48 protein-coding genes, 4 tRNA genes, 1 pseudogene and 1 riboswitch (1 of these 54 running past the window's edge) are annotated in these 57431 nt (G+C 73.0%); of the genes and pseudogenes, 26 read left to right on the forward strand and 27 right to left on the reverse strand.

The window, feature by feature from the left end; all coding sequences use genetic code 11:
* Positions 1 to 283: 283 nt before the first annotated feature.
* The 8 genes from traB to OP86_RS22085 form a co-directional block, all read right to left on the reverse strand.
* A complete protein-coding gene (gene traB / locus OP86_RS22050; RefSeq protein WP_030255957.1) occupies positions 284 to 2332 on the reverse strand; it encodes a plasmid transfer protein TraB in 2049 nt (682 codons plus the stop codon).
* Positions 2333 to 2345: 13 nt separating this feature from the next.
* Positions 2346 to 2882, reverse strand: a complete 537-nt coding sequence (gene traA / locus OP86_RS22055; protein WP_051830405.1) for a plasmid transfer protein TraA — start codon at positions 2880 to 2882, stop codon at positions 2346 to 2348.
* 90 nt (positions 2883 to 2972) lie between these two features.
* The gene (locus tag OP86_RS22060) at positions 2973 to 3401 is read right to left on the reverse strand and encodes a hypothetical protein (protein ID WP_030061423.1); all 429 of its coding nucleotides are present in this window, start codon (positions 3399 to 3401) and stop codon (positions 2973 to 2975) included.
* A gap of 16 nt (positions 3402 to 3417) precedes the next feature.
* Positions 3418 to 3804, reverse strand: a complete 387-nt coding sequence (locus tag OP86_RS22065) for a RapZ C-terminal domain-containing protein (RefSeq protein ID WP_030061424.1) — start codon at positions 3802 to 3804, stop codon at positions 3418 to 3420.
* 48 nt (positions 3805 to 3852) lie between these two features.
* Complete coding sequence (locus tag OP86_RS22070) at positions 3853 to 4227, reverse strand: RRQRL motif-containing zinc-binding protein (RefSeq protein ID WP_030255951.1); 375 nt, start codon at positions 4225 to 4227, stop codon at positions 3853 to 3855.
* A complete protein-coding gene (locus OP86_RS38270) occupies positions 4224 to 5264 on the reverse strand; it encodes a hypothetical protein (RefSeq protein WP_234434812.1) in 1041 nt (346 codons plus the stop codon). The genes OP86_RS22070 and OP86_RS38270 overlap by 4 nt, the downstream gene beginning before the upstream one ends.
* Positions 5261 to 5635, reverse strand: coding sequence for a WhiB family transcriptional regulator (locus OP86_RS22080; RefSeq protein ID WP_078588504.1), 375 nt, complete (start codon positions 5633 to 5635; stop codon positions 5261 to 5263). The genes OP86_RS38270 and OP86_RS22080 overlap by 4 nt, the downstream gene beginning before the upstream one ends.
* Positions 5635 to 5883: a hypothetical protein gene (locus OP86_RS22085; protein ID WP_051830406.1), complete on the reverse strand. Its 249-nt coding sequence runs from the start codon at positions 5881 to 5883 to the stop codon at positions 5635 to 5637. Before OP86_RS22085 ends, OP86_RS22080 begins: the two co-directional genes overlap by 1 nt.
* A 454-nt stretch (positions 5884 to 6337) precedes the next feature.
* On the opposite strand from OP86_RS22085, the gene OP86_RS22090 reads away from it, so the two are divergent.
* From OP86_RS22090 to OP86_RS22125, 9 genes are all read left to right on the forward strand, one after another.
* Positions 6338 to 7186, forward strand: a complete 849-nt coding sequence (locus tag OP86_RS22090; protein ID WP_030061431.1) for a GntR family transcriptional regulator — start codon at positions 6338 to 6340, stop codon at positions 7184 to 7186.
* Entirely contained in the window at positions 7183 to 7869 is a 687-nt protein-coding gene (locus tag OP86_RS22095; protein WP_030061433.1) for an HAD family hydrolase, read from the forward strand. Before OP86_RS22090 ends, OP86_RS22095 begins: the two co-directional genes overlap by 4 nt.
* A 241-nt stretch (positions 7870 to 8110) precedes the next feature.
* On the forward strand, positions 8111 to 8923 hold the full coding sequence (locus tag OP86_RS35070; RefSeq protein ID WP_078588503.1) for a TIGR04255 family protein: 813 nt from the start codon (positions 8111 to 8113) through the stop codon (positions 8921 to 8923).
* Between the two features lie 103 nt (positions 8924 to 9026).
* Positions 9027 to 9587: a helix-turn-helix domain-containing protein gene (locus tag OP86_RS22105; RefSeq protein WP_157849813.1), complete on the forward strand. Its 561-nt coding sequence runs from the start codon at positions 9027 to 9029 to the stop codon at positions 9585 to 9587.
* A gap of 18 nt (positions 9588 to 9605) precedes the next feature.
* Positions 9606 to 10289, forward strand: coding sequence for a hypothetical protein (locus OP86_RS22110; protein WP_030255944.1), 684 nt, complete (start codon positions 9606 to 9608; stop codon positions 10287 to 10289).
* 665 nt (positions 10290 to 10954) lie between these two features.
* Positions 10955 to 11119, forward strand: coding sequence for a hypothetical protein (locus OP86_RS37225; RefSeq protein ID WP_167344224.1), 165 nt, complete (start codon positions 10955 to 10957; stop codon positions 11117 to 11119).
* Positions 11120 to 11231: 112 nt separating this feature from the next.
* Positions 11232 to 11525 (forward strand): Dabb family protein, encoded by a 294-nt coding sequence (locus tag OP86_RS22115; protein ID WP_030061440.1) that lies wholly within the window; start codon positions 11232 to 11234, stop codon positions 11523 to 11525.
* A 287-nt stretch (positions 11526 to 11812) separates the two neighbouring features.
* A complete protein-coding gene (locus OP86_RS22120) occupies positions 11813 to 12652 on the forward strand; it encodes an RNA polymerase sigma factor SigF (RefSeq protein WP_234434810.1) in 840 nt (279 codons plus the stop codon).
* A gap of 143 nt (positions 12653 to 12795) precedes the next feature.
* Positions 12796 to 13713 carry an RNA polymerase sigma factor SigF gene (locus OP86_RS22125; RefSeq protein ID WP_030061446.1) on the forward strand — a complete coding sequence of 306 codons (918 nt, stop codon included), beginning with the start codon at positions 12796 to 12798 and terminating at the stop codon, positions 13711 to 13713.
* A 10-nt stretch (positions 13714 to 13723) separates the two neighbouring features.
* Here the strand turns inward: OP86_RS22125 and OP86_RS22130 are convergent, their stop codons facing one another.
* Positions 13724 to 14503: a tyrosine-protein phosphatase gene (locus tag OP86_RS22130; RefSeq protein WP_051830407.1), complete on the reverse strand. Its 780-nt coding sequence runs from the start codon at positions 14501 to 14503 to the stop codon at positions 13724 to 13726.
* A gap of 523 nt (positions 14504 to 15026) precedes the next feature.
* On the opposite strand from OP86_RS22130, the gene OP86_RS22135 reads away from it, so the two are divergent.
* The 8 genes and pseudogenes from OP86_RS22135 to OP86_RS22170 all read left to right on the forward strand — a co-directional run bounded on the left by OP86_RS22135 (position 15027) and on the right by OP86_RS22170 (position 24983).
* On the forward strand, positions 15027 to 17375 hold the full coding sequence (locus OP86_RS22135; protein ID WP_234434808.1) for a hypothetical protein: 2349 nt from the start codon (positions 15027 to 15029) through the stop codon (positions 17373 to 17375).
* Between the two features lie 107 nt (positions 17376 to 17482).
* A complete protein-coding gene (gene pelF, locus OP86_RS22140) occupies positions 17483 to 18910 on the forward strand; it encodes a GT4 family glycosyltransferase PelF (RefSeq protein WP_245231822.1) in 1428 nt (475 codons plus the stop codon).
* A complete protein-coding gene (locus tag OP86_RS22145) occupies positions 18907 to 20484 on the forward strand; it encodes a hypothetical protein (RefSeq protein ID WP_033332898.1) in 1578 nt (525 codons plus the stop codon). Before pelF ends, OP86_RS22145 begins: the two co-directional genes overlap by 4 nt.
* Positions 20485 to 20657: 173 nt before the next feature.
* Positions 20658 to 21650 (forward strand): SDR family NAD(P)-dependent oxidoreductase, encoded by a 993-nt coding sequence (locus tag OP86_RS22150; protein WP_030061452.1) that lies wholly within the window; start codon positions 20658 to 20660, stop codon positions 21648 to 21650.
* 73 nt (positions 21651 to 21723) lie between these two features.
* A pseudogene (locus OP86_RS22155) lies at positions 21724 to 22425 on the forward strand (nucleotidyltransferase family protein); the annotation flags it as partial.
* Positions 22426 to 22550: 125 nt separating this feature from the next.
* The gene (locus tag OP86_RS22160) at positions 22551 to 23468 is read left to right on the forward strand and encodes an NAD-dependent epimerase/dehydratase family protein (RefSeq protein WP_030061454.1); all 918 of its coding nucleotides are present in this window, start codon (positions 22551 to 22553) and stop codon (positions 23466 to 23468) included.
* Complete coding sequence (locus OP86_RS22165; protein WP_030255923.1) at positions 23465 to 24157, forward strand: spherulation-specific family 4 protein; 693 nt, start codon at positions 23465 to 23467, stop codon at positions 24155 to 24157. Before OP86_RS22160 ends, OP86_RS22165 begins: the two co-directional genes overlap by 4 nt.
* A 22-nt stretch (positions 24158 to 24179) precedes the next feature.
* Positions 24180 to 24983: an endo alpha-1,4 polygalactosaminidase gene (locus OP86_RS22170; protein WP_245231820.1), complete on the forward strand. Its 804-nt coding sequence runs from the start codon at positions 24180 to 24182 to the stop codon at positions 24981 to 24983.
* 54 nt (positions 24984 to 25037) lie between these two features.
* Here OP86_RS22170 and OP86_RS22175 read toward each other — a convergent pair whose 3' ends face one another.
* Positions 25038 to 25238 carry a hypothetical protein gene (locus OP86_RS22175; protein ID WP_030061456.1) on the reverse strand — a complete coding sequence of 67 codons (201 nt, stop codon included), beginning with the start codon at positions 25236 to 25238 and terminating at the stop codon, positions 25038 to 25040.
* Between the two features lie 154 nt (positions 25239 to 25392).
* Here OP86_RS22175 and OP86_RS22180 point away from each other — a divergent pair, with 154 nt between their 5' ends.
* Complete coding sequence (locus OP86_RS22180; RefSeq protein WP_030061457.1) at positions 25393 to 26349, forward strand: aldo/keto reductase; 957 nt, start codon at positions 25393 to 25395, stop codon at positions 26347 to 26349.
* Positions 26350 to 26419: 70 nt separating this feature from the next.
* Here OP86_RS22180 and OP86_RS33770 read toward each other — a convergent pair whose 3' ends face one another.
* From OP86_RS33770 to OP86_RS22210, 6 genes are all read right to left on the reverse strand, one after another.
* Positions 26420 to 27250, reverse strand: coding sequence for a C40 family peptidase (locus tag OP86_RS33770; RefSeq protein ID WP_051830409.1), 831 nt, complete (start codon positions 27248 to 27250; stop codon positions 26420 to 26422).
* The gene (locus tag OP86_RS22190) at positions 27247 to 28518 is read right to left on the reverse strand and encodes an SPFH domain-containing protein (protein WP_051830410.1); all 1272 of its coding nucleotides are present in this window, start codon (positions 28516 to 28518) and stop codon (positions 27247 to 27249) included. Before OP86_RS22190 ends, OP86_RS33770 begins: the two co-directional genes overlap by 4 nt.
* A gap of 192 nt (positions 28519 to 28710) precedes the next feature.
* Complete coding sequence (locus OP86_RS22195; protein ID WP_030255914.1) at positions 28711 to 31110, reverse strand: Ig-like domain-containing protein; 2400 nt, start codon at positions 31108 to 31110, stop codon at positions 28711 to 28713.
* 459 nt (positions 31111 to 31569) lie between these two features.
* A tRNA-Arg gene (locus OP86_RS22200) sits at positions 31570 to 31645 on the reverse strand.
* Positions 31646 to 31676: 31 nt separating this feature from the next.
* Positions 31677 to 31752, reverse strand: a tRNA-Arg gene (locus tag OP86_RS22205).
* A 215-nt stretch (positions 31753 to 31967) separates the two neighbouring features.
* A tRNA-Ser gene (locus tag OP86_RS22210) sits at positions 31968 to 32061 on the reverse strand.
* Between the two features lie 177 nt (positions 32062 to 32238).
* Between OP86_RS22210 and OP86_RS22215 the strand changes: the two genes are divergently transcribed.
* Complete coding sequence (locus OP86_RS22215; RefSeq protein ID WP_051830411.1) at positions 32239 to 35766, forward strand: hybrid sensor histidine kinase/response regulator; 3528 nt, start codon at positions 32239 to 32241, stop codon at positions 35764 to 35766.
* Between the two features lie 76 nt (positions 35767 to 35842).
* On the opposite strand, the gene OP86_RS22220 is transcribed toward OP86_RS22215, so the two are convergent.
* The 3 genes from OP86_RS22220 to OP86_RS22230 form a co-directional block, all read right to left on the reverse strand.
* Entirely contained in the window at positions 35843 to 37504 is a 1662-nt protein-coding gene (locus tag OP86_RS22220; protein WP_030061466.1) for a long-chain fatty acid--CoA ligase, read from the reverse strand.
* Between the two features lie 187 nt (positions 37505 to 37691).
* Positions 37692 to 38933, reverse strand: coding sequence for a hypothetical protein (locus OP86_RS22225; RefSeq protein ID WP_030255909.1), 1242 nt, complete (start codon positions 38931 to 38933; stop codon positions 37692 to 37694).
* Between the two features lie 44 nt (positions 38934 to 38977).
* On the reverse strand, positions 38978 to 39850 hold the full coding sequence (locus tag OP86_RS22230) for a DUF1906 domain-containing protein (RefSeq protein ID WP_051830412.1): 873 nt from the start codon (positions 39848 to 39850) through the stop codon (positions 38978 to 38980).
* 152 nt (positions 39851 to 40002) lie between these two features.
* Here OP86_RS22230 and OP86_RS22235 point away from each other — a divergent pair, with 152 nt between their 5' ends.
* The gene (locus OP86_RS22235; RefSeq protein ID WP_245231821.1) at positions 40003 to 41073 is read left to right on the forward strand and encodes an EamA family transporter; all 1071 of its coding nucleotides are present in this window, start codon (positions 40003 to 40005) and stop codon (positions 41071 to 41073) included.
* Between the two features lie 48 nt (positions 41074 to 41121).
* On the opposite strand, the gene OP86_RS22240 is transcribed toward OP86_RS22235, so the two are convergent.
* From OP86_RS22240 to OP86_RS22270, 7 genes are all read right to left on the reverse strand, one after another.
* Complete coding sequence (locus OP86_RS22240) at positions 41122 to 41910, reverse strand: pyridoxal 5'-phosphate synthase (protein ID WP_234434807.1); 789 nt, start codon at positions 41908 to 41910, stop codon at positions 41122 to 41124.
* A gap of 504 nt (positions 41911 to 42414) precedes the next feature.
* Positions 42415 to 42744, reverse strand: coding sequence for a hypothetical protein (locus tag OP86_RS22245; RefSeq protein ID WP_030061478.1), 330 nt, complete (start codon positions 42742 to 42744; stop codon positions 42415 to 42417).
* A gap of 464 nt (positions 42745 to 43208) precedes the next feature.
* Positions 43209 to 44573 (reverse strand): FAD-binding oxidoreductase, encoded by a 1365-nt coding sequence (locus OP86_RS22250; protein ID WP_030061479.1) that lies wholly within the window; start codon positions 44571 to 44573, stop codon positions 43209 to 43211.
* Between the two features lie 161 nt (positions 44574 to 44734).
* The gene (locus OP86_RS22255; protein ID WP_051830413.1) at positions 44735 to 45958 is read right to left on the reverse strand and encodes an MFS transporter; all 1224 of its coding nucleotides are present in this window, start codon (positions 45956 to 45958) and stop codon (positions 44735 to 44737) included.
* A gap of 48 nt (positions 45959 to 46006) precedes the next feature.
* Positions 46007 to 46834, reverse strand: a complete 828-nt coding sequence (locus OP86_RS22260) for a MerR family transcriptional regulator (protein ID WP_030061482.1) — start codon at positions 46832 to 46834, stop codon at positions 46007 to 46009.
* Between the two features lie 129 nt (positions 46835 to 46963).
* Positions 46964 to 47051: transfer RNA gene (locus OP86_RS22265), tRNA-Ser, on the reverse strand.
* A gap of 77 nt (positions 47052 to 47128) precedes the next feature.
* A complete protein-coding gene (locus tag OP86_RS22270) occupies positions 47129 to 49078 on the reverse strand; it encodes a S1C family serine protease (RefSeq protein WP_234434806.1) in 1950 nt (649 codons plus the stop codon).
* Between the two features lie 209 nt (positions 49079 to 49287).
* A riboswitch (TPP riboswitch) is annotated at positions 49288 to 49434 on the forward strand.
* Here OP86_RS22270 and OP86_RS22275 point away from each other — a divergent pair.
* The 4 genes from OP86_RS22275 to OP86_RS22290 all read left to right on the forward strand — a co-directional run bounded on the left by OP86_RS22275 (position 49427) and on the right by OP86_RS22290 (position 53752).
* On the forward strand, positions 49427 to 50836 hold the full coding sequence (locus OP86_RS22275; protein ID WP_078588496.1) for a purine-cytosine permease family protein: 1410 nt from the start codon (positions 49427 to 49429) through the stop codon (positions 50834 to 50836). Its footprint overlaps the riboswitch before it by 8 nt.
* Positions 50837 to 50926: 90 nt before the next feature.
* A complete protein-coding gene (locus OP86_RS22280; RefSeq protein WP_078588495.1) occupies positions 50927 to 51751 on the forward strand; it encodes a glycerophosphodiester phosphodiesterase family protein in 825 nt (274 codons plus the stop codon).
* A gap of 406 nt (positions 51752 to 52157) precedes the next feature.
* On the forward strand, positions 52158 to 52577 hold the full coding sequence (locus tag OP86_RS22285; protein WP_418952586.1) for an ATP-binding protein: 420 nt from the start codon (positions 52158 to 52160) through the stop codon (positions 52575 to 52577).
* A 191-nt stretch (positions 52578 to 52768) separates the two neighbouring features.
* Complete coding sequence (locus OP86_RS22290; protein WP_030255886.1) at positions 52769 to 53752, forward strand: DUF5926 family protein; 984 nt, start codon at positions 52769 to 52771, stop codon at positions 53750 to 53752.
* A 261-nt stretch (positions 53753 to 54013) separates the two neighbouring features.
* Here OP86_RS22290 and OP86_RS22295 read toward each other — a convergent pair whose 3' ends face one another.
* Positions 54014 to 54649 carry a bifunctional DNA primase/polymerase gene (locus tag OP86_RS22295; RefSeq protein WP_030255883.1) on the reverse strand — a complete coding sequence of 212 codons (636 nt, stop codon included), beginning with the start codon at positions 54647 to 54649 and terminating at the stop codon, positions 54014 to 54016.
* 605 nt (positions 54650 to 55254) lie between these two features.
* On the opposite strand from OP86_RS22295, the gene OP86_RS22300 reads away from it, so the two are divergent.
* Positions 55255 to 56706, forward strand: a complete 1452-nt coding sequence (locus OP86_RS22300) for a PP2C family protein-serine/threonine phosphatase (protein ID WP_078588494.1) — start codon at positions 55255 to 55257, stop codon at positions 56704 to 56706.
* A 144-nt stretch (positions 56707 to 56850) separates the two neighbouring features.
* Positions 56851 to 57431 carry the 5' end (the start) of an aminopeptidase P family protein gene (locus OP86_RS22305; protein WP_030255877.1) on the forward strand. The gene runs 919 nt beyond the window's last position, so 581 of the gene's 1500 nt are visible here — the first part of the coding sequence; the start codon lies at positions 56851 to 56853; the stop codon falls past the right edge of the window.

Below are 57431 nucleotides of genomic sequence, written 5' to 3' on the forward strand. Positions count from 1 at the left end.
AGCAGAAGACGGCATACGAGATTTCTGCCTGTCTCGTGGGCTCGGAGATGTGTATAAGAGACAGGCTGGGTGGCGTAGTAGGGGGTGCCGTCCGGGGTGTAGAGCACCTGGGCGGCGAACGGCTGCGGAGCGGCGGGGTGGTCCACGTGCTTCTCCCGTCGGGGCGTGACGCGGGGGTGTCAGGGCTGGGGTGTCAGGGGGTGTCAGAGGCCGCTGTCAGGGCGTCTGACACCCCCGTCTGCCTAGGGGAATGGGTGTCAGCGGGTGTCAGGTGTCAGGGGTGTCAGACCAGCGCCGGGGAGGGGACGATCCGGTAGCGGCCCTTCTGTGCGGCGGGGACCAACCGGCCCTCGTCCACGAGGCGGCGGAACTCCCCGCTCACCCACGGGCGGGAGCGGCCGAACTGCTCGGCCTGCGCCATGACGTCCTTGGGGCCGATCACCATCACGCCGTCCTGCTCGAAGGCGGCGACGATGGCGTCCATCGCGGCGCGGGCCTCCTCGGGGGTGAAGTCCGGGGCGGTCGACTCCGGGCCGAAGGCGACGTCGGCTAGCGTCTGCGGGACCGGGGGAAGTTCGGCCTGCGGGTCCAGGCCCTCGTCCTCCGGGTCCACCCGCCGCTCGGCGCCGCTGTCGTCGTCTCCGTCGCCGTCCGCGTTCGCGTACACGCTGTCCCCGTCCTCGTCGTCCCGGTCGTGGCGTTCGGTGTAGGCCTTGCCGGCGGTGGCGGCGGCGGCCTTCGCGGTGACGGGGTCGACCTTGGCGCCGTTGCGCACCGACCACGCGGCCAACTGCTCCATGACGCGGGCGGCCTTGCCGGTGAAGCGGAGGGTGCGGCCGGGTGAGCTGTAGCGCTGCTCGGGAACGCCGGGGGTGACGAGGTAGCAGTAGCCGGGGCGGCGGTTGGCCCATGCGCCCGGGTGGGCGCCGGCGTCCAGGACCGGGGCGGGCAGGGCCATGCCCTCGTCCCGGGCGTCCAGGCCGAAGACCAGGGCGGACGGGAGCGAGGCCCGGGTGCTGGTGCTGATCTGGTCGTGGCTGGGGCGCTGGAGGCTGATGACCAGGGCAGCGCCGGCGGCGCGGGCGAGCTGGGCGATCTCGGTGAAGCCCTCGTCGCCCATGAACCGGATGGTGGCGGCGGCCTCCTCGAACCAGCCGACCAGGAACGGCATGCCCTCGCAGCCGCAGGCACGGCCCTTCTGGCACGAGTGCGCCGGGTCGGTCTGCTGCTCGGCGGCAGCGGGCACCCACTGGCGGTAGCCGTGGGCGCCGAGCCAGCGGGTGCGAGCGGGGATGACGGCCTGGAAGGTGCTGACCATGGTCTCGGTGGCGGCACCGCCCTCGACAGCCCAGTCCAGGCCGTCCCGCAGCGGGCCGAAGTCCTGGAAGGCCTTGGGGTCGGACAGCCAGATGATGACGTCGCGGCGGCCCATGATCTCGGTGAGGACGTTGAGCGCGCCGTCGCCCTTGCCGGAGCCGGTCATGCCGAAGATGCCCAGGTGGGTGGCGTTGCGGCCGGTCTCCGGGTCGCCGGGCAGCCACAGCTGCAGCGGGGAGCCGTCGTCGTAGCGGCCGATGACCAGCGGCTCGGCGATCGACCCGCCGATGTTGGTCGGCATCTCCCACTCGACCACTTCCGCGAGCATGTCCCGGGGCACCACGACCAGGTCGCCGCGGCGGGCGGAGTCGGGGTCGGGCAGGTAGCGGACGGCGGTGGGGGCGACGTCGAGGGCGGAGGCGATGTTCGGCAGCGCCCGGGTGACGTCGTCGTTGGTCATCTCCCCCGCCGGAAGGACCAGTTCGGAGGTGACCCGGTTCGGCTCCACCTCGCTCTTCCTGATCTTGGCTCCGGCGAGCTTGACCTTCTCCAGCAGGGAGGCGTCCGCGTTGTCGGCTTGGACGGCGTCGGGGTTGCGGCGCATCACCTGGCGCACGTTCCACGACAGGGCGAGGACGCTCCCGCCGAGCCACCACGTGCCGAAGGTGAAGCTGTTCCAGCCGGCGAGCGCGGTCGCGGTGAACCAGCTGCTCGCGGCGGCGACGGTCACTGCCGAGTGCAGGCGGCGCTGGACGCCGGTGGTCTTGCCCGCCCACGCGGTCGCGGCGGTGAGGCCGACCGACCCGAGGGTCAGACCGACCGCGTACCCGGGGGAGCCGTGGGCCGGCACCCACGCCAGGGTCCCGGCGACGCCGGTCGCACCGGCGGTGATCCACGGCGGCGTGTAGGGCTTGGCCCGGTGGGCCAGCCACGCGGCGATGCCCTTGCCGGTGCTGGAGCCCTCCAGGTTCTCCCGGTGCTGAACCTCCGGGTCGGTGCTGTCCTTCTTCGGCACGGTGGTGCTCCTCTCAGAACTGGAACGGGCGGTGCTGCTGCGGCACCGGGCGGGGGGTCATGACGTCGGCGTACTCGCGCTGGAAGGCGGCCCACGCGGCGGCGGCGTCCTTCGCCGCGTCGGTGAGGGCGTCGGCGGCCTTGGAGAGCTTCTTGGCCACCGCGCGGGCCCGCATCTTCTTCTGGAACGCGTGGTCGCCCGGGGCGCCCGGTGCCTGCTCCAGCGCGGCCTTGAGGATCTCGGCCGCCACCTCCACCTCGATCGCGGAGTAGGCGCCGAACGCGCGCAGGGCCTCGCAGTAGGAGCGGACGTCGGCGGCGGAGTAGAACGCGGGCTCCGGCAGGGCCAGGGGCGAGGTGCGGTCCACGCCGGTGCCGGGGTTCGCGGCGGCGCCCATCTGCGGGGCACCGGGGGCGCCGGCGGTGGTGTTCTTGTTGACGTTGATGCTGATCCCGGGGGCGAACGTCGCCCCGGAGCCGAACCCGTTGCGGGTGCTGCTGCTGTTGGTGGTGCTGCTCGCGCCGTTGCCCGGCGTGGCGTTCACGGTCATCGCAGGCCTCCTGGTGGGCCGGGGCTGTCCCGACTCCCCGCCCCCGCCCGACCACGAAGGGCCGGGCGGGGACAGGCAATCGGCCAGCGGTCAGGCCGAGGCGACCAGGGCGGCGCAGGTCTCGGCGGCGTGGTGCCAGGCCTGGTCGAGCGCGTAGGCGCCGTTCATGCCGTGGTCCGTCAGCCGCACGAACGCCCCCTTGCCGGTGGCGTCCGCCAGACGCCGCAACGGCTCGCGACGGTCGGCGACGTAGTGGGTGACCGCGCTGAGCGCCAGCGCGGCAGCCACCCGGCCCGGCCGCAGACGCAGGCCCAGCGGATGGGCGCCACCGACCAGGGCGGCGCCCTGGAACGCGACGTACGTGGCGACGTGCGCGGCGCAGGCCCGGCGGCCGGCCGTCCCGGGCCCGCCCTTGGTGGCGGCCTGGTGGTCGCTCTGGATCCAGTGGTCCGCAACGTCCGCCGCCGACCGAAGCAGGGCGTAGGCGGCCGCGAAGCGGGCCGCTCGGATGCTGGTCATGGAAGGTGCCTCCAGGTCAGCGGTCGACGACCGGCTTGGTCAGGTCGCGGTGGGTGAGGCGGACGCGGGTGCCGGTCTTGGACAGGCGGGTGGCGAGGGCCATGGCGACGGTGGCGGCGCGGTGCCGGCCGCCCGCGCAGCCGACCGCGATGGTCAGCGGCGCCTCGGACGGACCGGCGTCGAACGAGTCCGCCAGCAGCGCGGCGCTCGTGATCAGCTCCCGGATGCCCGGGGTGCCGAGCACCGCCCGGCGCACCGGCAGGTCGTGCGCGCTCTGGTGGCGCAAGGCGGGGTCGACGTGCGGGTCGCGGAAGTGACGGCGCAGGTCGAGGGTCAGGTGCGCCTCGGGCGGGGCGCCGTGCAGGTAGCCGAAGCTGACCACCCGGATTTCGGTCACGGACATGACAGGAGCCTCCTTGCTGAGGATCAGCGGAGCAGGTCAAGGGTGAGTTCAGGCCGCGAGGGCAGTGCCGTCCGCGCAGGTCAGGCAGGTGCCGAGGTGTGCGGGGAGCACGTAGCCGGCGTCCTGCCCGCAGGCGGGGCAGGTGCGGCGCGCCCGGTTGGCCTTGGCGAGGGCGGCGGCCTTCGCGGGGGTCATCGGGCGGACGGGCTTGGCCAGGGCCAGCCGGTAGAGGTAGGCGGGGCGGGTGCCGCCGAAGCGGGAGCGCCACATGACCTGCGCGGCAACGTCCTGCCCGCCGGGGCGCAGGCCCTTGGCGCGGAGCTGCCGGCGGGTGCAGTAGCCCGCCGGGGCCATGCGCCACGGGTAGGTCGGCGTTCCGCCGTGGCGGGCGCCCTCGGGGTCCCAGTGCCGGGGGCGGCTCATGCGGCCACCGCCCCGGTGCCGTCGTCCTGCTGCTCGCCGAGCCGCTTGTAGACGACGCTGACATAGGCCGGGGAACGGGTCGAGCGGCGGGCAGCCTCGCGCTGGGAGACGCGGTCGCGCCAACACTCCTCGATCACGCGGGCAGCCTCGGCCCCGTCCAGCCGGACGGGATCCTGCGGATCGGTGTTCACCTCGTCGGCGGGGGCGTTCACCTCGTGCTCGACGGTGAACGGCTCGGGCTCCGGGGTGTTCACCGGGTCCGTCCCGGCCGGGTAGACCGGGCCGTCGATCACGTCGTCGCCCGGGTTCGGGGCCGACTCGACCAACACCCCGGGGATGTCGGCCGGGGTGGGGTGAACGGGGGTGAGCGCCGGGTGAACAGGCTCGGTGTTCACCGCGTCCACCGGACCCGCCGGAAGCGCTTCCCGGGCGTCCGGGACGGCCCCGGCCGGCAGGGTCGCGGCGGGCGGCGGGGCGGGGCTGAACGGGGCCGTCGGGAAGGTGAACAGCGGCACGTTCACCACCTGCCGGGCGGCCTGAGGGATCCTCGCCGGGCGGGTGCGGAGCGGCGGCTGGGACCGGCGCGCGAGGCGGGCCAGGGACCGGCGGTAGGCCGGCCCGGCCTCCGCGACGAGCAGCAGCAGCAGCGGCGGGATCAGGTGGATCACCACGCCGACCAGGTCTTTCGCCAGCGCGGCCGCACCGATGTTGAGCCACACCGTGGCCAGCCCGGTGACCCACCGGAAGACCGCCGGCCACCGCCCGGGCTTCACACCGAAGCGGGACAGGGTGCTGTCCGCCTGAAGGCTCAGAATGAAGCACCCGTCGCCCGCGACCGCCATCACGGGACCGGTGCCGTAGCCGGGTGAATGGGCGTCGATGAACGGTGCGGCGGTGGACATGCTCACCGCGACCACCGCCCCCGTCAGCACCCACGTGCCGGCGCTGATCACCCGGGACGTACGGAGGATCTGGGCGTCGGTGGGCACCTCGGTGAGCGCCGGGTGAACACCCCCGCCCGTGCGGTGAACGGTCACCCGGCACCCCCGGCGTTCACCCGGGCCCGGGAGCGGGCCGCCCGCCGCAGCGCGCTGTTGCGCTCGCGCTCGTTCAGGCCGCCGAAGATGCCGTGCGGCTCGCGTCGCTCCATCGCGTCGCTGAGGCACATCGCCTTCACCGGGCAGCCCGCGCAGATCATCTTGGCGCGGCGCTCGGCCCACTCGGCGGTCTCGGGCCCCATCTCCTCGGGGTCCGGGTAGAACAGGTTGGTGTCGCTGTCGGCGCAGGCGGCGCCGCGCAGGTCGCTGTCCGGGTTCGGGCGGTACTCGGCGAGCACGGTGGCCGCCGGACGGGCGACCAGGTGCGGGGTCCGGGTCGCACCGCTGATGATCGTGCGGAGCTGGGTCATCACGCCGCCGCCTTCCAGGCCCGCGCCCGGGACCGCTCGGCGGTGTGCATCAGCGCGGAACCGAAGGCGGCCGCCGGGCCGTCCAGGTCCCGCAGGATGTCCCACGCGGCGTCGAGCCGGACCCGCCGCTCCTCGGCGGTCTCGTCCTCGCTGCCGGCGAACAACTCGACGTCGATCCCGATGCCGAGCGCCAGCTCCGCGAACTCACGGGGCGTCAAGGCCTCCTGGCCTCCGACGTACAGTTTCATGGGGTCACCTCGTCAGATGGTGGGTGAGCCCGCAGGGTCGCCGCGCGCCCGGCCAAGGAATGCGCGGCGGCCCGATTTGCGGGCCGAGTGAGGCAGCCGCCAGCGCGGGATGCGCGGCGTGCTGCACGTGGACGGGGAGGGAATCGCACCCTCACCCCCGCAGGGGCCCACTAAGGGCCGTCCGCCTGGTCTGCCACCGCCTCTCCCCAGACACCTCCCTTCGCGGGGTTCTCGGCGGGACCTATGGAGTTGTGAAGGAACCAGCGCTGCCTTCGGGGGGCTGTCACCCCACCCCTCCGGGCGCGTTTTTGCAGGTCAGAGCAGCCCAAAGAAAGCCCTCCGCGTCGCTTCCGTTTCTCTCGGTTGCGACACTCACAACTTAGAGAACCTGCTTAGGCAGGTCAAGAGGGTTGGGTTTCTCGCGTCTGTTGGGCACCTGCCTTAGCATTGGCGCATGGCCCTAGACCCGGATGACTCGCGCCCCCCGTATCAGCAGGTCAGCAGCTCTCTGCGGGCCTCGATCCTCACCAAGAAGCCGGGCTTCGAGACCGGCGACAAACTTCCTTCCGGCCCCGAGCTGGCGAAGCACTTCGGCGTGGCGCGTGGCACCGTCGACAAGGCGCTTGACCTACTCCGGACCGAAGGCCTGATCGTGACCCGCCAGGGAAGCGGCTCGTTCGTCCGCGAGCGCACCTCTCGGCCGGTCGGCCTCCGGCCCCACCTCGAAGCGGCCTTCGAGCAGCCGCAGGTCACTCTGGACTTCGCCGGGTTCTCCAGCGAGACGCTGCACAACGCACTGCAGGAACCACTGGACAAGGTCCGCTCCGGCCGGCTGACCCCGGAGTCCATCACCGTGCGCCTGCTGCTGCCGGACACCACGGAGCCCATGGCCGTCCCTGTACTGGTCGACGGGCTCAAGGACGATGTGGCCCTTCGAGAGCGGGCCCGGAACATCGCCCTGACCAACGCCGGCGGCATCGCCCACTCGGTCGAGGTGCTGGCAGAGCTGGGACTGGTCCAGTCGGCGAACGTCCAGGTGAAGGTGCACCGGGCGTCCAGCCTGTTCAAGCTCTACATCCTGAACCGGTCGGAAGCCTTCTTCGGCTTCTATCCGCTCCGTGAGCGGACCATCGCGGTGGACGGCACTGACCGCACGTTCTACGACGTGACGGGCAAGGACACCACCCTGTTCCATCACGCCGCCGGGCCGGATGACGCGTCGCTCGGTTCGCAGTACGTCCAGCAGGCCCAGATGTGGTTCGACAGCGTGTGGAGCACGATCGCCTACGAGCGGCAGCCATGACCACCGCCTCTCAGCAGCTCGCCAACGCGCTCCGTCCGGTGAAGCATGTACTGCTCGACTTCGACGGCCCGGTGTGCTCGGTCTTCGCTGGCCTCCCCGCCCCGGAGGTTGCGCGGCGACTCCGTGAGGGCCTGCTCGCCTCTGGCGAGCAGGCCCTGGCCGGGGCCGAGGATGAGAGCGATCCTCTCGCTCTGCTCCGGCTGGTCTCGAACGCCCGGCCCGACCTCACACAGAGCACGGACGCTGCGCTGGCCGCCTTGGAGACTGAAGCTGTCCAGGTTGGTCGGCCGACCCCGGGCGGAGAATCGGTTCTCCGGGCCTGTGCCCGCTCTCGTCGGCTGGTCTCGGTCGTCAGCAACAATGCAGGCGCGGCCATCGAGACCTACCTCTCCGAGCACGGTCTCAGCAGCTACGTGGCGGGCGTCTTCGGGCGCGCCCCGGGCGACCCTTCCTCCATGAAGCCGAACCCGCGCCTCCTCCTCGAAGCAATGGAAGCCGCAGGCAGCGGGCCGGAGGACTGCGTCTTCATCGGCGACGCAGCCCGCGACGTCGAGGCCGGGGAAGCGGCCGGCGTCCCCACGATCGGCTACGCCAACAAGCCGGGGAAGGACGCCAAGCTAGCCGCCGCTGGCGCCGTGGTGATCGTGGACTCCATGCAGATGATCGCGGATGCTCTGGCCTGACCATTCAGTCCCCGACTGTCTCAATTCCTCAGGGCTCGAAGGACGCACTTCCCAAGCCTGGTCGGCAGCCGCTACAGGCAGGCTCTGCGGCGTGGACCATCGCACGGAGAGGGTGCGTGCCGACCATCCCTCGGACGCCCTCTTCTGCCATCCGTCCGGTGCGCGATACGGTTACAGTCTCGGTGCAGGTTCCGGTACGCATGCTGCATGGCCCGAGTGACATGAGGATGGTGGATGCGCCATGTACGAGCGCAGAGAGCTCTATAACAACGCCCCTCTAGTTCTTGTCACAGCCGAGGTGAGATATCCCTATTCACCGCGCCTTCGACAGCTGGACACCATCGACCGCATTCAGGTGGCCCTGGAGCATCTACTCCCCATCCGGCGAGTAGAGAAGCGATTTTCACTGCAGATCCCCCTTGGACAAGCAGGCGCGGCAATCCCGGAAACTACCGATGTTTACCGCTTCCTCAATAGAGCATCAACATGGTCGGCCGTAGTCTCCCCGGAGGCATTTACGGTGGAAACGACACACTTCGAAGACTTTCCCAAGTTCCTAGAAGTGCTACTTTCCGTTGCGCGCTCGATTGCGAATGAGACTCCAATTCCAGCAATAGAGAGAGTCGGCCTCAGGTTCATTAATGAAATGCGGGTTCCGGAGACCACCCGGTCCGCCTCCGACTGGGCAGGGTGGGTCGACCCAAGCCTCCTACCTGCACTGAGTGTCAAGGCGGGCCCCCTGAAAGCTAGTCAGGGAGTGGCGGTCTACGACCTCGGGGATTCCGCGCAACTACAGTTCCAGTACGCCGCAGTGGAGGGTAGCGGAGTAGTCGGAAACGAGACGCTCAAGCGCCGTTCCACACCTCCCCCCGGGCCACTCTTCGTACTCGACTTCGACAGCTTCTGGATGGCGCCCACACCGGAAGAGGCAGAAGCTTTCAGTGTCGAATTGCTCTCGGAAAAGCTTAATCGCCTCCACGAGCCCACTGGCGAGGTATTCCAGGCTTCGATCACCGACCGCGCCCGCAATCTCTTCAGAAAGGCCAGTGACTGACATGGCGACCTCTCAGCACTCCACTGCAGAACAGTCCTCCATGATTCGGAGCTACAGCCCCACTCAGGAGAGCACCAGCTCCGCTGTCATTCACCCTATCCGGGTGCTCCGCAGCGAGACAGGCACGGCTCGGGTGGTCGCCGACCAGTTGGGCGGAGCCATCGCTGAGCTCGATAACAAGGTCATCGACCAAGACCTTCGAACCCGCTCGGCGATCAAGGCCAAGCTCAGCGTGCCCTCGCTGTTGCAGGAGCTGGCAACGGAACGTGGCATGGCGTGGTCTGACATCGCCCGCTTGGTCGGAGTCAGCGTGTCCGCTGTCCGCAAGTGGCGCTCGGGCGGCGATGCGGCACCTGAGAAGCGTTGGCACCTTGCCAGGTTGGCCGCTTTCCTCGACCTGCTCTCCGAGTCTGCCGTGGAGGATCCCGTCGGCTGGATGGAGATGAACCTTTCCCTGCCGGAGGGATACTCTGTTCGACCAGTCGACCTGTACCGGGACGGGCACGCCATCCCTCTGCTGGAGATCGCTGGCATGAAGCGAGACCCTCAGGCCGTGATGGACCAGCTCGACCCAACGTGGCGAGACACGCGTCGTAGCGATTTTGAACTCTTCACCGCAAGTGATGGTCAGCTGGCCCTACGGGAGCGCGGGGCCCAGCAATAGGGAGGGCGAGCCACCCGCATGAGCGAGCTGTCTGAGCCAGCTGCGATAGAAGACCTCTACGCCTACTGGGGCGAGACGCCGCCTGCTTCCCGTCCGCTGATGCAAGGCGACGTCTTCTCCGGCGTGGTACTTCCTGGCCTCGGAGAGGAACCTCAGCTGGCACAGCTCGTCATGCACCCATGCCAGATGCGGCAGGGTCCCAACCTCCGGCCTCGAATCTCACTTGTCCCTTTGAAGGCCTCACCACAGCGGATCGTGTCCGCTGACTGGCGCAAGTCGATCCGGATCATGCCGCTGCCTGAGCTTCACGGCCCCGGTACCGCCAGCTACAAGGCCGACCTTTGTGAGCCGTCACCGGTTCCTTCGGCCGCTCTGGATCCGGCGATGCGCCTGGCGTCCCTCAGCGACGACGGAGTTCTACTCCTTCAGCAGCGCCTGGTCATGGGTGCCACCCGTGTCCATCTGTCGCTTGACAGGTTCCACGAGCAGATGGCCCCCACGTTCACAGAGATGGAGCTGCAGGAGGAGTGGGCAGAGGCTGCGCTCGCCAGCGGCAGCGCACTTGAAGACGCGATCAAGGAGTTTCATGCGTGGCTAGATGAAGGGGCGCCCACCCGTAGAGCTAGCTTGGCCACAGTGCGCGAGCACAGCCGCATCCGCCGGGAGGCCCGGAGCGCCATCACGGCCCGATACAGACCCTGACACAAGAACTACGTGGCCCGTCGCCATGGGGGGCTTCTTCCGGTCTCAGTTCTGGTCTCATTCGCCTCCGTTCACCGGGGTTCACCGCACCCCTACGACACCCGTCCCACCAGGGGCTGGAACCCCGGCGAACCCCGCCGGACACGGCCGCACAGACCTCGAAAGCGTGTGTGGGGGCAACTCCACCGTGGGTTCGAATCCCACCGCTACCGCCAGAAAGCCCGAGGGCCCGTCCGATCCGGACGGGCCCTCGGCGTTTCCCGCGCACCCTCGAACGCGGAACGGCTCCGTACCCCGGGCCGATGACCACCGACGCCCGGTCCGTACGGAGCCTGGAGGGGGGAGCGGCTCGGGGGGACTGACCGCTCCCCCGGCGGAGGTCCCACAACCGGCGCCGCGTCGGGGGGAAGCCGCGGCGGCCGGTCCCACAGCGGGGAACTCCGGATCCACGCACCGGGGATTCCTGCCAGATCCTCGGTACGTCATCCATCCTGCCGCCCGGCCCGCGGCCGGGCACCCGGAGAAAGGCCCCACTCGCGGGGACCTTCGTCCCGGCGGCCGAACGCGTCGCACACTTGATAGCCCGTCCGGGTGGATAAGCTGCCCCCTGCAGGCCGCTCGGGGACCGGACGACGGCGGCCCACCGCTGGGAGGAAGGTCACCCGATGGCGCAGGCGAAGAAGATCGGCGCAGTCCTCCTGCTCATCTTCGTGCTCTACTCGATCATCACCTCACCGGCCCGCTCCGCCCAGCTCGTCCAGCTGGGGTTCGAGGGGATCTCGAACGCGGCCAAGGCGGTCGGCACCTTCATGACCGGGTTGATCAAGTAGTCCGGCCCGGGCCTGCGGGCCCCGCCCGGGTGGCGGACGGCCGTTCACCCGCCCCGGCGCACCGGCTACGGTGGGCGGGACCTTCCACCCCCGTCCGCGAGGAGCGGCAATCGTGATCCGGCACCTGGTCCTGTTCAAGCTCAACGAAGGCGTCAGCAAGGACGACGAGCGCGCCCTCGCCGGCGCCAAGGCGTTCGCCGAGCTCGGCGCGGTGATCCCCGAACTGCGCGAGTGGGAGTGCGGCTGGAACACCACCGAGCGCGACATCGCCTACGACTATGCGATCAACAGCCTGGTCGAGGACCGCGACGCGCTCCAGGCCTACCTGACCCACCCGGCCCACCAGGCCGCCGCCGGCCAGTGGCGCGAGTTCGCGACCTGGGTGATCGCCGACATCGAGGTCTGATCCCCCTCCCGTCCCGGGCCCTTCGCCCAGACGGACCGCGGCGCCCCCTCCGGCCTCCGGACGGGGCGCCTTGCTCTGCCCCGGAACGACCCTTGCGGCGCCTCACCGAGGAGCCCGGCGAAGGTTGAACGTCCCACCAACACACCTCCGTCGGGTGCTTGCCCGACCTGTGCCCACCTTGTGATGCTATGACCGGTTTTGCCGGACATGGCGAGGTGATGAGAACCAGCCGCGACCCCCGATCCGCAGGGCCCGTCGTTGTCGACTTTGGGAGGGGTGACGTGTCCGTGGACGATGTGCTTGCGGCGATCATCAGCCCGGCCGGCGAGCTCCGCCCGGACGGGCTTCGCGGCCCCGGTGGCAGGCCCGTCGTGGACGTCCGGACGCTGACCCGGGTGCTGTTCGAGCGGCTCGCCGAGCTGCCCCCGGACGCCCTCGAACGCGAACGGGTCCGGGCCGCCCTGATCGAGGTGAACATCCCACTGGTCCGCTACGCGGCCACCCGCTTCCGCAGCCGCAGCGAGCCGATGGAGGACGTCGTCCAGGTCGGCACCATCGGCCTGATCAACGCGATCGACCGCTTCGACCCCACCCGCGGCGTCCAGTTCCCCACCTACGCGCTGCCGACCATCCTGGGCGAGATCAAGCGCTACTTCCGCGACAACGTCCGCACCATGCACGTCCCGCGCCGGCTCCAGGAGCTCTGGGTCCAGGTGAGCGGCGCGATGGAGGAGCTGACGGTGCTGCACGGGCGGGCCCCCAAGGTGCCCGAGATCGCCGCCAGCCTGCGGATCCCCGAGGAGGACGTCCGGGCCTGCCTGGACGCCGGGCGGGCCTACAACGCGGCCTCCCTGGAGGCCGCGCAGGAGCACGAGGGCGGACTCGCCCTGCTCGACCGGCTCGGCTACGAGGACTCCGCGCTGGCCGAGGTCGAGCACCGCGACATGGTCCGCCACCTGCTGGTCCAACTCCCCGAACGGGAGCGCCGGATCGTGATGCTGCGGTTCTTCGCCAACCTCACCCAGTCCCAGATCAGCACCGAGTTGGGGATGTCCCAGATGCACGTCTCGCGGCTGCTCTCCCGGATCCTCACCAGGCTTCGGACCGGGAACTCCTGGGAAGAGTGAGATTGCAGCGCGTTACTCCCACGTGACATCTTGCGACGTTCGGGTTTGCCGTGGACCGTGTTCCGGTATGGAGGGGGAGGGCCCCGCCGGGAACCTCCGCGCGACGGCCCCCGTTCAACCGTCAGTCACGAGGGGGTGGGCGCATGTCCGGAGAGCTGGGCGTTGCGGAGATCCACGCTGGTCAGGCCACCGGTACGGCCGTTGCCGAGGACCTGGTCCCGCGGCAGCGGGTCGAGCCGGTCGAACCGCCCGGACCCGGCACGGCGCCCGGCACGGCACCCGGGACTCCGCCCGCCTCCGGGCTGGACACCCGAACGCTCTCCCGCTCGCTGTTCCTGCGGCTCGCCGCGCTGGAGCCCGGCAGCGCGGAGCACACCTACGTCCGCGACACCCTGATCGAGCTCAACCTGCCGCTGGTCCGGTACGCCTCGGCGCGCTTCCGCAGCCGCAACGAGCCGATGGAGGACATCGTCCAGGTCGGAACCATCGGCCTGATCAAGGCCATCGACCGCTTCGACCCGGAGCGCGGGGTGGAGTTCCCCACCTTCGCGATGCCCACCGTGGTCGGCGAGATCAAGCGCTTCTTCCGGGACACCAGTTGGTCGGTGCGGGTGCCGCGGCGGCTCCAGGAGCTGCGGCTGGCGCTCACCAAGGCCGGCGACGAGCTGTCCCAGCGGCTGGACCGCTCCCCCACCGTCCCCGAGCTGGCCGTCTGCCTGGGGGTCAGCGAGGAGGACGTGGTCGAGGGCCTCGCGGTGGGCAACGCCTACACCGCCAGCTCGCTCGACTCCGGCTCCGGCGAGGAGGACAGCGACGGTCCGCTGGCCGACCGGCTCGGCTACGAGGACCTCGCACTGGAGGGCGTCGAGTACCGGGAGTCGCTGAAGCCGCTGCTGGCCAAGCTGCCGCCGCGCGAGCGCCGGATCATCATGCTGCGCTTCTTCGGCAACCTCACCCAGTCCCAGATCGGCGAGGAGATCGGCATCTCGCAGATGCACGTCTCCCGGCTGCTCACCCGGACGCTCACCCAGCTCCGCGAGGGGCTGATCAGCGAGGGCTGAGCCTGGTGCCTCAACTCCCGCTTCCGTCCAGCAGGTTGGCGCGCAGTCCGGCCAGCACGTCGTCGTCCAGCCCGAGCCCCTCCCGCCAGAACGCGTCGAAGCCGCCCCAGCCGGCCTCGACTTCCGCGAATGCGGCGTCCAGGTAGCCGCCGTCGGCACGGAAGACCGGCAGGAGCAGCTCGGGCTCGTGCATCAGGCCGCGGGTGCGCAGGTCGTCCAACGCCCGGGCCACGACCGGGGCGGAGCGCTCGTTGGTGAGCAGGTAGTCGACGAGGACGGTCTCCCGCTCCACCCCGAGGGCGGTCAGCAGCAGTGCGGCCGCCCAGCCGGTGCGGTCCTTGCCGGCCGAGCAGTGGAAGAGCAGCGGCGGCCCGTCCGGGGCGGCCAGCAGGCGCAGCAGGGCGGCGTACCGCTCGCGCGCCAACGCGTCGGTGACGAACCAGCGGTAGAGGCCGGTCATCATGGCGGCCGCCCGGCCGTCGCCGAGCAGGACGCGCTGGCGCTGCGGGCTCGGGTCGGCCAGGGCGTCCCTGATCGTCAGGTAGATGTCGAAGTCCGTTGCCATCAGCGGCATGTGGTGCAGGGCCACGCCGCCGGGCAGGCGGTCGAGGCCGACCTCGCGGACCTCGGCCATGCTGCGCAGGTCCACCACCCGGCGCAGGCCGAGCGCGCCCAGCGGGCCGAGGTCCTCGGCGGTGACGTGGTTCAGACCGTCGCTGCGCAGGGCCACCCCGTGCCTCAGCGCCCGCCCGTCGACCGCCCGGTACCCGCCCAGATCGCGGGCGTTCACCGCACCGCGCAGACCGAGGCTTCGGCCGACGGATGCCGTTCCGCCCGGCTCCGGCGCCGCATTCCGTGTACTCCCGATTCTTCCGGACTCGGCCTGCCGATCGACCATGCGGCGCCTCCATTGCATATTCGGACTGTCACATGGCACAGCGCTGCTCGATATTGCATGAACCTGCCCATTGGACCGGTGAGATGTGCGAGAGTGTCACGCGCAACTGACGACAGTGTAGGTCTCCAGCCCAGCCCACAGAGCCACACCGTCGGTAACCGCGCGTAGCACTCAGCTTCCGGTTTTTCATTTTCAATTCATTATTTGCATCACAGGTCCGTTTCCGGTCACAATCAGCGCCTTCATGGCATCGCCATGAACGTTGGTAACAGGTTCGCTGCACTCTCGCCCTTTTGGTCCCCCGTACCGCCGACGCTCGACCAGGATGGGCGCCGGGCAGCCTGCTGCCCGCGAACAGCTACACGGGCAGGTGAGCGCCGAGCAGCGCGGCGCCTGCACCAAGGGGAGGATCACCATGGGTCGAGCGACCCGAAGAGTCGCCGCATGTGCGGCGGCAGTTCTGCTGGCCAGCGGCCTGCAGACCACCCTGGCCTTCGGCGACACCACGCCGCCCAGGATCGACCTCACCATCCTGGTCGTCGACGACGGCGGCCCCTCGGTCGCGGCCATCACCGCCGAACTGAAGAGCCAGGGCACGCCGTACAAGGTCGTCAGCCTCAATGACCCCAACCGGCCGGTCATCAACTCGGCTTTCCTGAGCGACACGGTGAACGGCCAGCCCCGGGGGAAGTTCCAGGGCATCGTGCTGCCCAACGAAAACCCCTTCCCCAACAGCGCCGCCGAGATGACGGCCATCGCGAGCTACGAAGCGGCTTTCAACGTCCGCCAGATCGACGCGTACACGTGGGCCAGTCCCGCGGTGGGGCTGAACTACGCGCAGAATCCCGGTTTCGTCGGCACTCTGGACGGATTCCAGGGAGCGACCACCACGGCCGGAACTTCGGGCCCGTTCGGGTACCTCAAGGGCAGCGTCCCGTTCGAGGACAACGACCCGAACGTCAGCGAGAGCTACGGCTACCTGGCCACGCCGCTCGCCAACCTGCCGGCCGGCGCCTCCTTCGTCCCGCTGGTGGACGCGCCGATACCCAGCACGACCACGCGCGGCTCGCTGGTCGGTGAGTACACCCACGACGGCCGCAAGGAACTGGTCGTCACCTTCGTCTACAACCAGTACCAGCAGCAGTACCGGCTGCTGGCCCGCGGCATGGTCGACTGGATCACCCAGGGCGTCCACCTCGGCTACGACCGCAACTACTTCGCGGCGCACGTGGACGACGTCTTCCTGGCCGACGACCGCTGGGACACCGTGCTGAAGTGCACCCCCGGCGACGTCACCTGCCCGCCCGGCACCCCGGACACGGCCAACCCGATCCGGATGACCCAGGCCGACGCGCAGTACCTCAAGCAGTGGCAGAGCGCCAACAACTTCACCCTCGACATGGTGTTCAACGGCGGCGGCAGCGAGGACTGGAAGGCCGACCACGCGACCACCGTGGACCCCACGGCGAACCAGATGATCGCCGACCAGACCAGCTACCGCTGGGTCAACCACACCTACACCCACCCGTACCTGGGCTGCGTCCAGGACGTCTCGGTGGTGCCGTGGCGCTGCACCAAGGACGCCTCGGGCAACACGGTCTGGACCGACCGGAACACCATCTCCAGCCAGATCAAGAACAACTTCGACTGGGCCACCGCGAACGGCCTGAAGGTCGACCCGCAGGTCCTGGTCACCGGTGAGCACTCCGGCCTGCTGACCGCCCCGCAGGAGACCAGCGACAACCCGTACCTGGCCCCGGCGCTGGCCGCCAACGGCATCAAGTTCACCGGCAGCGACGCCTCCCGCGAGCCCGCCCAGCGGGCCGTCGGCTCGTCCACGCTGACCGTGCCGCGGTACCCGATGAACGTCTTCTACAACGCCGGCACGGCGAAGGAGGAGACCGACGAGTACAACTGGATCTACACCAGCAAGGCCAACGGCGGCAGTGGCGTCTGCGAGAACAACGCCAACTCGACCTGCCTGCCCGCGCCGTTGGACGTCAACACCGGCTTCCAGTCGTACATCGTGCCGCTGGAGGCCCGGATCGACCTCGGCCACGTGCTGAGCAACGACCCGCGGCCGCACTTCATCCACCAGTCGAACCTCTCCGAGGACAAGATCCTCTACCCGGTCCTGGAGAAGATCCTCGGCACCTACCGGTCGCTGCACGCCGACAACGCCCCGATCGTCAACCTCGGCGAGAAGGAGATCGGCCAGGAGTTCCAGAAGCGCGCGGCCTGGAACGCGGCCCTCGCCGCCGGCCAGGTCACCGCCTACCGGGTCGGCAACACCGTCACGGTCAACGCGCCGTCCGGTGTTCAGGTCCAGGCCACCATGCCGACCGGAACTTCTCAGAAGCTGGCCATCGGATCGACCGCCTTCGGTTCGTCCTACGCCGGTACGCTCTCGGGCTGGGTGTCCCCGGGCGCCCTGCAGAGCGGTGTCACCCTGCAGCTGCCGTCCGCGCCGACCGCCCCGGCCGCCGTCGCGCCGAGCATCGCGGCCAAGTCCGTCCCGGCCCCCGCGCCGGCGGACAAGAAGGTCGTGCCGCAGGGCGTCGCCACCCCGGTCCCGGTCGGCCCGAGCGACACCACCCGCAAGCCCGCCCCGTCCCTCGTCCCGGGAAGCGGAACCCCGGTGCCCGGTAAGGGCGTCACCGCTGACAACATCGGTCAGGGTGGCAAGGCCGCGGCGAAGAACGGCAAGGCCTCCGGGGGGACGGCCACGCCGAGCAGCATCACCGGACGCTCTGGCAACCGGTAACCCGCACCACCCGCTGGCGGGGCCGGACCGGTCGCCCGGTCCGGCCCGGGACGTATCCGCACCAGCACGGCGGCGTGAGCGTCTGGTGCGACCAGCTCGTTCAGGGCATGCCCGACGTCGACTTCGACGTCATCGCCGTCACCGGAACCGGCCACGAAGCACTGGCCTGGGAACTGCCCGCCAACGTACGGTCCGTCACGACCGCTCCGCTGTGGGGCCCGGCCTCCGAGGCCAGGCCGCCCCGCGGCAAGGAGATGCGGCGCTTCCTCAACGCGTACGAGCGCTTCCTGCACTCCGTCCTCGACCCGGTCTACACCACGCACTTCGGGACCGAGCTGTACGGCTTCGCCGACCTCGCCCGGCGCGGACTGCTGAGCCCGGCGCTGCGCAGCGAGCGCGCGCTGCGGACCCTCCAGCACGTGTGGACCCGCGACTACCTGCCCACCGCCGCCTCCCGGCCCACCCTGCACGACGCCCTGAACGCGACCGACCTGCTGGAACACGCCCTGCGGCCGCTCTCGGTCGAGCCGCCGAAGGACGGCGTCGCCCACGCGGCCAGTGGCGGCCTCGCCACCTTGCCCGGGCTGATCGCCGCCCAGCAGTACGGCGTACCGTTCCTGCTCACCGAGCACGGCATCTACCTGCGCGAGCGCTACCTCGGCTACCGCACCGGCCCGTACCGCTGGCCGGTCAAGGCGCTGCTGCTCGGCTTCTACCGGATGCTCGCCGAGGAGAGCTACCGACAGGCCGCCCTGGTCACCCCCGGCAACCGGTACAACCGGCGCTGGGAGGAGCGCGGCGGCACGCCGTCCACGCACATCCGCACCGTCTACAACGGGGTCGACCCGGCGGCCTTCCCGCCGGCCGGCCCCGAACCCGGGACGCCGACCCTCAGCTGGGCCGGCCGGGTCGACCCGATCAAGGACCTGGAGACGCTCATCCGGGCCTTCGCCATCGTCCACCGAGAGATCCCCGAGGCGCGGCTGCGGCTCTTCGGGGGCACCCCCAAGGGCGGCGAGGCGTACCGGGACGGCTGCATAGCCCTGGCCGCCGAGCTCGGCATAGCCGAGTCGGTGGCCTTCGAGGGCCGCGTCGCCGACATCACCGACGCGTACGCGGCGGGCAACGTGGTCATGCTCTCCAGCATCAGCGAGGGCTTCCCGTTCACCCTGATCGAGGCGATGTCCTGCGGCCGCGCGACCGTCTCGACCGACGTCGGCGGCGTCCGCGAGGCCGTCGGCGACACCGGCCTGGTCGTCCCGCCCCGCGAACCCGAGCCGATGGCGGCCGCCGCGATCGAGCTGCTGCGCGACGCCGAACGGCGCGCCCGGCTCGGCGAACAGGCCCGGCTGCGGGTCATCGAGCAGTTCACGCTCCGCCAGAACATCGACGGCTTCCGCGGCATCTACACCGAGCTCCTGGGCACCGCCCGCTGGATGCCCGGCGGCATCGTGGCCGTCACCGACCAGGCCCCCAGCCCCGACTGGGACCGGACGCCGGCCGCCCGGCCCGAGCCGAGCGAGGTCGGAGCATGAGTGGTCCCCTGCGTCTCGTTCCCGACGAGGGCGGTTCCGAGCGGACGATGCAGCTGCGCACGCTGCCGCTCAAGCTCCGCCGCACCGCCGCGCCGGAGCCCGGGGCCGGGCCCGGCCCCGAGGAGGAGCTCGGCCTCTCCGCCGACCCGCTGGACGAACTCGCCGAGCGCCTGAACGACGTCTGCGCCGACGCCGTCCACCCGTACGAGATCGCGGCCTTCCTGGAGTCCGACGGCCTCTCGGACGAGCAGGCCGCCCTGCTGTACGGCCGCCCCGACGCGTTCACCGTCGCCGAGGAGCTGTTCGAGAAGGTCCAGCGCCGCTACCCCGGCCAGAGCTCCGAGTTCGCCAACCCCTGGCGGGCCGACCCCTGGCGGTGCGTCGTGCGCGGCCTGGTGTTCGCCCTGCCCGGTCTCGGCTACCTGCTCGGCGCCAACCTGTTCGCGACCGCCCGGATGCGCTTCGGCCTGCCCTCGGGCATGCTCGCGCTGTCGGTCGCCACGCTGGTCAGCTGGGGCTTCAACCAGGCGCTGGCGCACCGCTCGTACCGCTGGCTGGGCCGGCTGCGCCGCCGGGAGGCCGCGGTCTGCCTGGCCGTCGGCGCACCGCTCGGCGCGCTGATCGCGGCCGCCGCCGCGTACGTGGTGGGCGGGCCGCTCGGGGCGCTGTGCTTCGCCGCCGGGCAGTCCTGCTACCTGGGCGCGGCCACCGTGCTGCTGGTGCTCGGGCGGGAGAAGTTCCTGCTGGTGGCGCTGGCACCGGCCTCGGTCGGCGCGGGCGTGGTGCTGGCGGTGGACGTCCCGGGGACGGTCCGTACGGTCGTGCTGCTCGCCTCGCTGCTGCTGGCGGTCGGGCTGGCCGCCCGGGAGCTGGTGGTCTGCGTCCGCGGGGGCGAACGCGAGTCCGTGGCGCTCAGGCTGCCGCTCCGCCAGGAGGTCCCGCACCTGCTGTTCGGCCTGGCCTGCGGCGCGCTCACGCTGATCGCCGGCCTGGGCGAGACCATCCACCAGGCCGTGCAGGCCGCGTCGCACACCGTGCACGCCGTGCACACCGCGGCCGCGGCGCTGCCGCACCACCGCGCGCCCGAGGTGAAGACCACCCCGACCGGCCCGGCCATGATCGCGCTGACGCTCAGCCTCGGCCTCGCCGAGTGGCTGCTCTTCCGCTACCGGGCGATGGCGGTGGCCGCGCTGCGCACCAGCCACACCAGCGGCCAGTTCACCCGCCGCACCGGCGGGGTCCTGCTCGGCTGCCTGTTCATCTACCTCACCACCGTGGCCGCGCTGGACGCCGCCGCGACCGTGCTGTGGCCCGGCGCCCCCGCGCTGGGCGTGCCGCAGCTCGGCGCGATGCTGCTCCTCGGCGGCTCGCTCTGGCTGGCGCTGCTGCTGAACGCCTTCGGGTTCAGCTGGAGCACCGCCCTCATCTGTCTGGCCGCCGCGGGTGCCGAGAGCGCCGGGCTGCTGACCGGTGCGGATCCGATCGTCCTGCAGCTGATCGGCTGCGGGGCGGCCGCCGTCCTCCTCACCGCCATCGCCGGGCCCGCGCTCGGCCGCACCACCCAGCACCGCTGAACCGGATCCGCATCACGTCCGAACCACGTCCGACCCACATCGAATATCCCGCACGCCCGATTCGCGTGCACCGCCGTACCCGCTTCACCTGAGACACCAACCAGGCCACCGGCGGACGACCACCACAGAGCGTCCGGCCGCCCCGGCCGATCGACAAAGAAAGCGAACCCCGCATGAGCAGCGTCGCGGTTACCGGAGCCGAGGGCTTCATCGGCTCCCACCTCGTCGAGACCCTGGTCGCCGACGGGCACCACGTCCGCGCGATGGTCCAGTACAACTCCTTCTCCTCCTTCGGGTGGCTGGAGACCCTGTCCGAGGAGGTGCTGGACTCGGTCGAGATCGTCCTCGGCGACGTCCGGGACCCGGGCTCGGTCAACGGCCTGGTCAAGGGCACCGAGGCGGTGTACCACCTGGCCGCACTGATCGCGATCCCGTACTCCTACCGTGCCCCCCACTCGTACGTGGACACCAACGTCACCGGCACCCTGAACGTGCTGGAGGCGGTGCGTCACCTGGAGATCCCCCGCCTGGTGCACACCTCCACCAGCGAGACCTACGGCACCGCGCAGACCGTGCCGATCACCGAGGACCACCCGATCAACACCCAGTCCCCGTACGCCGCCTCCAAGGCCGGCGGGGACCGGTTGGCCGACAGCTACCACGCCAGCTTCGAGACCCCGGTCGTCACCCTGCGCCCGTTCAACACCTTCGGCCCGCGCCAGTCGATGCGCGCCGTCATCCCGACCGTGATCGCCCAGGTCGCGGCCGGCCAGACCGAGATCACCCTCGGCGACCTGCGCCCGACCCGCGACTTCATGTTCGTCAAGGACACCGCCAACGCCTTCCGCACGGTGGGCACCGCGCCCGCCGAGTCGGTGGTCGGCCGGACCTTCAACGCCGGCACCGGCGGCGAGATCTCGGTCGGCGACCTGGTCACCCTGGTCGGCAAGCTGATGGGCGTCGACCTGGTGGTGAAGGAGGACGAGCAGCGCATCCGTCCGACCAACTCCGAGGTCATGCGCCTGGTCGCGGACGCGACCCGGCTGCGCGAGGCCACCGGCTGGGCGCCGCGGTTCAGCCTGGAGCAGGGCCTGGAGGAGACCATCGAGTTCTTCCGCGACCCGGCCAACCTGGCCCGCTACAAGACCGACATCTACAACGTCTGACCGCCTGAGCGATCATGCTCGTCCCGGTAATCAAGGTTCGTGGCCTGCACATCCTTTCCGTGGGGGAAAAACCATGCATGCAGTGATCCTGGCCGGCGGTAAGGGCGTCCGTCTCCGCCCGTACACCACCGCGCTTCCCAAGCCGCTCGTTCCGATCGGCGACCAGCACGCGATCCTGGAGATCGTGATGCGCCAGCTCGCCGCCGCGGGCTTCAAGACCGTCACCCTGGCCATCGGCCACCTCGGCCACATCATCCGCGCCTACGTGGGCAACGGCTCCCAGTGGGGCCTGCGGGTCGGCTACGCCGTCGAGGACAGCCCGCTCGGCACCATGGGCCCGCTGCTCACCATGCAGGACCGCCTGCCCGAGCACTTCCTGGTGATGAACGGCGACATCCTCACCGACCTGGACTTCGCCGGGGTGCTCAAGCACCACGAGGCGTCCGGCGCGCCGCTGACCATCGCCACGTACGCCCGCCAGGTCAAGATCGACTTCGGCGTGCTGACCAGCGCCTCCGGCAGCATCACCGGCTTCCAGGAGAAGCCCAGCATCGACTACCGCGTCTCGATGGGCGTGTACGGCGTCTCGCGCTCGGCGCTCGCCAAGTACACCCCCGGCCTGCCGCTGGGCTTCGACGAGCTGGTGCTGGACCTGCTGGCCGCCAAGACCCCGCCGTCCGCGTACGAGTTCGGCGGCTACTGGCTCGACATCGGCCGCCCCGACGACTACGACCGGGCCAACGCCGAGTTCTCGACCATCCGCCCGGTCCTGATGCCCTTCGAGTCGGCCGCCATCACCCCGGAGGTCGCGGAGCTGCCGGTCCCGGCCCCCCGCACCGCCTTTGACGACACGACCGACGAGCCCACCACCGTGGGCGCCCAGAGCGACGGACGGGCCGCGTGAGAATCCTGCTCCTCGGCGGAGACGGCTTCCTCGGCCGTCACGCCACCGCCGTCCTGCGGTCGCTGCCCGGTGCCACCGTGCTGACCGCGGGCCGGCGGCCCGCCCACGACCTGCGGCTGGACCTCGCCACCGCCCAGGCCGGCCCGCTCGGCGAGGAACTGGCCGCGCTGGCCCCCGACGTGGTGGTCAACTTCGCCGGCGCGGTGGCCGGCAGCGCGGTCAAGCTCGCCGAGGTGAACGCCCGCGGCCCGGCGGTGCTCTGCGAGGCGCTGCAGCTCGGCGCCCCCATGGCCCGTCTGGTGCACATCGGTTCGGCCGGCGAGTACGGCGTCTGCGCAGCGGGCGGCTCGCTGTCCGAGGACGCCGACGCCCGCCCGGTCGGCGTGTACGGCGCGACCAAGCTGGCCGGCTCCCTCGCGGTGGCCGGCTCGCCGCTGGACGCGGTGGTGCTGCGGGTGTTCAACCCGGTCGGCCCCGGCGCCCCGGCGGGCTCGCTGCCCGGCCGGCTGGCCGCCGAGCTGCGCCGCGTCGCGCCCGAGGGCACGGACGGCGTCGTCACGGTCGGGGACCTCTCCGCCTACCGCGACTTCGTCGACGCCCGGGACGTCGCCGAGGCGGTCGGCCTGGCGGTCGCCGCCGACCGGCCGCTCCCCCGGGTGCTCAACCTCGCCTCCGGGCAGGCCAAGCAGGTCCGGGCGATCGCCGACGGGCTGGTCGCCGCGGCCGGCTTCACCGGCCGGATCGACGAGAGCGGGGCGGGCTCCGAACGCTCGGCCGCGGTCTCCTGGCAGCAGGCCGACGTCTCGGCCGCCGCCCGGGAACTCGGCTGGCGCCCGGCGACGGACCTCGCCGACACCCTGCGCGACCTGTGGCTCAGCACCGCCGAGCCCACGCCGACCCCGGTGGTCGCATGACCGCCGGACACCCCGACGGCCGCCTGCTGGTCCCGCTGTACGTCCACCCCGCGGTGGACCCGGCGGCCTGGCAGGCGGTCGCCGCCGCCGACCCCGACCGGATCGCCGCCGTGGTGCTCAACCTCGCCGACGGTCCGGGCGAGGTCCCGGACGGCGTCTTCGCCGAGGCCGCCGACGAACTCCGTGCGGCGGGGCTGCCGTTGGTCGGATACACGGACACCGACTACGGCCGCAGGCCGCACGCGGCCGTCGTCGCGGACATCCTGACGTACCGCCAGCGCCACGGCATCACCGGCGTCTACCTCGACCAGGTCTCCACCCAGCCGGGCGCGTTGGCGCACTACCGGCGGCTGGCCACGGCGGCCCGCGCGGCCGGCTGCGGCACCGTGATCTTCGGTCACGGCGAGCACCCGGACCCTGGCTACGCCGAGGTCGGCCTGGCCGACCTGCTGGTCACCTTCGAGGGCGACTGGGACACCTACCGCGCGATGACGCAACCGCTGTGGACGGGCCGGCACGCGGCCTCCCGCTTCTGCCATCTCGTCTACGACGTCCCGGCCGAGCACGCCCAGGACGCCACCGCGCTGATCGCCGCCCGCCGGGCCGGCGTGGGCTGCGCCGTCCCCGGCGCCGGGGAGAACCCCTGGCGCACCCTGCCGTACGGCCTGACCGCCGCTGAACTCACCTGACCTGATCCGGAGTTCGACTACCGTGAACCGCCGCACCCGGCTGCTGCCGACCGCCCTGGCCCTCGCCACCGCCACCGCCCTGCTGGCCACCTCGTGCAGCAGCTCCGGATCGGAGGACGACGACAACTCGGCCGACGGCTCCCCGCCCGCGGCCACCGCCCGGCAGCTCGGCGGCGGCCCCGTCGACCAGTCGGTGGACGTGCCGGTCTACGACATCGACGGCTTCGAGAACGACGCCTCGGTGGTGGCCGCGCTGCACGCCAAGGGCCGCAAGGTGATCTGCTACATCAACGCCGGCTCCTGGGAGAACTTCCGCCCCGACTCCGCCACCTTCGCCAAGACCCTGCAGGGCTCGGACACCGGCTGGAAGGGCGAGAAGTGGTTCGACATCCGCAAGCTCGACGAGCTGAAGCCGCTGATGGCCACCCGCTTCGACATGTGCAGGAGCAAGGGCTTCGACGCCATCGAGCCGGACACCATCGAGGCCTACAACCAGAACAGCGGCTTCCCGCTGACCCCCGACGACCAACTCAAGTACAACCGCATGCTGGCCCAGCTCGCGCACGAACGCGGCCTGGCCATCGGCCTGAAGAACGACCTGGACCAGATCCCCGCGCTGCTGCCGGACTTCGACTTCGCGGTCAACGAGGAGTGCTCGCAGTTCGACGAGTGCGACCGCGTCGCACCCTTCGTCAAAGCGGGCAAGGCGGTCTTCCATGTCGAGTACAAGCTCGACACGGACCAGTTCTGCACCAAGGCCAAGTCCCTGGGCTTCAGTTCGATGCAGAAGAAGCTCGACCTGAACGCCTGGCGCAAGCCCTGCTGAGGCCGCTGCCGCCCGCCGCGCGGGTGACCCGGACGAGGGTCACCCGCGCGAGGGTCACTTGACCGCCAGCCAGATGACGGCGCCCACCACGACCAGCGCGACGACCGCGACCAGCGCGATCACACCGGTGCGGTTGCCGCCGCCGCTGCGGCCGTAGGTGGAAACGTTGCCCGGCTCCTGGCGAGCCGGAGTCTCGTCGACGAACGCCCGGAACATCTGGGTGCTGCCGGCGGGGTCGTAGTCGTTGTCAGCCATGGCACGGACTCTAACGAATCGGCCCACCTCAGGCACAGCCCGGACCCCCGTCCCGGCCGACACACCACCCCGGCGTGCGACGGCGGTGCGACGGGCTCGTGAACACCGTGCGACGCGCGGAATGCCCTGCCGGGGAATCCGGTTGACTGCGATCATGACCGGAATCCACAGCCGGGTGAGCCTCGGCACCTCCGACCTGTCCGTCTTCCCGCTCTCCCTCGGCGGCAACGTCTTCGGCTGGACGGCCGACGAACAGCAGTCCTTCACCGTGCTGGACGAGTACGCCGCCGCCGGCGGCAACTTCATCGACACCGCCGACGTCTACTCGGCCTGGGCCCCGGGCAACACCGGCGGCGAGTCCGAGACCGTCCTGGGCAACTGGCTGCGCAGCCGGGGCAACCGCGACGACGTCGTGATCGCCACCAAGGTCGGCATGCACCCCGAGGCCAGCGGCCTGGGCGCCGCCAACATCAAGGCCTCGGCCGAGGCCTCGCTGCGCCGCCTGGGCGTCGAGCGGATCGACCTGTACTACACCCACCGGGACGACGACACCCCGGTCGAGGAGTTCGTCACCGCGCTGGACGAGCTGGTCCGCGAGGGCAAGGTCCGGGCGATCGCCGCCTCCAACATCGGCGCCGACCGGCTGTCCGAGGCGCTGGCCTTCTCCGAGCGCGAGGGCCTGGCGAAGTACGTCGCCGTCCAGCCGCACTACAACCTGGTCTCGCGCGACACCTTCGAGGGCCCGCTGGCCGACGTGGTCGCCGAGCACGGCCTGGCCACCGTCCCGTACTACGCGCTCGCCTCCGGCTTCCTGACCGGCAAGTACCGCCCGGGCGGCCCTGGCGTCGACAGCGCCCGCGCCGAGGGCGCCGCCCGCTACCTGGCCGAGCCGCGCGGGCCCAAGGTGCTGGAGGCGCTGGACAGCGTCGCCGCCGAGCACGAGGTCGAGCTCGCCACCGTCGCCCTGGCCTGGCTCGCCGCCCGCCCGACGGTCGCCGCCCCGATCGCCAGTGCCCGCACCGTCGAGCAGCTCCCGCCGCTGCTGGCCGGCGCCACGCTGAAGCTCACCCCGGAGCAGACCGCCCTCCTGGACGCCGCTTCCGCCTCCTGAGCACCGCCCCGCACACGCGACCGGGCCCCCGACAGCACGCCGCTGTCGGGGGCCCGGTGCGTCACCGGCGCTACGGCCGCCCGAAGTGGGTCGGGTAGTAGCCCGAGTTGAGGGTCGAGACCCGGACGGGCTTGCCCGGCCGGGGCGCCTCCACGAAGGTGCCGCCGCCCAGGTATATCCCCACGTGGTGGATCCCCGAGGCCCGGCCGCTGTCCGACCAGAACACCAGGTCACCGCGGCGCAGCTGACCCGCGCTGATCGGCGTGGTCGCCGCGTACTGGTCGTCGGCCACCCGCGGCAGGCTTATCCCCGCGCGCCGGTAGGCCTGCTGGACGAGCCCCGAGCAGTCGTAGCCGGACGGGCCGTTGCCGCCCCAGACGTACGGCTTGCCCAGCTGGGCGAGCGCGTAGTCGACGGCCGCCTCCTTGCTCCCGGGGGCCGGAGCGGCGTCCGAGGACAGACGGCTCGCGGGCTGGGCGGGTGCCGGGGCCGAACCGCCGCCGGACTGCCCGGTGCGGTTCAGGTAGACGTCGTAGTGGCCGGTCCAACGCCACTCGCCGGCGCCGTTCTTGAACCAGTACTTCGATCCGTCCCAGCCCTGCTTCCCGGCCGCGGCGTGGGCTGATCCGGCGCCGGCCGTCAGACCGACCACGCCGGCGCCCGCCAGCACGGTGGTGGCCAGGCAGGTGCTCCGCACGGCGCGGTGTATTCGGCTGCCGCCGGTCGCCGCCGCGGAGCGGGCGGTGCGCGGCCGGGCCGCGCAGTTCGGGCAACCGCAGCCGGCCATCGCGGGGATGCTGCCGAGACGCTCCTCGAAGCCGATCAGGCCGGGGTCCTCGTCGAAGCCGACCGGGCCGACGGTGACGGCGGGTTCGGCGTACGCGCCGGTGGCTATCCTCATGAGGGTCGTCCTTCCTTCCGCCCGGCACGGGCGGCCGGGGGCGGTACCGAAGCGGCCACTCCGGCCGGGGCGACGAAGGCGACCAGCAGCTGCTCCATCAGTGCGCTGCGGGCGGCCTCGTCCAGTTCGTGGGCGGTCGCCCGCTCCAGGCGGCGGACGGCGAGCGCCGCCGCCTCCACCGCGTCGTCCACCAGCACCGTCCGCAGGCCGCCGTCCAGGTCGGCCAGCCGGCGGCGGCGCATCGACTCGGCGACCTCCGGCGCGTAGTCCAGCGCCAGCGGCTGCACCGAGTAGACCTCCAGGCCCGCCGGGGCGGCCTCGGCCGCCAGCGCCCTGGTCATCTCGTCGGCGAACCACTGCCCGTCGCGCAGCGCCGGCCCGGGCGCCGCGTTGCTGTCACAGGGCAGCATGGACGCGGTACGGGTGAGCACCGCCTGGACCTGCTCGCGCAGGTAGCCCTCGTGGTCCTCGATCGCCAGCAGCGCCCGGGCGGTGTCCTTGACCCGCCAGACGATCAGCAGCCGGACCACGATCGGCGTGCCGGTGCGGTCGACCACCTTGACCGGCTCGCTGCGCCAGTGCCGCAGCCGCACGTCCACCCGGCGGCGGCGCAGCAGCGGATCGACCCAGACCAGGCCCGCCCGGCGGACGGTGCCCCGGTAGCGGCCCCAGCGGGTCAGCACCCGGGTCTCGCCGCCCGCGTTGGCCAGAAGCCCGGCGAGCGCGAACACCACCACCAGGCCGGCCGCGCTGACCTCGGCGATCGACTGGGCGTCCACCTCCGCCCGCCCGCCCGCCCGTGCGGCGGCCCCGCGCAGCTCGGGCAGCACGTCCCAGTGCGGGAGGACGCCGGCACGCAGCAGCACGAACAGCGCCCCGGCCAGGCCGAGCAGCACCACCAGCAGGGCGAGCCAGCCCGGCAGCGCGGCGGCCGGGTGCTCGCGCAGCGCCTGGTCGGCCCGCGGGGGGCGCCGCGAGGTGGCGGCGGCGGAAGCCCCGACGTGGGCGGCATCCAGGAGCTCGACGGTCTCCGGCGCGGCGGACTCCAGCGGGTCGCGCAGGTCCACGGGGCCGGCGGGCGACGGGCCGGGGACGACGGCGAGCGCGGTGGTCGCCGGCCCGCTGTCGGCCGGGCCGGCCTTGACCGTCTTGATCGCCGAAGCCCCGGACAGCGGTCTGGTGCCAGAGGCGAAACGTTCCGGCAGAGCCGGTGGGAGCGCCTTGGGCAGGTTCTCGGGTCGCTGCGAAGAATCGCGGGTGACGTCCATGCACGGATCCTCTGGGTCGGTGTGTCGCGCAACGGGCGGCCCGGATCTGACGGGCAGTGCCATGGTCAGGCTAAGTTCATACGTCATCAAATGCGACATTTGAGCCAAGGTGTGTCGACATTTACTGACGAATCGTCCAAAGCCGACCTGACGCGCAGGCACATGAACGGGTGATCGGACAGTCGGCGCAGGTCAGCGCCGTCGAGCACCGGGCCCACGGGCGAACACCCGGCGGGTGATCAGCCCGATCCCGGTGAGCACGAGCAGGACCCCGGCGAGTCCGCCGCGCCAGCCGGCCTCCTCGGACCGCCCGCTCGGCGCAGCCTCCACCGGCGGCGCGGCCGGCGGCCGGGCCTCGCCCTCCTCGGGCTCGGCAGCCTCAGCAGCGTTGGCCGGCGAAGGCCCGCCGGTCACGGCGCCGACGGCCCCGCGGGGGTCGCTGACGGTCGGGGTCTGCGTCACCGCCGGAGCGGCGACCCGCACCCTCACCGGGTCCGCCGAGGTCCCGTTCCCGGCCAAGTCCGTGGCCGTGACGACCAGCCACTGCTCCCCGTTCGCCAGATCCCGGTTGGCGGTGCAGGTCCAGTTTTCGTCGAGCGCCGTCGTCGCCCCGCACAGCACCGTCCGCCGGTCCGGGTCCGAGCCGGCCCCGGCCCGCACCGTGACCAGGACGTTCGAGCCCGGCTCCGCTCGCCCGGCGAGCTTCGGGCGGCTGACCCGCAGGGTCTCCCCCGGGGCCGGCGTGGTGAGCACCGGGCGGTCCGGCGCGACGGTGTCGACCACCAACGTGACCGGCTGCCCGGGCGTCCGGTTCCCGGCCGCGTCGACCGCGACCGGGGTGAGCTGGTGCTTCCCGTCCGTCAGGTTCTCGACCGGGAGGCAGGACGACTGGCCGTCCGGGCGCACCGCCGTGCTGCACAGCTCGCCCGCGGCGGACCGGTCGGCGACCGAGACGGTGCTGCCCGCGTCGCCGGTGCCGGTGAGCTGCAGCCCCGGGTCGTTGGTGTAGGCGGGGAGGGTGAGCGCGGGCGCGGTCGGCGGCGCGGTCTTCACGGTGACCTTGACGGCGTCGCCGCGCAGCACCACGCCGCCGCTGGTGGTCTCCACCGGGGTGAGGCTGTGCGGGCCGGCGGCGAGCGCCGTGGCGGGGCGGCAGGACCAGGCGCCGCTGCGGGCGATCTTGGCCCTGCAGAGCGCGGTGTCGTCCTCGCGGATCTCCACCGTGGCGCCGGCCACCGCGCCCTCGCCGTTGATCTCGGGGCGGCCGTCGGCGAGGACGGTGCCGTCGACGGGATCGGCGATCTCCGGGCGGGCGGCGCCGACGGTCAGCCTGATCCGCTGGTCGGAGACCTGTCCGGAGTCGGCGAAGCCGCCGGACGGGACGAGTTGGCTGGTGTCGCGTCCGATCCGCAGCCGGGCCCAGGTCTCGCCCGAGGCCGCACCCGGTGGGACGGTCCACTCCAGGGTCGCGGTGTCGGCACCGGGCCGGACCTCGCTCTGCACCCGCCCGGCGGCGTCGAACCTGCCGGTGTGCCCGAAGTCGATCCAGCCGGCCAGGGTGGCGGGCTGGTCGCCCACCGCGACCGGGACGGTGAGCCGGTAGTAGCGGCCGATCGCGGCGTCGGCGGGGAAGCTGATGGACGGGTCGGCGCCCTGGTACTCGCTGCGGCCGGGCTGGAGCTTGGGCGGCGGCGAGCCGGCGAAGGGGCTGCGCAGGGAGGCGCCGTGGTCGAGCCGGACCATCGGTTCGTCGTCCGGTGCGGCGGTGGAGCCGCTGGGGGCGCGCCGCGAAGGGTGGGCGGCGTCGGCGCCGAGGAAGAGGTCGGAGACCACGTGCGAGGCGTTGCCGTAGGCCTGCGGCGCGGTGCCGAGGGCCTCGTCGACGCTGACGGTGTAGGCCTGGCGCAGGACGGGTGGGGAGGTGGTGCTGCCGGCGCGGGCGGTGGAGCGCTGTTCGATCCGGAACACCGCGGTGCGGAAGGTCCCGGTGAGTTCCAGGGAGCCCTCGGCGGCGGTGCCGGGCGCGGCGTCGGAGGCGCCGTCCGGGCCTGCGGGGGCGAGGGTGTTGCCGTCGACCTTCCAGCCGGACCAGGCGGTGCGGTTGACCAGGGTGGGGGCGGTGGGCGAGCCGCCGGTGAGGGTGAGCCGGGCGGCGGTGCTGGTGGTGCCGGATTTCCCGGCGGCGATCGCGGCGAGGCCGCTGAGGTGCAACCGGGGATTGCGGACCGGCCGGGAGAAATTCAGCCGGAGCGTCCCCGTGGTGTGCCAGGAGCCGTCCGTCTGCGGATGGTCCTGGGTGAGTCCGAAGGTCTGCGCGGGATCTCCGGGGCGCATTCCGTCCGTATAGAGGCCGGCGGATCGCCCCCCTCCGGGGCGGTCCGCCAATTCGCCCGGCGCGGCGGTGACGCCCACCCCGGGAGAGGCCTCGAATTCGAATCGGACGGAAAGCCCGGAGGGCAGCAGCGCCCGCTGCTCCCCCGACCAGGCGCCGGGGGACTGCCGGGCCGCCGAGAGCGGGACGTTCCAACCGGTCAGCAGCCCGACCGTGAGGACCGCCAGGGCGGCAGCGGTGCGGTGGAACTGTCGGCTCATCCGGCTCTCCTTCGCGGTCGGCTGCCGAAGAGGCGGGCAGTCCGGGCACAAGATCCGACAAAAAGGAATCACGACCCCGAACCAGCCATACTGCGACACCTGCGCTTTTGGCCGTGTCCCACCCGTTTGGTGGTCATCCGGGCGGCAGGACGGGATGCACCCGAAACGGCCGCATTTCATCCATTAGGCGGCAATAGCGCCCACCCGAACGGACCCGGGAATGGGACATGCCGGCCGATCCGACGGATTCCGGCGTCCGGTACCTGACCATTCATCGGGGACCTCTGTTCGAACGACTCGCCCCCGCTCGACGGGGCCGGGCCCGCTGCACCGGTCGCCGGTAAGAGGGGAGCCGGCACGAGGAGACCGGCACCGCGAGCGGCCGGAGCGATCGCTCCGGAGGCGGTCACGGAGCCGGGAACGGGAGAAGCCCCCGGCCGGTGGCCGGGGGCTTCTCGCTGGTGCGCTCAGCAGGATTCGAACCTGCAACCTCTTGATCCGTAGTCAAGTGCTCTATCCGTTGAGCTATGAGCGCAAGGAACGGGCGAACCCGATCTTGCGGAGTTTGGTGCGCTCAGCAGGATTCGAACCTGCAACCTCTTGATCCGTAGTCAAGTGCTCTATCCGTTGAGCTATGAGCGCTCGCCCCGTGAACGTTGCCCCGGGGCGTTGCGTGGACAACATTACATGACCTGCGACGTGGGGCGAAATCGATTGCCCCGGGCCCGCCCCGGGGCCGCCCGGGACGCGCGCCCGGCCCGCCCCGACCAGCCTCAGCCCGGCCCCGACCCAGCCCATCCGGCCGCCGGGAACGCGAAGAGCCCCCGCCGACGAGATCGTCGACGGGGGCTCCCGACTGGCGGAGGCTGAGGGATTTGAACCCTCGATCAGGAATAACCCCGAAACCGCATTAGCAGTGCGGCGCCATAGACCGGACTAGGCGAAGCCTCCCCACATGGACCAAGCCCGCGCGAGCGGACCCGTTCCGTGTGTCAGTGATGATGCCACAACCGTGGGGCTCGGCACCAACCACCGCCCACGTTACTAGGCGGGTCGACCCCGCCGCAAAGAAGAATGAGATACTGCCGTCTCCGGAGGAGCTGCCCCGAGCCGAGGAGACCTGTCGACGTGAGCAGCAGGCCGATCCGAGGCGCTGCTCGCCTCGACGCCATACTCGACGCCCTGCCCGACGCGTTGTTGCTGGTGAACAGCAACGGCACCGTCGTGGACGCCAACAGCGCGGCGGTCCAGGCGCTGCAGGCGCCGGGCACCTCGCTGGTCGGCATGGGCGTGCTGGGCCTGCTCCCCGAGTTCGACCCCAGCCGGATCCCGGGCTCGATGCGCCCGGCCACCCGGGACGGCGACGCCCTCGACCGTCCGGTCCGGATGACCGCCCACCGCACCGACGGCACCACCTTCCCCGTCGAGGTCTCCGGCAACGACTTCGCCGACGACGGCGGCGACAGCCGCGGCTACGCGCTCTCCCCGCTCGTCCCGTACGACCCGTACCGCGAGGGCTCGCGCTCGCCGTCCTCCTCCGACCTGCTCCTGCTGCTGGTCCGCGACCTGTCCGGCCGGCTCGGCGTCGAGGCCGAGCTGCGCCGCCAGCACAAGCAGACCGAGATGATCCTGCGCGCCGCCGCCGAGGGCGTGCTCGGGGTCGACCTCGAAGGCCGCTGCGTGCTGGTCAACCCGGCTGCCGCGCACATCCTGGAGTACCGGGCGAGCGAGCTGGGCGGACGCGAGCTGCACCCGCTGATCCAGCACTCCCGGGCCGACGGCACCCCGCTGGCGCTGGAGGAGTCCGCGCTGCTGGACACCCTGACCTCCGGGCGCAAGCACCGGGTGCGCGGCACCGTGCTGTGGCGCAAGGACGGCCGACCGGTCACCGTCGACCTCACCACCGCCCCGGTGCGGGACGGCGACCAGCTGGTCGGCGCGGTGATGACCTTCACCGACCGCAGCCGCGAACTCGCCCTGGTCGCCCGCAACGAGCACCTCACCGCCGTCCTGGAGAGCGAGCTGGGCGGCGCGCTGAACGCGCTGAACCAGCGGCTGGACGCGCTCGCCGCCGACCCCGCCGGGCAGCTCTGGCCGGAGGCCAACTGGACGCTGCGCCGGCTCGCCGCCGAGTGCCGCCGCTTCGGGAAGCTGATCGACGGAGTCCTCGACCACCAGCGGTACGAGGCCGGCGAGAGCGGCGCGGCCGAGGCCGAGGACGGCAAGGACGCCAAGGACGCCACGGAGAGCAAGGACAAGGACGGCAAGGACCGTCGGAAGAGCGCGCCGCGGGTGCCGGTCTCGCTGGACACGGTGGTCCGGCGGGCCGTCGAGGAGGCCGGCGAGCTGGTCGGCCCGGGCCGGGTGCGCTTCTCGGTGCACGCCGCCGCGGTCGAGGTGATCGCCGACGAGCGGCGGCTCGCCCAGGCGCTGGCCCACCTGGTCGCCGACGTCAGCGGCACCGGCTTCGCGCTGGACGCCCCCGCCACCCCCTCCCCCGGACTGGCCGTGCCCGGGCTGGGCGGCGGCTCGGCGCCCGCGCTGCCGCCGGCCACCGAGCTGCCGACCGTCGTCCTGGCCGCCGCCCAGCGCGGCGAGGTCGCCCGGGTCGAGATCCGCGGCCCCGGCGTCGGCGGCAGCCCCGTCCACCTGCCGATAGCCCGCGCGGTGGTCGAGCGGCACGGTGGCGTGCTCCAGCCGCACGAGCTGCCCGGCAAGGCCGGCACCACGTACGTCGTCGAGCTGCCGCTGGACCCGGCCGCCGCGAAGGCCGCCGCCGAGCGCGCCTCCGCCGAAGGCCGCTCCGACCGGCCCAAGGAGACCGACAGCGCCGTCCTGCCCGAACTCCCGGGCATCCCCCAGCTTCCCAGCAGCGGCGAGCCCTCCGAGCCGGCCCCGGCCGCAGCGGCCGACCCGACCGCCCCGACCGTGCCGGTCGGCGAGCAGCCGGGCCGGGAGGCCGCGGAGCCGGACCGGGCTCCCGCCGAGGAGCCGCCCGCCGCCGAGCGGCGCGGCCGCCGTGGCCGGCCGGCCGCCGAGGCTCCGGAGCCCACCGCACCCGAGGCCCCCGCCGACCAGTGGCCGAACGCCCCCGCCCGGGTCGAGCGGGCCGTCCCCGAGCAGTGGAACGGCACCGGCAACGACCCCGCGTACGGCCGCCAGGGCATGGCCGGCCCGAACGGCGTGCAGAGCGACCCGTGGGGCAAGGACGACGGCCGCTCCGGCCCCGCCTACGCCGTGCCCGTCGAGGGCGAGCGGGCCCAGCAGAACCGAAACGGCGGCCGTGAGCCGCTCGCGCTCGGCCCGGGCCCCACGCCGGACCCCACCTCCGCCCCCGCCGAGGGCACCCCGCCGGGCGGCACCCCGACCGCCGAGGCCGCCCCGGAGGAGGCCCCGGGCGAGCCCAAGCCGCGTCGGCGCCGCGCCCTGCCCGCCGCCGAGGACTCCTCCGGCGGCTTCGCCCTGCCCGGGATGCCCGAGGCCCCGGTGTACCCCGGCCTGGAGCACGCCCTGCCGGCCGGCCCCGCGCCCGCGCTGCCCGAACCGGCCGCCGCGCCGACCGGGCGCCGCCGCCGGCTGGCCGTCCCGCCGGGGCCCGGCCCGGACGCGCCGGTGGGCGCCCACGGTCCGTCCGGCCAGGAGTCGGGTGCGCCCGGCACCGCGCTGGCGACCGCCCGGCCCGCGCTGCCTGCCGCCGCCGAGGAGCCGTCGGGCCCGCGCCCGGTCGGCACCGGCCTGGGCGAACTCGCCCCGCCGCGCCCGCTCGGCACCGCGCCGGTGCCCGCCGTCCCGCCGCAGCCGCCCGTACCGGCCGAGGCCCGGACCGCGCCGCGCCCGATGGCCGAGCTCCCGGCCGCCGAGGAGCGGCCCGCCGATGCCCAGCCCTTCGCCGAGCAGGCGTCGCCCACCGGTGGCGAGCTGGCCAACACCCGTCGGCTGCTGGTCTGGCCGGAGCCCGACCCGGCCACCAAGCAGGCCCTCCAGGCGCGCGGCTACCTGCCGGTGATCGTCAGCTCCCGCGAGGAGGTGGACGCCCAGGTCTCCGGCTTCCCCGCCGCCCTCTTCGTCGACCCGCTGACCGGCCCGATCACCCGCACCGCGCTGCAGTCGCTGCGCACCGCGGCGCTCAACCGCCGCGTCCCGGTGCTGGTCACCGCCGGTCTCGGCCAGGCCACCCGGGACGCCGCGTACGGCGCCGACCCGGCCGTCCTGCTGCGCGCCCTCGCGCCGCGCGACGGCGAGCACCACGCCCCGCGCGTCCTGCTGGTCGAGAGCGACCCGGACATCGCCGCCGCCATGATCAGCAGCCTGGAGCGGCGCGGCATGCACGTCGAGCACGCGGTGGACGAGAACGACGCCGTGGCCCGGGCCAGCAGCGTGCAGCCCAACCTGGTGGTGATGGACCTGCTGCAGATCCGCCGCCGCCGGGTCGGCCTGCTGGACTGGCTGCGCGCCAACGACCGGCTGCACCGCACCCCGCTGGTGGTCTACACCTCGGTGGACCTCGACCCGCGCGAGCTGCCCCGGCTGCGCACCGGCGAGACGGTGCTGTTCCTGGCCGAGCGCTCCACCAGCGAGGACGTCCAGAGCCGGATCGTGGACCTGCTCGGACGGATCGGCGCGATGGGCGAGGCGGGCGTCGCCGCCGCGGGCTGACCGCGCCACCGGACAAGGCAGCGGCCGGTCGCCCCCGTACGGATCGGGGGCGACCGGCCGCGTTCCGTCCCTGCGGCTACTCCTTGCCGAGCACCGTGACGTCCAGCTCGTCCGCCGCGTAGCTGGCGCGGATCACCTTCTTGTCGAACTTGCCGACCGAGGTCTTCGGCACCGACTCCACGATCGACCAGCGCTCCGGCAGCTGCCAGGAGGCGATCCGCCCGGCCAGGAAGGCCCGCAGTTCCTTCAGCCCGACGGTCGCGCCCGGGCGCAGCACCACGGTGGCCAGCGGACGCTCGCCCCACTTCTCGTCCGGTACGGCGACCACGGCGGCCTCGGCCACCTCGGGGTGGGCCATCAGCTCGTTCTCCAGCTCGACCGAGGAGATCCACTCGCCGCCGGACTTGATGACGTCCTTGGCCCGGTCGGTGAGGGTCAGGTAGCCGTCCGCGGTGATGGTGCCGACGTCACCGGTGCGCAGCCAGCCGTCCTCGGAGAACTTGTCGTCCGGGCGGACCGGGTCCTGCCCGGCCCCGCCGTAGTAGGCGCCGGCGATCCACGGGCCGCGCACCTCCAGCTCGCCCGCCGCGACGCCGTCGTGCGGCATCCGCTCGCCGCCCGGGCCGATCAGCCGGGCCTCGACGGAGGCCGGGAAGATGCCCTGGGTGACCCGGTACGGCCACTCCTCCTCCGGGGTCAGGCCGCCGGGCGGCTGGGCGAAGGAGCCGAGCGGGGAGGTCTCGGTCATGCCCCAGGCGTGGATCACCCGGATGCCGTGGCGCTCGTCGAAGCCCTTCATCAGCGACGGCGGGCAGGCGCTGCCGCCGATGACCACCATGCGCAGGCTGGAGGTGTCGTAGTCGCCCGCGTCGAGCTCGTCCAGCAGGCCGCTCCAGATGGTGGGGACGGCGGCGCTGACGGTCGGGCGGACGGCGGCGATCATCTCGGCCATCGGCTTGGACTGGAGGAAACGATCCGGCATCAGCAGGTTGGCGCCGGACATGAAGGCGGCGTGCGGGATGCCCCAGGCGTTCACGTGGAACATCGGGACCACCGGCAGCGCGGTGTCGCGCGGGGTGAAGGCGAAGTTGTCGCCGGTGTTGACCTGCAGGCAGTGCAGGTAGACCGAGCGGTGGCTGTAGAGCACGCCCTTCGGGTCGCCGGTGGTGCCGGAGGTGTAGCAGAGCACGGCGGCCTCGCGCTCGTCGATGTCGCCCCGCCACGGGAACCTGGTGGGCCGGCCCGCGATCAGCTCCTCGTAGTCGTGCACGCCGCCCGCGAAGCCCGCCAGCAGCGAGCGGTCGCCGGGGCCGCTCACCACGATGTGCTTGAGCGTGGGCGCGAGGTCCGCCAGGACGGCGGCGAGCAGCGGAAGGACCGTGCCGTTGACGATGATCACGCGGTCGGCGGCGTGGTTGACGATGAACGACAGCTGCTGCCCGGGCAGTCGCAGGTTGAGCGTGTGCAGCACGGCCCCCATCGCGGGGACGGCGAGGTACGCCTCCAGGTGCTCGGCGTTGTTCCACATCAGGGTGGCGACCCGGTCGTCCCCGGTCACCCCGAGCTCGTCGCGCAGCGCGCAGGCGAGCTGCGCCGCGCGGGCGCCGACCTCGGCGTAGGTGCGCACGACCGGCCCGGTGCCGTCCCAGGTGGTCACGGTCGAGCGGGCGTGGATCGTGGACCCGTGCTCCAGGATTCGGGCGACGGTGAGCGGTACGTCCTGCATCGTGCTGAACACGGGTCCTCCTTGACCTGGCGGCACTGGGGGCTGCGCCTGCGGCACCTACCGGGCGGTAATGCGCGCGGACCTGCCCGATTTTGCCGTCCCGCGCCACCCGCTGTCAGCATCCCGGCACCGTTGCACGGATCACGGCCCGGCCGTCCACCGGCCGACCACCTGGCCGGACGAGCCGTCGGACGGACCGTCAGCCCTTCTCGTGGCGGCAGAGGCGGAGGGAGTTGACCGGGTCCGGGGTGTAGGCGGGGTCGAGGGCCCAGCCCTGTTCGGCGGCGATGCGCAGGGCCTGGTGGGCGCCGGCGCCGCGGTAGGTGGCGCGGTTGAGCCGGATGCGGCGCGGGTGGGTGCCGCCGGGGGCGGTGGGCGGGCGGTGGCTGCCGTCCTTGCGGGCGGTGTCGCGCGCGAGGATCCGGCGGATGTGGCGCTCCCAGGCCGCGGGGCTGCCGGTGAACTCTGCCCGGAAGGCGCGGGGGCCCACCGTCCAGCGGGCGCCCCAGCGCTCCCAGTAGTCCGGCTCGGGGCGGCTCACCCAGAAGGTGAGCAGGCCGTACACCGGGACGTAGAGGATCTGGAACAGGAAGACGAAGGGCAGCAGCAGCGCCGAGCGGGTCGGCTGCGGGCCCCACGGGGTACCGGGGGCGGCGGGCGGGTCCTGCGGGGAGGGGGCGGCGAGGCCGGTCGGGGCGGGGAAGCGGCGGACCAGCCGGACGTGCTCGGCGTCGCTGCCGGACGGCACCCCCTGCCAGCCGTACCGTTCGGCGAGCCGGACCACCCCGTCCGCGCCGAGGCCGCGGTAGAGGCGCACGGCGAGCCCGACCGACACCTCCCGGCCGAGGTCGGCCTGCACCTCGCCGCCGCCGGCCGCGTGCGAGGCCTCGGCGGCCTCGATGCGGCGCCGCAGGATCGGGGTGACGTAGCGCTCCCAGTCCTCCGGGCGGCCGGTGAGCTCGGCCCGCAGGCGGCGCGGCGGGAGGAAGGTGCGGTGGACCTTGAGCCAGCCGTCGGAGCTGGGGCCGCCGCCGCTGTAGTCCGCGAGGATCAGGACGGCGAAGAGGAGCACCAGGCCGAGGATCCAGAGCGGGGCGTAGACCCACTGGAGGAGGAACTGGAGCAGCACGGCGGGGCGGCTGCGGCGCGGCGCCGGGCCGGGGAAGCCGCCGGGCGCGGGCGGTGCGGCGAACTGGCCTGCGGGGTACGGCTGTTGGGTGGCGGGCGAGTGTTGGGTGGCGGTGTACGGCTGTGGCGAGGCCGGCTGTGCGTACGGGTTCTGCGAGGCCGGTTGGGCGTACGGGTTCTGCGGGGCCGGTGGTGCGTACGACTGCGGCGGGACCGGCTGGGCGTACGGGTTCTGCGGCGGCGGCGCGCCGTGGCTGCCGGCGGCTCCGTACCCGTGTCCGTTCGCTCCGCCGTACCCCTGGTCGTTCGACATGGCGCCCCCCGTCTGCTCGATCGGGGGTCACCCTACCGGCGGCCTCAGTCGGCCGTGGGGCCGTCCGCCTGGTTGCGGTCGATGGTGAGGGCGGCGCCGCCGTAGGTCTCCGCGACGTTGCCGCGGTGCTGGTGGACGCGCTGGTGGAGGTTCCAGAGGTCGGGGTCGAGGGCGCCGGAGCCGGCGGTGTCGGCGCGGTCGTCCCAGCGGGCGTACCAGAGCGCGTCGGGCACCGGGGAGCTGCCGGCCCGGGCGGCGGCGGCCAGGTCGGCGATGCCGGACTCGAGGCTGGAGTAGAAGCCGGAGCGGTAACCGGCGGAGTGCAGGGCCTGGGTCCACCCGAGGGTGAACTCGACGACGGCCTGGCCGCAGGCCGGATCGTGCATCGGGTAGGCCTCGATGTCCAGGTAGACCGGGCTGCCCGCGCCGAACCCGAGCGAGCGCAGCGCCCGGGCGGCCTCGTCCGCCTCGTCCCGGCCCTGTTCCACGGCCTTCGCCGGGTCGATCCGCTTGGGCTTGCGGCTCGGGTCGGCGCACGGCGCCTGCAGTCCGACGTGCACCGGCAGGAACCGCCAGCCCATCGCGCGCGCCTGGCGCACCCACTCGGCGGTGAGCCGGGACTGGCCGCAGCCGCGCTGGGAGCCGCTGGTGTAGATGCCGACCGCCCCGTACGGGGAGGTGCCGTGCCAGGCCCGCAGGGTGTCGAGCGGCGGGGCCGTGCAGACGTCGAAGGCGGGGCCGCTCCAGGTGTCGCGGATGCGGGGCGGGGCGGCCCGGTCGTGGAGGGCGACGGCCCGGATCCGGGGGACGGCGACGGCGGCCGGGGCGGCGGCTCCGGTGCTCACGCCCGTCCCGTCGGTGGCCAGCAGGAGCACGAGGGAGGCGGCCAGGAGGGCCGCGGGGCGGAGATAGCGCACCCGGACTTGTTACTGACGGACCATCGGATGAATCCGCCAGCCACGCCGCGGGCCCTGCCGGACTCCACCCTTTCGGGCGCACCCGTCCGCATCCGTCCCGATAGTTGTAACGAGCTTGCCCGTTCATCACTCCTTACGGCAAACTCGCCACTATGCCCACCTCCCATACCAGCGAAACCCCCGCCGCCTCGTCGTCGGCCGCCGCCGTCGCCGAGGCCCTTGCCATGCCGCCCGCCCCCAAGGGCGAGCCTGCCGGCGAGCGGGGCGGCTGGCGACGAGGCGGGGCCTCCTCCGGCCCCGAGGCACCACCCGAGGTACACCCCGGCCGCTCCACCGGCCGGCTCGGCAAGGTCCTGCGGCGCCCGGGGAGGATCCCGGCGCCGCTTCTCTGTCTGACGGCGATGTTCCTGGTGCAGACCGGCATCGCACTGTCCAAGCCGCTCTTCGGCCCGCTCGGGGTCAGCGGCACGACCTTCCTGCGGCTCGGCTTCGCCGCCGTCATCCTGCTCGCCGCCACCCGCCCGAAGCTGCGCGACAAGCGCCCGCGCGACCTCGCCGCGGCGGCGCTGCTCGGCATGGCCTCGGCCGGAATGACCTTCCTGTTCGCCGGGGCGATCGACCGGCTGCCGATGGGCACCGCCGCGACCATCGAGTTCCTCGGCCCGCTCGCGGTCGCCCTGGTCTTCGCCCGGCGCGCCAGCCACCTGCTCTGGGCCCTGCTCGCGGCCGCCGGCGTGGTGCTGCTGACGCTGCTCGGCGAGGGCGACGGCGGCGGCTCGCTCGATCCGGTCGGCCTGCTCTACGCCTTCGGGGCGGCCGCCTGCTACGCGCTGTACATCCTGTTCACCGACAAGGTCGGCGCCGCCTTCCAGGGGTTCCAGGGCCTGGCGGTGTCGATGACGGTCGGCGCGCTGACGCTGGCCCCGTTCGGGCTCGGCGAGGCCTGGCACGGACTGGCCGCGCCCGACGCCTCGCCGCTGGTGCTGCTCGCCTCGGTGGCCGGGGTGTCGCTGCTGCTGCCGGTGATCCCGTACGCGCTGGAGATGACCGCGCTGCGCCGGATGCCGCAGCGGGTGTTCAGCGTGCTGGTCAGCCTGGAGCCGGCGGTCAGCGCGCTGGTCGGCCTGGTGGTGCTGGGCCAGCTGCTGGGCGTGCCGCAGCTGGCCGGGATCGGGTGCGTGGTGGCGGCCAGCGTGGGTGCCACGCTGACCGGGCGCCGGTAGGCCGGGCGCCCGCCGCCCGCCGCCCCCCGCCCGCCGGTCAGCGATGCGTTACGGCCAGAGCAGGGTGCGTGACCACTCCGGGGAGCTGACCGGGCCGGTGCGGGTGTAGCGCAGCCGGACGTGCCGACGCTGGGCGTCGCCCTGCCAGAACTCCACCTCGTGCGCCCACAGGGTGTAGACCGCGTGCCCGGGCGCGACCGCGTCCGGGTGCGCCTCCAGGCGGCGACGGGCGACCGCCACCGCCTCGTCGTACTCGGCCGGCGAGGCCAGCGGCTCGCTCTGCCGCCCGACCAACGCGCCGACCCGGGCCGCGGGCGTACGGGTGGCGAACTCGGCGGCGGCCACCACGTCGGCGGCCCGCTCGACGGTGCCGCGCACCCGCACCTGGCGGCCCAGCTGCGGCCAGTAGACGCTCAGCGCGGCGGCCGGGTGGTCGGCGAGCTGACGGCCCTTCGGGCTGTCGGCGGCGGCGGAGAAGTTCCAGCCGGTACCGGCCGCGTCGACGTCGCGCAGCACCAGCACCCGGGCGTCCGGCATGCCGTCCGCGTCGACGGTGGAGAGGGTGAACGCCTGCGGGTCCAGCACCCCGGCGTCCAGAGCGGTGGCGAGCCAGTCCACGAACAGCGGGCCGGGCTCGGCGGGCGCGGCCTCGTGGTCGAAGGACGGCAGCGGGCGGGCCATGGGCGGACGGCCGAGCAGCAGTTCGGGAACGGACCTGGGCTCGGGCCGGCGCTCACAGGCCGGCTCGACCGCCGGCTCCGGGCGCGTCTCCGCCTCGGGCTCCGGTGCAGGCCTGGCCTCGTCCGGACCGGTCAGGCCCTCCTCCTCCGCCGCCATCGCGCACCCTTCCTTCCGATTGCCGCGGTCGCCACCCCGGCCGGACCGGCCCTTCCGGGCCCGGGCACGTGATGCGCTGTCGGAGCGCAACCGTACCGCCGAGGGCCGACGGCTCCGGGCGCGGGCCCTCGGGTGGGCGGATCACGGCCGGTCGGCGGGGGCGGTAGGGATGGTGCCGGACGGTGCCGGACGAGTCCGGACGCACTCGTGGGCGGTGCCGATGGCGGCACCGCCCACGAGGCCGGTTTCGCGGTGACCCTTTCCGCTGGCCGGTCGATGCGCTGTTCCCTCTGTGATGCGCGGATCCCTCTGGTTGTTCCGGTTGTTCCGGTTGTTCGGGTTGTTCCTGCTGTTCCTGCTGTTCCGTTTCTTCCGGTCCGCTCCTTCCGGTCCGGTCCGGACCCGGCCGCTGATGCTCGGCCCGCCCGCGGACACCCACCTCCGGCGCCCCCGCCTTCCGTGGTGCCCGGTACGGTCACGCGATCACACGGCCGCTCGGCCTGGTCAGCCGAAGATCGGGGCGAAGATGACGTTGACGTCCTTGTTGCCCTGGCCGGCCAGGATGGCGCCCGAGTTGTCCTTCGCCGCAAGGGTGTTGCTCTGGTTCGAGGCACCGGAACCGGTGGCCGTCTGCTGGGTGGAGACGTAGTTGCCGTCGACCCCGCCGAACACGTTGCCGGTACCGACGTTGGACACCACACCGGCGTTGGATCCGGTCGCAGCGCCCGCGCCGTTGTCGGCGACGGCGGCACCGGCGCCCGCCAGCAGCAGACCGGCCGCGAGCGGGCCGGCGAGCAGGAGTCCGGCCACCCGACGGGTGTGGATGCGAGCCATGAAAACCTCCAAGAAGCTGCTAATCGTGCATTGGTCGAGCATGGTGTGCAAGGTTCGCCGGCCAGACGAACACCTGCGGGCTGCGACGCCGGAAGCAAGACTTCCGCAACAAATCGACAAAGCACTAGCCGACAGGGCAGTTTTCGCCCGTTAGCGTGATATCCACCGAGGCCGCGCATAACGGCAGGGAAAACGGAAAGCGCGCCGACACACCATCCGTGAGCTGGGGTTTTCACTCGAACGGACGCCACTCGTCAGGCCTTGGGAAACGGCGTCTCGGCGTCAGACGAACCACCGGTTGCACCACCCCGGCGCAGACGAACCACGGACACGCCCCCGAAAGGTTCGCCCACCCTTCCAAGTCGACTTTTTCGGCCATTCCCAGACCATCCGAAAGTCACATCGATTCGGCGCGTAAACGGGCATGGGGAAGCCGTCGATGCGCCCTGTCGAAAAGTCGAAAGTCAGACCATCTTGCCCGGGTTGAGGATGCCCAGCGGATCGAAGACCGCCTTCACCTGCCGCTGCAGCTCCAACCCCACCGGGCCCAACTCGCGGGCCAGCCAATCCCGCTTGAGCAACCCCACCCCGTGCTCCCCGGTGATCGTGCCGCCCAGCTCAAGGCCGAGCGCCATGATCTCGTCGAAGGAGCGCTGGGCGCGGACGGTCTGCTGCTCGTCCGCGGCATCGAAGATCACGATCGGGTGGGTGTTGCCGTCCCCGGCATGGCTGACCACCCCGATGGTCAGCCCGTGCCGCTCGGCGATCACCGCGACACCGTTCAGCATCTCGGCCAGCCGGGAACGCGGCACCGCCACGTCGTCGATCATCGTGGTACCCAGCCGATCCAGCGCCGGCAGCGCCATCCGCCGGGCCGCCAACAGCAGATCGGACTCCGCCTGGTCCTCGGCCGGCACCACCTCGGTCGCCCCGGCGTCCCGGCACAACCGCGCGACCCGCGCCAACTCGGCCACCCGGTCCGGCCCGTCGAAGGCCACCAGCAGCAACGCCTGAGTGGACTCCGGCAGTCCCATCTGCCCCATCTCGTTGACCGCCCGCACCGCGACCGCGTCCATCAGCTCCATCAACGACGGGGTCAGACCGCGCGCCATCACCTCGCAGACCGCCGCACCCGCCGCGTCCGCACTCGGGAACTCCGCCGCCAGCGCCAGCTGCGGAGCCGGCGCGGGCCGCAGCGCCAGGACCGCCCGGACCACCACGCCGAGCGTCCCCTCCGAACCGACGAACAACCGGGTCAGGTCGTACCCGGCCACGCCCTTGGCCGTCCTGCGGCCGGTCGACAGCAGCCGCCCGTCCGCCAGCACCACGTCCAGGCCGAGCACGTACTCGCTGGTGACGCCGTACTTCACGCAGCAGAGCCCGCCCGCACCGGTGCCGATGTTGCCGCCGATCGTGCAGGACTCCCAGCTGGACGGGTCCGGCGGGTACGACAGCCCCAACTCCTCGGCGGCATGCGAGAGTTCGGCGTTCACCACGCCGGGCTCGACGACCGCGATCCGGTTCACCGGGTCGATCTCCAGGATCCGGTTCAGCTTCAGCAGCGACAGCACGACGCAGCTGTCCACCGCGTTCGCCGCACCCGACAGCCCCGTCCGGGCACCCTGCGGCACCACCGGCACGCGCAGCTCGGTCGCGGTGCGCATCACGTGCTGCACCTGCTCGACCGTCTCCGGGAACACCACCACGGCGGGCACACCGGCCGCGCAGAACCCCGCCATGTCACGGCTGTACGCGGCGGTCACATCGGGATCCACCACCACGGCCCCGGCCGGGAGGCCCTGCGCCAGTCGGTCCGTCAGATCACCCATCGCCGCCTCCGCTCACCGCCCGACCGCCTCCACCTCCGCACTCTGCCCGGACGGCGGGGGCCGGGCAAGTGGGCCCCGGGTGGGAGGAGGGACGGGTGGGGAAGCGGGTAGGCCCCCGGGTGGGGCGAGAGGCCGGTGGGCGCCCCGGTTCAGGTCCCGGTTCAGGCCCGGCGGAGGGTGGGGGTGGCCAGGGCGGTGAGGCCCGCGGCGGCGGTGGCGAGGGCGCAGAGGAGAGTGGGCAGGGCGGCGCCGGTCGCGTCGGCGAGCAGGCCCAGCAGGGCGTTCGAGACCACCAGGGCCACGCTCTGTACGAGCGTCAGCAGCGCTTGGACACGGGAGAGGTGGCTGGACGGGGCCCCCGTCAGCACCAGCGGTCCGAGGTGGCAGGCGAAGAGCCCCGAGCCGACGCCCGCCACCGCGCTGCCGGCCACCGCCGGCACCGGCCCCGCGGCCAGGGCCAGCAGCGCGATCCCCGCCGACGCCGTACAGAGCCCGGCCGCCGCCCCGACGCCGGCCCGGGGCAGCCCGCCCCGCCAGGCGACCAGGGCGGCCACCGCGAGCACCCCGGCCGCCTGCCCTGCGCTCACCAGTCCGGCCGTACCCGCCGTCCAGCCGTGCGCCCGGGCGAGCAGCGGGCCGAGGAGCGACACCACCGGCAACAGCGCCCCGGCGGCCGCGCCGGTGAGCAGCAGCGCGGCCCGCAGCAGCGGATCGCCCAGGGCGAGCCGGACACCGGACGCGGCCTCCCGCAGCACGCCGCGCGACGCGGCGGTCCGGTCCGCGGACGACGCGGCCTCCCGGGGCCGGACCCGCAGCAGGACCAGCAGGACGATCCCGAAGCTCACCGCGTCGGCCACCGCCGCACCGGACAGCCCGCCGCCGGCGACCAGCAGACCGCCCAGCGGCGCCCCGAGCAGCACCGCGCTCTGCCCGCCGGCCTGGCGCAGCGCGAGCGCACGGGCCAGGCCGGGGGCAGGCACCAGCCGGCGCGGCATCGACCCGCTCGCCGGGAGGTGGAACGCGTCGACGGTTCCGATCACGACGGCCGCCGTGACCAGCAGCCACAGCGGCGTCCCCGGGCCGCCCGCCACGAGCGCCAGGGCGAGGGTCGCCACCAGCATCACGGCGTCCGCGGCGAGCATCACCCGGCGGGCCCCGAACCGGTCCGCGACCGCACCGCCCAGCAGGACCAGGGCCGTTCGCGGCACGGTGATCGCCGTCAGGACGAGCCCGGCCGCCCCGCCGCCGTGCGCGGAGGCGGCCCAGCCGAGGGCGAAGTACAGCGCGGCGTCGCCCAGCAGCCCGGCCTGGGCACCGGCCAGCCAGAGCAGGTACGACCCGGGGAGCGCGGCAGGTGGCGGCGGGGTGAGGGCGGCAGTGGTCATGCCGGGCGACGCTAGGGCCCTCGACCTGGTCGAGGGCAACCGCGCACCCTACCGGCGGACCACCGGCTCCTGGAGCTCCACCACCCACTGCGAGGGGTCGTCCGGGCACTCCAGGTAGAGCTCGCGGGCGTAGCCGGCCGAGCGGTGGCCGCTCTCCTCGATGAAGCGGGCCAGCGCCTGGAAGCTGCCGACCGAGTCGTCCATCGAGCCGCGGTGCACGATGGAGGCGGCCTGCTCGATCGGCGGCAGGTCGAGCACCTCGACGTCGGCCCGGCCGGGGCGCACCGAGGGGCCGATCGGGACGGCGACCCGGATCAGCACCGAGCCGTCGCCCTCCGGCGAGTCCTCGTAGCGGGCGACGGCCGGGCCGGTCTCCGCGATCCCCGCCCCGGCCAGTCGGCGGCACAGTTCGGCGAACAGCGGGCCGATCACCGGCCCGATGTCCTCGGGCGCGTAACTCGCCGCCACGCCGGTCAGTTGGGCCACCCGGACGGACGGCACGGACTTCACCACGACATCGTGCTGGGACATGGTCCCCTCGCTCTCGATCGTCCGGAGCCTCGCCTCCACCCGGGCCAGCCGCTGCTCGTCCGCCGCGATCGCCTCGGCGAGCTGGGCCCGCCGCAGCCGCAGCATCCCGCGCAGGGCGGCCGCGTCGACCTCCTCGTCGAGGACGGCCCGCACCTGCTGCAGCGTGAAGCCGAGCTCCTTGAGCGCGATCACCCGGTTGAGCCGGGCGAGTTGGCCCGCCTCGTACGAGCGGTACCCGCTGACCGGGTCCACCCGGGCGGGCCGCAACAGGCCGATCGCGTCGTAGTGGCGCAGCATCCGCACCGACACCCGGCCGTGGCTGGCGAAGTCTCCGATGTTCAACATGGTGCCTCCACTCCACGGCCTCCCACGGTGTCAGGGTCAACCCCGGCCGCCGAACCACCCCGGAAAACACCGAGGGCGGGTGCCGACTCGATGTCGGCACCCGCCCTGAGCAGGTGGTTCTCCTACCAGCGGAGAGCGTGGGATTCGAACCCACGGTGACGGGTCACGCCACGACAGTTTTCAAGACTGTTCCCTTAGGCCGCTCGGGCAGCTCTCCAGGCGGAGGTCAGCCTAACGGGTCCGGCGGGGTTCGGTGCACACGGTTTCGCGGCGGTGCGGGTCAGTGCGCGGGGGTCACTGGTCGCCGTCGCGCTGGCCGAGGGTGACCTTGGTGTTGAAGGTCTGGCCGTTGCGGGTGTACTCGACGTCGACGGTCTCGCCGGGCTTGTGCGTCCAGATCCGGCTGACCAGGGCGGGGCCGTTCTCGATCGGTGTGCCGCCGAGCTTGGTGATGACGTCGCCCGGCTTGAGGCCGGCCTTGTCGGCCGCGCCGCCGGGGGTGACGGCGGGCTGGCCCTGGACGTCCTTGGTCTGGATCTGCGCGCCGTCGCCCTTGTAGTCGTCGTTGCGCAGCACGTCGAGCTTGGCGTAGACCGGCTTGCCGGTCTTGATCAGGGTGTCCGCGACCCACTTGGCCTGGTTGATCGGGATGGCGAAGCCCAGACCGATGCTGCCGGCCCGGCCGTTGGCGGAGGCGTTGGACTGGATCGCCGAGTTGATGCCGATGACGGCGCCGCCGGAGTCGAGCAGCGGGCCGCCGGAGTTGCCGGGGTTGATCGAGGCGTCGGTCTGCAGGGCGTTCATGTACGAGGCCTGCGAGCCGGTCTCGTCGCCGGAGGCGACCGGGCGGTCCTTGGCGCTGACGATGCCGCTGGTGACGGTGGACTCCAGGCCGTACGGCGCGCCGATCGCGACGGTGGCGTCGCCGACGTTGACCTTGTCGGAGTCGGCCAGCGGCAGCGGAGCCAGCTTGCTCTTCGGCGGGTTGTCGATCTTGACCACGGCGACGTCGTAGCCCTCGGCGTGGCCCAGCACCGAGGCCGGGTAGGAGGTGCCGTCGGCGAACTTGACGGTCAGTTTGCCGCCGTTGAGGGTCGGCGCGACCACGTGGTTGTTGGTGAGGATGTGGCCCTCGGTGTCGAAGACGAAGCCGGTGCCGGTGCCCGACTCGCCGTTGCCCTGCGCCTTGATGGTGACGACGCTGGGCAGCGCCTTCTGCGCGATGGCGGCGATCGAGCCGGGGGCGGGCTCGTTCTTCTGGGTGTCGCTGGCCTGGACGGTGGTGCTGCGGTGGTCGTCCGCGGAGCTGCTGCCGTTGCGGTCGGCGACGGTCACGCCGAGCGCGCCGCCGGCCACGCCGGCGACCAGGGCGACGGCCGCGATCAGGGCGACCAGGCCGCCGCGCTTCTTGCGCGGGCCGCCGCCGTGCGGGCCACCGGGGTACTCGGCCGGGTAGCCGAGCGGACCGCCCGGGCCGCCGGGGAAGCCCGCACCGCCGGAGGTGGCGTCGTGGGTCGGGCCCCAGCCGCCGAGCGGCTGGCCGGCGCCGAAGGGGTGGTGGCCGTGCGCGGCGGGCACGCCGGGGGCGACCGGGGTACCGGGGGCGGCCGGGGCGGCGCCGTACACGTCGTGCGCGCCGGCGGCGGGGACGCCGTGGGTCGGGGTGGCGTACGGGTTGCCGGCCGGCGGCAGTGCCGGGGCGGCCGCCGGGGCGGCGGGTGCGGCGGCCGGGGCGGCGGGCGGCAGGACCGGCGGCGGCGCGTCGATGTAGCCGGTGGCCGGGTCGACGGCGGGCTCCTCGGCGACGGGCACGACCGGCGCGGCAGGCGCGGCGGGCGCAGCAGGCGCGACGGGCACCTCGGGCGCGGCGGCCGGGGCCTCCGGCGCGGGGACCTTGGTCAGGGCGACGGTGGGCTTGTGCCCGCCCTCGGTCGCACCACCCTCGGCCTCGGCGGGCGCCGCCTCCGGCTCGGGGATCCGGCCGAACGCCATGGTCGGCTTGTGCCCGCCGTCCGCCGGGGCCGCGTCGGCCGGAGCGGACTCGACGGAGGCGGCCTCGACGGGAGCGGCCTCGACGGGAGCGGCCTCGACGGGAGCGGCCTCCGGCTCGGGGACCCGCCGGAAGGCCATGGTCGGCTGGTGCCCGCCCTGAGCGGGGCCCTCGGAAGCGGACTCGGCCGCCCCCTGCCCGGCGGGCTGCTCCCCCTGCGGCCCGGTGGGCCCAACCTCGCGCTCGGTGCTCACGGACGACCTCCATAGCTGACAGAACCAAGGACCATAGTTTTTCGCACCGTCGATTCGATTGCCGTAAGGACCCCTCTGAAGAACTCATAAGAATCCTTAGCCGGCGCCGACGGCCGAGGGGCTCCCCTCCCCCGCCGGGCATCCCGCGATGCGGACCGCACTCGGCCTGGCCTTGGAGTTCGCCCCCGTGCCGGTTAGCCTGTCGCTCCAAACTGACACGCGGGAGCTTGGACCGACCAGGCTGAGAGTGCGCATGTCGAAGGTACGCCACGCGAGCGGGGCGAATCTTCGAGGGGGCGCTGACCGCCGGAACCTGTCCGGGTAATGCCGGCGTAGGGAGTATCGGCCATGCCGCCTGCTTCGCCATCCTCTTCTTCGGGCGCGCCCGCGTCCAAGGATTTCCCCGACTCCACGGCCACGACGGCCGTCCTGGACCGGCCCGAGCGCGTCGAGGCGCCGCTGGTCCTGGACACCGAGCCGCCGCGCACCCTGCGCTTCCGGGACCACTTCGCGCTCTGGATGAACCTGGGCGTCAGCCTGATCGGCTTCTCCACCGCCGCCACCGTGCTCGGCGCGCCCGGCAGCGAGCTGTCGCTGGCCGCCGCGGTGACCGCGATCGCGGTCGGTACGGCGGTCGGCACCGCGATGCTCGGCGTGGCCGCGCTGATCGGCGCCCGGACCGGCGCCCCCGCGATGGCCAACCTGCGCGGGCTGTTCGGCACCCGGCTGTCGTACCTGCCGACGGTGCTGAACATCGTGCAGTGCATCGGCTGGGGCGTGTTCGAGCTGCTGACGATCTCGGCGGGCGCGCAGACCGTCGCCCACACCACCGGCTACCGCTGGCTGTTCGTGCTGCTCGCGGGCGCGCTGACCACCGCGCTGACGATCTGGCCGCTGGGCTCGATCGCGGTGCTGCGCCGCTTCGTGGCCGGGGCGGTCGCCGTCGCGATGGTGTACTTCACCGTCCAGCTGGGCCGCCAGGGCGTGCCGGACCCGGGCGCCGGCAACTGGCACGGCTTCCTCGGGGCGACCGACGCGATGATCGCGGTGTCGGTCTCCTTCGTCCCGCTGGCCGCCGACTACACCCGGCACTCGCGCACCGCGCGCTCGGCGTTCTGGGGCAGCTTCTCCGGCTACACGATCGCCCAGGTCTGGTGTTACGCGCTCGGCCTGATGGCGCTGCTGCAGTCCGACGGCGACCCGAACAAGATCTTCGACTCCTTCCTCGGGGTCTGGGCCGGCTGGCTGTTCCTGCTGGTCCTGGTGCTGCGCGAGACCGACCAGTCCTTCGCCAACGTGTACTCGACCGCGATGTCGGTGCAGAACCTGCTGCCGAAGGTGGACCGCCGGCTGCTGAGCGGCGGGATCGGCGTGCTGATCACCGTGCTGGCGCTGCGGATCGACAAGTTCACCGACACCTACACCAACTTCCTCGGCCTGATCGGCTCGGTGTTCGTGCCGCTGCTGGCGGTGCTGGCGGTGGACTTCTTCCTCGGCGCCGGGCGGCAGGGCTGGAACCTCTCCGCCGACGCGCCGTCCCGCTGGACCATGCTGCTGCCGTGGGTGCTCGGCTTCGCGGTCTACCAGTTCATCGCGCCGACGCCGGTGGCCGGCTGGTGGACGGACTTCTGGACCTCCGCCCAGGGGACGCTGCACTTCACCCCGCAGGAGTGGACCTCCGCCTCGCTGTTCGCCTTCCTGGTGCCGGCCCTGGCCACCTGGGCGCTCACCCCGCTGTCCCGCCGCACCGCGCGCTGACGCCGGGCAACCGCAGGCGGCCCGCAGACGGCCCCACAGGTTGGGGCCGTCTTCTCCTCCGCGTCACCTCCGCCGCCTATCGTTGGGCCTGTGACCAGCCCAGACCTGTCCTCGGCGGCGGCGCGCACCGCGCCGCCCGTCCAGGTGATCGCCCACCGCGGTTCCTCCCACGCCCTGCCCGAACACACCCTCGCGGCCTACCGCCGCGCGCTCGACGAGGGCGCGGACGCGGTCGAGTGCGACGTCCGGGTGACGGCCGACGGCCACCTGGTGTGCGTGCACGACCGGCGGATCGGCCGGGTCTCCAACGGCCGGGGCACCGTCTCGGCGATGACGCTCGCCGAGCTGGAGGCGTACGACTTCGGCGCCTGGAAGACCGGCCGCCCCAGCACCGACCCGGAGCTGCGCGGCGTACTGCGGCTGGAGCGGCTGCTGGAGCTGGTGGTGGACTGCGGCCGCCCGGTGGACCTGGCGATCGAGACCAAGCACCCGGTGCGCTTCCGCGGCCGGGTGGAGGCCGAGCTGCTGCGGACGCTGGAGCGGTACAAGATCGGCGCGACCCGGGAGGGCGACCGCCCGTCCGCCCGGATCATGAGCTTCTCCTCGATCGCGCTGAACCGGGTGGCCACCGCCGCGCCGGACCACCCGCGGGTGTTCCTGTTCGAGCGGACGCTGCCGCTGCTCGGCCGGCTGCGCGAGGGCTCTCCGCTGCCGGGCGGGGCGCGGATCGCCGGGCCGGGCATCGAGCTGGTGCGGGCCCGCCCGCAGCTGGTGACCCGGCTGCGCGAGCTGGGGCACCAGGTGCACGTGTGGACGGTGGACGAACCGGCCGACGTCGAACTCTGTCTGGAACTCGGAGTGTCCGCGATCATCACCAACCGGCCCGCCGAGGTGCTGGCGCAGCTCGGACGGTGATCCGCCGACGCACCGACGGCGGTGCCCGTACGGACTGATCACTCTGGTCGGCAGCCAAACCTTCAGCGCACGAAATTGCCGGAATTCCTGCCCCCGGGCGACAGAGGGTGAGCACGGAATGACCTCTGGTCGACCCTCGGTCGCGACGTTCGAAATGGGCCCGCGGGATCGTCCGGTGCTCGTTTCCGACGCATTACGAAGGGGCATCTCTCCCTCGGCATACGCTGAAGGAGGTCCGGGGGTGGCGTTGATGGTGGCGCGTGAAGTGCCGACTTCATCGACCATGGCAGTGCCGCACGGCCCAGCGAGTGTCGGGGTCGCACGGCGCCGACTGCGTCGAGATCTGGGTGACCGGCAGATACCCGAACCGGTCATCGATGATGCCGTACTGATCCTTTCCGAACTGTTGAGCAACGCGTGCCGGTACGCCCGTCCGCTCGGCCCGCTGCCGGCCCTCGGCCGCAGCGCCCGGGCCGAGGTGCTCGGCCAGGTGCTGGTCGGCGTCCCGTCCGGGGCGCACCCCGCGCCGGACGGCCGGGAGCACGGCGACGGCGCGGCGGAGCCGGACGGCGGCGTGCTGGTCCGCTGGCAGATGCACGCCGACGGCGTGCTCACCCTGGAGGTCACCGACGGCGGCGCGGCCACCCGGCCGCTGCCCGCCGGCCCCTCGCTGACCTCGCGCGGCGGCCGCGGCCTGTGCATCGTCGACCAGTTGGCCAGCGACTGGGGCGTGCGCGACGCGCCCGGCGAGGTCACGGTCTGGGCGGCACTGCCGGCCCGCGCCCGGCACGCCCGGCGCGACGGCGGCGACGCCCGTAGCGCGTAGCCCGTAACCGGTCGACGCCGCGGCGCACGGCCCGGTCCGCGCCGCCGCGCGCGGACGGCCCACGCCGCGGCGCGCGGACGGTCCCGTGCCCGCCCCGGCGCGGGGGCGCGCGCCGGGGGAAGCACGGGTGCCTCAGGAACGTCAGTAGGCTTCCCGGGACAAAGGACCACCGTTCCCGGGAGAGCCGCACCATGGGCAAGAAGGCCGCCAAGAAGGCGCCGCAGCGTCAGTCCACCACCGCCGTCACGGGCGAGATCCCCGTGGTCGGGGCCCGCGAGGACTGCCCCTGCGGCTCGGGCCGCCGGTACAAGGCCTGCCACGGCCGGGAGGCCTCGCACGCGGTGCAGGAGCTGGTACACCGCCCGTTCGAGGGCCTGCCGGGCGAGGCCGACTGGGTCGCGCTGCGCGAGCTGGTGCCCGCCGCCACGGTGCCGCTGACGCTGGCCGCCGGCGTGGCCGAGGGCGCCACCGGCGACGTCCCGTCGGTGACCCTGGCCACCGTGCTGCCGCTGGCCTGGCCGGCCCTGCGCCGCCAGGACGGCTCGATCCTGCTCGGCCTGCAGACCCAGTCCGCCTCCGGCGACCTCAGCCGCGACCTCGCGGACGCCCTGGAGCTGGCCCTGGCCACCGAGCCGGGCAACCCGGTGCCGGCCCGCCGGACCGTCCCTGGCGGGCGCCGCCTGCAGGACCTGCTGGACGCCACGGCCGAGTTCACGCCCGCCGTGCACACCGGCTTCGAGTTCTGGCTGGAGGACGCCGAGACCGCCACCGGCGAGGTCGCCGCCTCCCTGGAGCGCGCCAACGCCTCGGCCATCCCGACCGAGAAGCTGGCCGGCCTCGACGCCGCCTACTGGTGCGGCACCCCGGACAAGAACCACCTGCGCTGGGTGATGACCGTGCCCGAGGAGAAGCTGCTGGACGCGCTGGCCCGGCTGAACGCCGCCGGCGAGGCCTCGCTCGGCCAGGACACCCGCCTGGTCGGCTCGTTCCGCGCGCACGGCCTGACCGTGCCGGTGTGGGACCTGCCGCTCTCGATGACCGCCGCCGACTGCGAGAAGCCGGCCGCCGAGTTCCACGAGCGGCTCGTCGCCGTGCTCGCCGACGAGGCCCCGCTCACCGCCGAGGAGCGGCGCGCCCGCGCCAACCTGGTGAACCGTCAGGTCACTTTGAACTAAAGGGCGCAGGATCCGCGTGATACGCGTCACATTGTCGCGGTGAACGCGCAATTTCCGGGCGTGGAGGGCGTCTTGGAAATTGGCGCGGGCGCGGATCCTTGTTACTGTCTAAAGAGTCCGGCCGCTGGTGCATCCCCCGTCGCCAGCGGCCGGATCTTTTGTTTTTCCGGCGGGACGCGCGGATCACCGCGGATCAGGCCGCCTGGATCACCGCCGATCGGACTGTACGGATCACCGCCGATCACCACGGATCACCGCCGATCAGTACGCCGAGCGTCCGCTGTCCAGCCGGACCGTCGCCTCCACCAACTCGCCCAGCAGCGGCCCGACCTGCGGCAGCCAGACCCCGCCGCCCACGCCCGGTCGCGGCGCCAGCACCCAGCGCACCCGGCCGACCGGCCCGCCGGGCGGCAGCGCCAGGAAGCCGCCCGGCCCGTGGTAGCGCAACGAGCCCGGCACCCAAGGCAGTTGAGCGAGCATCTCGCCGAGCATGTCCAGCGAGTACGGGGCCACCAGCAGCGCGTAGCGACCCGGCATCGCCAGCACCGGGCCGAGCGGCATCCGCAGCGCGCCCAGGTAGACCAGCGCCCGGGCGCCGGCCGCCGCGGGCAGGCTGACCGCCGAGACCGTGGAGCCGGTGGCGGCCAGCACCGGCGCGTCCGGGCTCTGCCGCTCCCACCACCAGCGCACCATCCGGGCGTCCGTGGTGGCGGCGAGCAGCGAGGGGTCGTGCGGGTGCGCGCCGGGGACGGTGCAGTCCAGGTCGCCGCAGGAGCAGCGTCCGCCGGTCAGCACCGCGCCCGGCACCACGGGCCAGCGGTGGTCCACGGCGGCCGCCAGGGCCGCGGCCAACCGGGCGGCACGCTCCTCCGACCGGTCCTTCGGGTTCTCACGCATGGCGCTCGTTCCTTTCCCTGACCGCTCGGTTCGCTCCGCCCGTAAGCATCCGTCGGACTTCCCGTACGGGCCCGCCGCGGCACGGCCCCGGGCGGCGCGGAGCGGGGCGGGCGAAATGGCGGACGGCGCGGCTACGACGTGGATCACGACATGAGAGGGGCCGCGCACTGAAACAGCCCTTGGAACGAGAATCCCGTATGCGACCGGTTGGACGCCGCCCGGGCGCGCTTGGTTCCACCGTACGAGTGAGAGAGTTCCGGCTGACCCGGCTCGCGGGCGGCACGGGCATAGCATCCGGACGGCCGCCCGGTCCGTTCCCTCGGTTCTGCCCGCTCGCGGCTCCCTCCATGCCTCCCGGCCCGACCGGCGCGCGCACGAACCATGCACGCCGCCCGACCGGGTCGCAGTGGCTGTGGAACCGGCCACCGCGTCGTCCCGGATCTGGACATGCCCCGAATGGCCTGTGTAGAAGTGGTGGCATTGCTGTCGATCAATGACGAGTAGTAGCGAATCGAGGCGAAACACGCCCTTTGGCCGTGCTCGCTCCACATCGGCCGTATCTGGGGGTTTCGCATGGCACGTAGCACTGCGTCAGGAGTGGCGGCATGAACGAGTCCCACCCGTCGACGGCCCACCCGACGACGACGACCGCCGAGCCGGGCGAACCGGGCTGCGCAGGCGGGCTCACCGTCCTCGACCCGCCGGGCCTGCCCGGGCCCGCCGACGCACCGGAGAACCCGGTGGACGACCGCACGGCACCGTCCGCCGCGGTGCAGGACCGTTTGGCCGGACGCCTGTCCGATATCACCAGCCTGCACGAGCACACCGAGCGGCTCGCCCGCGCCCGCGGCCTCTCCGCCACCCTCGACACCGTGCTCGCCTCCGGCGCCGCCCTGCTCGGCGCCCGCCGCGGCGTCCTGGTCACCAGGCTGCCGGGCGGCGGCCCCGGCCAGCCGATCGGCCTCCACCTCGACCGCGCCAGCCTCGGCGCCCTGGAGACCGTCCCGACCGAGCAGAGCCTGCTCGCCCGGCTGCTGCGCGAGCACGACCGGCCCGAGCAGCTGCACTCCCCCGACCTCGTCACCGACCCGGCCATCGGCGCCCGGCTGCGCGAACTCGCCGTCCACCTCGGCCTCGGCGGCGCCTACGGCCTGCCGCTCGCCACCGCCGAGGAGGGCCCGCTCGCCGCCGCCCTCTGGTTCTACGACGAGCCCGCCGAACCGGCCCCGTGCCGGCGCGAACTCGCCCGCCACTACTGCGAGATCGCCGCCCCGCTGCTCGCCAAGCAGCTGGAGGCGGACCGGATCCTGCGCACCACCGAGGCGTTGCGCCGCGGTCTGCTGCCCGACCGGCTCCCCCGGACCAGCGGCCTGCGGCTGGCCGCCCGGCTCGTCCCGGCCGGGCTGGAACGCTCCTGCGGCAGCGACTGGTACGACGCGATCCCGCTGCCCGACGGCACCGTCGGCCTGACCGTCGGCTCGGTCTCCGGCGACGGGCCCGGCGCGGGCCCCGGCTCCGCCCCCGGCGCGGCCGCCGCGATGGGCCGGGTACGGGCCGCACTGCGGGCGTACGCGGTGCTGGAGGGCGAGGACCCGGTCTCCGTCCTGGGGGACCTGGAACTGCTGCTCAAGACCACCGAGCCGACCCGCAGCGCCACCGCCGTCTACGCCTGGGTCGAGCCCGAGGACCGGCGGATCACCCTGGCCGGCGCCGGGCACTGCCCGCCGATCCTCGTCGGCCGGCACGGCGCCGAGTTCGTGGAGACCTCGCTCTCCGCCCCGCTCGGCATGCTGGCCTGCTGGGAGGCGCCCGGCGTGGAGCTCACCGCCGAACGCGGCGACACCCTGCTGCTCTACACCGAGGGACTGGCCCGCCGCTGCGGCCCGACCCTGCACGCCGGGCAGGCCAACCTGCGCCGGGCCGCCGCCGACGCCCCGCGCGACGTGCGGATCGACCCGGACCGGCTCTGCGCCCACCTGCTGGCCGTCTGCCCGACCCCGGAGGCCGCGGCGACGGCCACCGACGACCTGATGCTGCTGGCGGCCCGCTTCGAGTGACCGCGTCGGGCCCGGACGGGTGCACCGGGCCCGAACAGCCGACTGGCCTGGCGTCCGTACCATGGACGCACGGCCGCCCGCGCGTGTCGCGATCCGACACTCCCCCCGAGGGGCGGCGGTACCACCCCCAAGGAGGCGTTGCACGTGACCGAGGACCGCACCCCCGCGCTGGCCGAGAACCCCGAGGCCGAGGGCGGCGAGGAGCCTCAGGAGTTCAAGGGCCGCAAGAACGGGCTCTACGGCGAGATCTCCGACGAGCTGGCCGCCTCGATGAAGTCCGGCTGGGCCGACACCGAGCTGCACGGCCTCACCCCGGTCACGCAGGCCCCGTACGCCGCCGAGCGCCGCGCCAAGCTGTCCGCCGCCTACCCGGGCGAGCGCCTGGTGGTCCCGGCCGGCAACCTGCGGGTGCGGTCCAACGACACCGACTACGCCTTCCGCGCCTCCAGCGAGTACGTGCACCTCACCGGTGACCAGACCGAGGACGCCGTGCTGGTCGGCGAGCCGACCGGCGAGGCGGGCCACGAGTTCGTCCTCTACCTGCTGCCCCGCTCGAACCGCGAGAACGGCGAGTTCTGGCTGGACGGCCACGGCGAGCTGTGGGTCGGCCGCCGGCACAGCCTGACCGAGCAGGAGCAGCTGCTCGGCCTGCCCGCGCGCGACGTCCGCAAGGCCGCCGAGGAGCTGGCCGAGAAGGCCAACGACTCCGCCGTGCCGACCCGGAT

The sequence above is a fragment of the Streptomyces novaecaesareae genome, from assembly GCF_000716875.1.
Classification (GTDB): Bacteria; Actinomycetota; Actinomycetes; order Streptomycetales; family Streptomycetaceae; genus Kitasatospora; species Kitasatospora novaecaesareae.

Coding starts and splice junctions, on each gene's coding strand:
- traA (WP_051830405.1), bottom strand. CDS start 2,882: ATGACCGTGAACGCCACGCCGGGCAACGGCGCGAGCAGCACCACCAAC.
- OP86_RS22060 (WP_030061423.1), bottom strand. CDS start 3,401: ATGACCAGCATCCGAGCGGCCCGCTTCGCGGCCGCCTACGCCCTGCTT.
- OP86_RS22065 (WP_030061424.1), bottom strand. CDS start 3,804: ATGTCCGTGACCGAAATCCGGGTGGTCAGCTTCGGCTACCTGCACGGC.
- OP86_RS22070 (WP_030255951.1), bottom strand. CDS start 4,227: ATGAGCCGCCCCCGGCACTGGGACCCCGAGGGCGCCCGCCACGGCGGA.
- OP86_RS22080 (WP_078588504.1), bottom strand. CDS start 5,635: ATGACCCAGCTCCGCACGATCATCAGCGGTGCGACCCGGACCCCGCAC.
- OP86_RS22085 (WP_051830406.1), bottom strand. CDS start 5,883: ATGAAACTGTACGTCGGAGGCCAGGAGGCCTTGACGCCCCGTGAGTTC.
- OP86_RS22090 (WP_030061431.1), top strand. CDS start 6,338: ATGGCCCTAGACCCGGATGACTCGCGCCCCCCGTATCAGCAGGTCAGC.
- OP86_RS22095 (WP_030061433.1), top strand. CDS start 7,183: ATGACCACCGCCTCTCAGCAGCTCGCCAACGCGCTCCGTCCGGTGAAG.
- OP86_RS35070 (WP_078588503.1), top strand. CDS start 8,111: ATGTACGAGCGCAGAGAGCTCTATAACAACGCCCCTCTAGTTCTTGTC.
- OP86_RS22110 (WP_030255944.1), top strand. CDS start 9,606: ATGAGCGAGCTGTCTGAGCCAGCTGCGATAGAAGACCTCTACGCCTAC.
- OP86_RS37225 (WP_167344224.1), top strand. CDS start 10,955: ATGGCGCAGGCGAAGAAGATCGGCGCAGTCCTCCTGCTCATCTTCGTG.
- OP86_RS22125 (WP_030061446.1), top strand. CDS start 12,796: ATGTCCGGAGAGCTGGGCGTTGCGGAGATCCACGCTGGTCAGGCCACC.
- OP86_RS22135 (WP_234434808.1), top strand. CDS start 15,027: ATGGGTCGAGCGACCCGAAGAGTCGCCGCATGTGCGGCGGCAGTTCTG.
- pelF (WP_245231822.1), top strand. CDS start 17,483: ATGCCCGACGTCGACTTCGACGTCATCGCCGTCACCGGAACCGGCCAC.
- OP86_RS22145 (WP_033332898.1), top strand. CDS start 18,907: ATGAGTGGTCCCCTGCGTCTCGTTCCCGACGAGGGCGGTTCCGAGCGG.
- OP86_RS22150 (WP_030061452.1), top strand. CDS start 20,658: ATGAGCAGCGTCGCGGTTACCGGAGCCGAGGGCTTCATCGGCTCCCAC.
- OP86_RS22165 (WP_030255923.1), top strand. CDS start 23,465: ATGACCGCCGGACACCCCGACGGCCGCCTGCTGGTCCCGCTGTACGTC.
- OP86_RS22175 (WP_030061456.1), bottom strand. CDS start 25,238: ATGGCTGACAACGACTACGACCCCGCCGGCAGCACCCAGATGTTCCGG.
- OP86_RS22180 (WP_030061457.1), top strand. CDS start 25,393: ATGACCGGAATCCACAGCCGGGTGAGCCTCGGCACCTCCGACCTGTCC.
- OP86_RS33770 (WP_051830409.1), bottom strand. CDS start 27,250: ATGAGGATAGCCACCGGCGCGTACGCCGAACCCGCCGTCACCGTCGGC.
- OP86_RS22190 (WP_051830410.1), bottom strand. CDS start 28,518: ATGGACGTCACCCGCGATTCTTCGCAGCGACCCGAGAACCTGCCCAAG.
- OP86_RS22195 (WP_030255914.1), bottom strand. CDS start 31,110: ATGAGCCGACAGTTCCACCGCACCGCTGCCGCCCTGGCGGTCCTCACG.
- OP86_RS22225 (WP_030255909.1), bottom strand. CDS start 38,933: ATGTCGAACGACCAGGGGTACGGCGGAGCGAACGGACACGGGTACGGA.
- OP86_RS22235 (WP_245231821.1), top strand. CDS start 40,003: ATGCCCACCTCCCATACCAGCGAAACCCCCGCCGCCTCGTCGTCGGCC.
- OP86_RS22240 (WP_234434807.1), bottom strand. CDS start 41,910: ATGGCGGCGGAGGAGGAGGGCCTGACCGGTCCGGACGAGGCCAGGCCT.
- OP86_RS22245 (WP_030061478.1), bottom strand. CDS start 42,744: ATGGCTCGCATCCACACCCGTCGGGTGGCCGGACTCCTGCTCGCCGGC.
- OP86_RS22250 (WP_030061479.1), bottom strand. CDS start 44,573: ATGGGTGATCTGACGGACCGACTGGCGCAGGGCCTCCCGGCCGGGGCC.
- OP86_RS22255 (WP_051830413.1), bottom strand. CDS start 45,958: ATGACCACTGCCGCCCTCACCCCGCCGCCACCTGCCGCGCTCCCCGGG.
- OP86_RS22260 (WP_030061482.1), bottom strand. CDS start 46,834: ATGTTGAACATCGGAGACTTCGCCAGCCACGGCCGGGTGTCGGTGCGG.
- OP86_RS22275 (WP_078588496.1), top strand. CDS start 49,427: ATGCCGCCTGCTTCGCCATCCTCTTCTTCGGGCGCGCCCGCGTCCAAG.
- OP86_RS22290 (WP_030255886.1), top strand. CDS start 52,769: ATGGGCAAGAAGGCCGCCAAGAAGGCGCCGCAGCGTCAGTCCACCACC.
- OP86_RS22295 (WP_030255883.1), bottom strand. CDS start 54,649: ATGCGTGAGAACCCGAAGGACCGGTCGGAGGAGCGTGCCGCCCGGTTG.
- OP86_RS22300 (WP_078588494.1), top strand. CDS start 55,255: ATGAACGAGTCCCACCCGTCGACGGCCCACCCGACGACGACGACCGCC.